This is a genomic window from Amycolatopsis sp. NPDC003861, assembly GCF_053605405.1.
On sequence record NZ_JBSGJD010000041.1, the window covers coordinates 1 to 48,117 of the forward strand.

General features: G+C 71.4%; 53 protein-coding genes and 1 pseudogene. 30 read left to right on the forward strand and 24 right to left on the reverse strand.

Going from position 1 to position 48,117, the window contains the following annotated elements; translation table 11 throughout:
* The coding region (gene thrC, locus ACWEVN_RS13370) for a threonine synthase (RefSeq protein ID WP_452051397.1) at nt 1–1,041 on the reverse strand (1,041 nt) is incomplete at its 3' end.
* A pseudogene (locus tag ACWEVN_RS13375) lies at nt 1,038–1,391 on the reverse strand (ACT domain-containing protein); the annotation flags it as partial. The gene thrC and the pseudogene ACWEVN_RS13375, both read right to left, overlap by 4 nt.
* Before the next feature lie 7 nt (nt 1,392–1,398).
* On the opposite strand from ACWEVN_RS13375, the gene ACWEVN_RS13380 reads away from it, so the two are divergent.
* From ACWEVN_RS13380 to ACWEVN_RS13405, 6 genes are all read left to right on the forward strand, one after another.
* Nucleotides 1,399–2,322, forward strand: a complete 924-nt coding sequence (locus ACWEVN_RS13380) for a hypothetical protein (protein ID WP_452051398.1) — start codon at nt 1,399–1,401, stop codon at nt 2,320–2,322.
* A gap of 84 nt (nt 2,323–2,406) precedes the next feature.
* On the forward strand, nt 2,407–2,934 hold the full coding sequence (locus ACWEVN_RS13385) for a GtrA family protein (RefSeq protein WP_310970943.1): 528 nt from the start codon (nt 2,407–2,409) through the stop codon (nt 2,932–2,934).
* Nucleotides 2,935–3,165: 231 nt separating this feature from the next.
* Complete coding sequence (locus ACWEVN_RS13390) at nt 3,166–4,455, forward strand: MFS transporter (protein WP_452051399.1); 1,290 nt, start codon at nt 3,166–3,168, stop codon at nt 4,453–4,455.
* Between the two features lie 12 nt (nt 4,456–4,467).
* Nucleotides 4,468–5,316, forward strand: coding sequence for an NAD(P)H-binding protein (locus tag ACWEVN_RS13395; RefSeq protein ID WP_452051400.1), 849 nt, complete (start codon nt 4,468–4,470; stop codon nt 5,314–5,316).
* Nucleotides 5,317–5,335: 19 nt separating this feature from the next.
* Complete coding sequence (locus ACWEVN_RS13400) at nt 5,336–5,980, forward strand: response regulator (protein ID WP_452051401.1); 645 nt, start codon at nt 5,336–5,338, stop codon at nt 5,978–5,980.
* A gap of 102 nt (nt 5,981–6,082) precedes the next feature.
* Nucleotides 6,083–6,706: a response regulator transcription factor gene (locus ACWEVN_RS13405; RefSeq protein ID WP_449686736.1), complete on the forward strand. Its 624-nt coding sequence runs from the start codon at nt 6,083–6,085 to the stop codon at nt 6,704–6,706.
* A gap of 21 nt (nt 6,707–6,727) precedes the next feature.
* Here ACWEVN_RS13405 and ACWEVN_RS13410 read toward each other — a convergent pair whose 3' ends face one another.
* Together ACWEVN_RS13410 and ACWEVN_RS13415 are read right to left on the reverse strand one after the other, a co-directional pair.
* On the reverse strand, nt 6,728–8,011 hold the full coding sequence (locus ACWEVN_RS13410; protein WP_449686737.1) for an ATP-binding protein: 1,284 nt from the start codon (nt 8,009–8,011) through the stop codon (nt 6,728–6,730).
* Between the two features lie 3 nt (nt 8,012–8,014).
* Complete coding sequence (locus tag ACWEVN_RS13415; protein WP_310971365.1) at nt 8,015–8,710, reverse strand: response regulator transcription factor; 696 nt, start codon at nt 8,708–8,710, stop codon at nt 8,015–8,017.
* Between the two features lie 42 nt (nt 8,711–8,752).
* Here ACWEVN_RS13415 and hisN point away from each other — a divergent pair, with 42 nt between their 5' ends.
* Nucleotides 8,753–9,538: a histidinol-phosphatase gene (hisN, locus tag ACWEVN_RS13420; protein ID WP_449686738.1), complete on the forward strand. Its 786-nt coding sequence runs from the start codon at nt 8,753–8,755 to the stop codon at nt 9,536–9,538.
* Here hisN and ACWEVN_RS13425 read toward each other — a convergent pair whose 3' ends face one another.
* From ACWEVN_RS13425 to ACWEVN_RS13445, 5 genes are all read right to left on the reverse strand, one after another.
* Nucleotides 9,539–9,799 carry a hypothetical protein gene (locus tag ACWEVN_RS13425; protein ID WP_003105220.1) on the reverse strand — a complete coding sequence of 87 codons (261 nt, stop codon included), beginning with the start codon at nt 9,797–9,799 and terminating at the stop codon, nt 9,539–9,541.
* On the reverse strand, nt 9,799–10,776 hold the full coding sequence (locus ACWEVN_RS13430; protein WP_310970955.1) for a TNT domain-containing protein: 978 nt from the start codon (nt 10,774–10,776) through the stop codon (nt 9,799–9,801). Before ACWEVN_RS13430 ends, ACWEVN_RS13425 begins: the two co-directional genes overlap by 1 nt.
* A gap of 172 nt (nt 10,777–10,948) precedes the next feature.
* Complete coding sequence (locus tag ACWEVN_RS13435; protein WP_452051402.1) at nt 10,949–11,878, reverse strand: hydroxymethylglutaryl-CoA lyase; 930 nt, start codon at nt 11,876–11,878, stop codon at nt 10,949–10,951.
* A complete protein-coding gene (locus ACWEVN_RS13440; protein ID WP_310970959.1) occupies nt 11,878–12,456 on the reverse strand; it encodes a PH domain-containing protein in 579 nt (192 codons plus the stop codon). The genes ACWEVN_RS13435 and ACWEVN_RS13440 overlap by 1 nt, the downstream gene beginning before the upstream one ends.
* 85 nt (nt 12,457–12,541) lie before the next feature.
* A complete protein-coding gene (locus tag ACWEVN_RS13445; RefSeq protein ID WP_452051403.1) occupies nt 12,542–13,339 on the reverse strand; it encodes a biotin--[acetyl-CoA-carboxylase] ligase in 798 nt (265 codons plus the stop codon).
* An 80-nt stretch (nt 13,340–13,419) separates the two neighbouring features.
* Between ACWEVN_RS13445 and ACWEVN_RS13450 the strand changes: the two genes are divergently transcribed.
* The gene (locus ACWEVN_RS13450; RefSeq protein ID WP_452051404.1) at nt 13,420–14,448 is read left to right on the forward strand and encodes a C40 family peptidase; all 1,029 of its coding nucleotides are present in this window, start codon (nt 13,420–13,422) and stop codon (nt 14,446–14,448) included.
* Here ACWEVN_RS13450 and ACWEVN_RS13455 read toward each other — a convergent pair.
* From ACWEVN_RS13455 to ACWEVN_RS13465, 3 genes are read right to left on the reverse strand one after another with little or no spacing between them, the layout of a single operon-like run.
* The gene (locus ACWEVN_RS13455) at nt 14,421–15,098 is read right to left on the reverse strand and encodes a DNA alkylation repair protein (RefSeq protein WP_449686742.1); all 678 of its coding nucleotides are present in this window, start codon (nt 15,096–15,098) and stop codon (nt 14,421–14,423) included. The two genes, ACWEVN_RS13450 and ACWEVN_RS13455, sit on opposite strands and share 28 nt — an antisense overlap.
* Nucleotides 15,095–15,745, reverse strand: coding sequence for a response regulator (locus ACWEVN_RS13460; RefSeq protein ID WP_452051405.1), 651 nt, complete (start codon nt 15,743–15,745; stop codon nt 15,095–15,097). The genes ACWEVN_RS13455 and ACWEVN_RS13460 overlap by 4 nt, the downstream gene beginning before the upstream one ends.
* Nucleotides 15,742–16,842, reverse strand: coding sequence for a sensor histidine kinase (locus ACWEVN_RS13465; protein WP_452051406.1), 1,101 nt, complete (start codon nt 16,840–16,842; stop codon nt 15,742–15,744). Before ACWEVN_RS13465 ends, ACWEVN_RS13460 begins: the two co-directional genes overlap by 4 nt.
* A 192-nt stretch (nt 16,843–17,034) precedes the next feature.
* On the opposite strand from ACWEVN_RS13465, the gene ACWEVN_RS13470 reads away from it, so the two are divergent.
* Together ACWEVN_RS13470 and ACWEVN_RS13475 are read left to right on the forward strand one after the other, a co-directional pair.
* On the forward strand, nt 17,035–17,355 hold the full coding sequence (locus ACWEVN_RS13470) for a DUF6223 family protein (protein WP_452051407.1): 321 nt from the start codon (nt 17,035–17,037) through the stop codon (nt 17,353–17,355).
* A gap of 9 nt (nt 17,356–17,364) precedes the next feature.
* Nucleotides 17,365–17,700 carry a VOC family protein gene (locus ACWEVN_RS13475; RefSeq protein ID WP_452051408.1) on the forward strand — a complete coding sequence of 112 codons (336 nt, stop codon included), beginning with the start codon at nt 17,365–17,367 and terminating at the stop codon, nt 17,698–17,700.
* On the opposite strand, the gene ACWEVN_RS13480 is transcribed toward ACWEVN_RS13475, so the two are convergent.
* Nucleotides 17,689–18,726: an alkene reductase gene (locus tag ACWEVN_RS13480; protein WP_452051409.1), complete on the reverse strand. Its 1,038-nt coding sequence runs from the start codon at nt 18,724–18,726 to the stop codon at nt 17,689–17,691. The genes ACWEVN_RS13475 and ACWEVN_RS13480 overlap by 12 nt on opposite strands.
* A 65-nt stretch (nt 18,727–18,791) precedes the next feature.
* On the opposite strand from ACWEVN_RS13480, the gene ACWEVN_RS13485 reads away from it, so the two are divergent.
* The gene (locus tag ACWEVN_RS13485; protein WP_452051410.1) at nt 18,792–19,646 is read left to right on the forward strand and encodes a sigma-70 family RNA polymerase sigma factor; all 855 of its coding nucleotides are present in this window, start codon (nt 18,792–18,794) and stop codon (nt 19,644–19,646) included.
* Here ACWEVN_RS13485 and ACWEVN_RS13490 read toward each other — a convergent pair.
* Complete coding sequence (locus ACWEVN_RS13490; protein ID WP_452051411.1) at nt 19,636–20,223, reverse strand: dihydrofolate reductase family protein; 588 nt, start codon at nt 20,221–20,223, stop codon at nt 19,636–19,638. The genes ACWEVN_RS13485 and ACWEVN_RS13490 overlap by 11 nt on opposite strands.
* Nucleotides 20,224–20,413: 190 nt before the next feature.
* On the opposite strand from ACWEVN_RS13490, the gene ACWEVN_RS13495 reads away from it, so the two are divergent.
* Both ACWEVN_RS13495 and ACWEVN_RS13500 read left to right on the forward strand, forming a co-directional pair.
* A complete protein-coding gene (locus tag ACWEVN_RS13495; RefSeq protein WP_452051412.1) occupies nt 20,414–21,232 on the forward strand; it encodes a class I SAM-dependent methyltransferase in 819 nt (272 codons plus the stop codon).
* A 15-nt stretch (nt 21,233–21,247) separates the two neighbouring features.
* A complete protein-coding gene (locus ACWEVN_RS13500) occupies nt 21,248–21,880 on the forward strand; it encodes a TetR/AcrR family transcriptional regulator (RefSeq protein WP_449687129.1) in 633 nt (210 codons plus the stop codon).
* Here the strand turns inward: ACWEVN_RS13500 and ACWEVN_RS13505 are convergent.
* Complete coding sequence (locus tag ACWEVN_RS13505; RefSeq protein WP_449687130.1) at nt 21,877–22,260, reverse strand: nuclear transport factor 2 family protein; 384 nt, start codon at nt 22,258–22,260, stop codon at nt 21,877–21,879. The genes ACWEVN_RS13500 and ACWEVN_RS13505 overlap by 4 nt on opposite strands.
* A 97-nt stretch (nt 22,261–22,357) precedes the next feature.
* On the opposite strand from ACWEVN_RS13505, the gene ACWEVN_RS13510 reads away from it, so the two are divergent.
* A complete protein-coding gene (locus ACWEVN_RS13510; protein ID WP_452051413.1) occupies nt 22,358–23,260 on the forward strand; it encodes a LysR family transcriptional regulator in 903 nt (300 codons plus the stop codon).
* On the opposite strand, the gene ACWEVN_RS13515 is transcribed toward ACWEVN_RS13510, so the two are convergent.
* Together ACWEVN_RS13515 and ACWEVN_RS13520 are read right to left on the reverse strand one after the other, a co-directional pair.
* Nucleotides 23,217–24,101 (reverse strand): transglutaminase domain-containing protein, encoded by an 885-nt coding sequence (locus ACWEVN_RS13515; RefSeq protein ID WP_452051414.1) that lies wholly within the window; start codon nt 24,099–24,101, stop codon nt 23,217–23,219. The two genes, ACWEVN_RS13510 and ACWEVN_RS13515, sit on opposite strands and share 44 nt — an antisense overlap.
* Nucleotides 24,102–24,123: 22 nt before the next feature.
* Nucleotides 24,124–25,122, reverse strand: a complete 999-nt coding sequence (locus ACWEVN_RS13520) for a GlxA family transcriptional regulator (protein ID WP_449687132.1) — start codon at nt 25,120–25,122, stop codon at nt 24,124–24,126.
* Nucleotides 25,123–25,193: 71 nt separating this feature from the next.
* Here ACWEVN_RS13520 and ACWEVN_RS13525 point away from each other — a divergent pair, with 71 nt between their 5' ends.
* Complete coding sequence (locus tag ACWEVN_RS13525; RefSeq protein WP_449687133.1) at nt 25,194–25,970, forward strand: NAD(P)H-dependent oxidoreductase; 777 nt, start codon at nt 25,194–25,196, stop codon at nt 25,968–25,970.
* A gap of 58 nt (nt 25,971–26,028) precedes the next feature.
* On the opposite strand, the gene ACWEVN_RS13530 is transcribed toward ACWEVN_RS13525, so the two are convergent.
* Together ACWEVN_RS13530 and ACWEVN_RS13535 are read right to left on the reverse strand one after the other, a co-directional pair.
* Nucleotides 26,029–26,778 carry an SDR family NAD(P)-dependent oxidoreductase gene (locus ACWEVN_RS13530; RefSeq protein ID WP_452051415.1) on the reverse strand — a complete coding sequence of 250 codons (750 nt, stop codon included), beginning with the start codon at nt 26,776–26,778 and terminating at the stop codon, nt 26,029–26,031.
* Nucleotides 26,775–27,632 (reverse strand): NAD(P)-dependent oxidoreductase, encoded by an 858-nt coding sequence (locus tag ACWEVN_RS13535; RefSeq protein ID WP_452051416.1) that lies wholly within the window; start codon nt 27,630–27,632, stop codon nt 26,775–26,777. Before ACWEVN_RS13535 ends, ACWEVN_RS13530 begins: the two co-directional genes overlap by 4 nt.
* Before the next feature lie 82 nt (nt 27,633–27,714).
* Between ACWEVN_RS13535 and ACWEVN_RS13540 the strand changes: the two genes are divergently transcribed.
* Nucleotides 27,715–28,080, forward strand: coding sequence for a winged helix-turn-helix transcriptional regulator (locus ACWEVN_RS13540; RefSeq protein WP_452051417.1), 366 nt, complete (start codon nt 27,715–27,717; stop codon nt 28,078–28,080).
* Here the strand turns inward: ACWEVN_RS13540 and ACWEVN_RS13545 are convergent.
* Nucleotides 28,046–29,236, reverse strand: coding sequence for an FAD-dependent monooxygenase (locus tag ACWEVN_RS13545; RefSeq protein WP_452051418.1), 1,191 nt, complete (start codon nt 29,234–29,236; stop codon nt 28,046–28,048). The two genes, ACWEVN_RS13540 and ACWEVN_RS13545, sit on opposite strands and share 35 nt — an antisense overlap.
* Before the next feature lie 73 nt (nt 29,237–29,309).
* Here ACWEVN_RS13545 and ACWEVN_RS13550 point away from each other — a divergent pair, with 73 nt between their 5' ends.
* The gene (locus tag ACWEVN_RS13550; RefSeq protein WP_452051419.1) at nt 29,310–29,882 is read left to right on the forward strand and encodes a TetR/AcrR family transcriptional regulator; all 573 of its coding nucleotides are present in this window, start codon (nt 29,310–29,312) and stop codon (nt 29,880–29,882) included.
* 277 nt (nt 29,883–30,159) lie between these two features.
* The gene (locus ACWEVN_RS13555; RefSeq protein ID WP_449687139.1) at nt 30,160–32,715 is read left to right on the forward strand and encodes an ATP-binding protein; all 2,556 of its coding nucleotides are present in this window, start codon (nt 30,160–30,162) and stop codon (nt 32,713–32,715) included.
* Here ACWEVN_RS13555 and ACWEVN_RS13560 read toward each other — a convergent pair.
* On the reverse strand, nt 32,712–33,275 hold the full coding sequence (locus tag ACWEVN_RS13560) for a flavodoxin family protein (RefSeq protein WP_452051420.1): 564 nt from the start codon (nt 33,273–33,275) through the stop codon (nt 32,712–32,714). The two genes, ACWEVN_RS13555 and ACWEVN_RS13560, sit on opposite strands and share 4 nt — an antisense overlap.
* A gap of 78 nt (nt 33,276–33,353) precedes the next feature.
* On the opposite strand from ACWEVN_RS13560, the gene ACWEVN_RS13565 reads away from it, so the two are divergent.
* From ACWEVN_RS13565 to ACWEVN_RS13590, 6 genes are all read left to right on the forward strand, one after another.
* Nucleotides 33,354–33,770, forward strand: coding sequence for a MarR family winged helix-turn-helix transcriptional regulator (locus ACWEVN_RS13565; protein ID WP_449687141.1), 417 nt, complete (start codon nt 33,354–33,356; stop codon nt 33,768–33,770).
* A 55-nt stretch (nt 33,771–33,825) separates the two neighbouring features.
* On the forward strand, nt 33,826–34,623 hold the full coding sequence (locus tag ACWEVN_RS13570; RefSeq protein WP_452051421.1) for an SRPBCC family protein: 798 nt from the start codon (nt 33,826–33,828) through the stop codon (nt 34,621–34,623).
* A gap of 34 nt (nt 34,624–34,657) precedes the next feature.
* Nucleotides 34,658–35,764 (forward strand): sensor histidine kinase, encoded by a 1,107-nt coding sequence (locus ACWEVN_RS13575; protein WP_452051422.1) that lies wholly within the window; start codon nt 34,658–34,660, stop codon nt 35,762–35,764.
* Nucleotides 35,761–36,408, forward strand: a complete 648-nt coding sequence (locus ACWEVN_RS13580; RefSeq protein ID WP_452051423.1) for a response regulator — start codon at nt 35,761–35,763, stop codon at nt 36,406–36,408. The genes ACWEVN_RS13575 and ACWEVN_RS13580 overlap by 4 nt, the downstream gene beginning before the upstream one ends.
* Before the next feature lie 64 nt (nt 36,409–36,472).
* On the forward strand, nt 36,473–38,110 hold the full coding sequence (locus ACWEVN_RS13585) for an acyl-CoA carboxylase subunit beta (RefSeq protein ID WP_449687145.1): 1,638 nt from the start codon (nt 36,473–36,475) through the stop codon (nt 38,108–38,110).
* Nucleotides 38,107–38,331, forward strand: coding sequence for an acyl-CoA carboxylase subunit epsilon (locus ACWEVN_RS13590; RefSeq protein ID WP_449687146.1), 225 nt, complete (start codon nt 38,107–38,109; stop codon nt 38,329–38,331). The genes ACWEVN_RS13585 and ACWEVN_RS13590 overlap by 4 nt, the downstream gene beginning before the upstream one ends.
* Here the strand turns inward: ACWEVN_RS13590 and ACWEVN_RS13595 are convergent.
* Both ACWEVN_RS13595 and ACWEVN_RS13600 read right to left on the reverse strand, forming a co-directional pair.
* Entirely contained in the window at nt 38,322–38,780 is a 459-nt protein-coding gene (locus ACWEVN_RS13595; RefSeq protein ID WP_452051424.1) for a MarR family winged helix-turn-helix transcriptional regulator, read from the reverse strand. The genes ACWEVN_RS13590 and ACWEVN_RS13595 overlap by 10 nt on opposite strands.
* A 4-nt stretch (nt 38,781–38,784) precedes the next feature.
* On the reverse strand, nt 38,785–39,675 hold the full coding sequence (locus ACWEVN_RS13600; RefSeq protein WP_452051425.1) for an LLM class flavin-dependent oxidoreductase: 891 nt from the start codon (nt 39,673–39,675) through the stop codon (nt 38,785–38,787).
* Between the two features lie 324 nt (nt 39,676–39,999).
* Between ACWEVN_RS13600 and ACWEVN_RS13605 the strand changes: the two genes are divergently transcribed.
* From ACWEVN_RS13605 to ACWEVN_RS13620, 4 genes are all read left to right on the forward strand, one after another.
* Nucleotides 40,000–40,401 carry a hypothetical protein gene (locus tag ACWEVN_RS13605; protein WP_452051426.1) on the forward strand — a complete coding sequence of 134 codons (402 nt, stop codon included), beginning with the start codon at nt 40,000–40,002 and terminating at the stop codon, nt 40,399–40,401.
* The gene (locus tag ACWEVN_RS13610; protein WP_452051427.1) at nt 40,373–41,575 is read left to right on the forward strand and encodes a TROVE domain-containing protein; all 1,203 of its coding nucleotides are present in this window, start codon (nt 40,373–40,375) and stop codon (nt 41,573–41,575) included. The genes ACWEVN_RS13605 and ACWEVN_RS13610 overlap by 29 nt, the downstream gene beginning before the upstream one ends.
* 139 nt (nt 41,576–41,714) lie before the next feature.
* Complete coding sequence (locus tag ACWEVN_RS13615; protein WP_452051431.1) at nt 41,715–42,341, forward strand: PadR family transcriptional regulator; 627 nt, start codon at nt 41,715–41,717, stop codon at nt 42,339–42,341.
* Entirely contained in the window at nt 42,322–43,929 is a 1,608-nt protein-coding gene (locus tag ACWEVN_RS13620; RefSeq protein WP_452051428.1) for a DHA2 family efflux MFS transporter permease subunit, read from the forward strand. The genes ACWEVN_RS13615 and ACWEVN_RS13620 overlap by 20 nt, the downstream gene beginning before the upstream one ends.
* A 70-nt stretch (nt 43,930–43,999) precedes the next feature.
* Here the strand turns inward: ACWEVN_RS13620 and ACWEVN_RS13625 are convergent, their stop codons facing one another.
* Entirely contained in the window at nt 44,000–45,844 is a 1,845-nt protein-coding gene (locus ACWEVN_RS13625; protein WP_452051429.1) for a glycoside hydrolase family 3 protein, read from the reverse strand.
* A 119-nt stretch (nt 45,845–45,963) separates the two neighbouring features.
* Between ACWEVN_RS13625 and ACWEVN_RS13630 the strand changes: the two genes are divergently transcribed.
* Nucleotides 45,964–46,593 (forward strand): Maf family protein, encoded by a 630-nt coding sequence (locus ACWEVN_RS13630; protein WP_449687152.1) that lies wholly within the window; start codon nt 45,964–45,966, stop codon nt 46,591–46,593.
* A 100-nt stretch (nt 46,594–46,693) separates the two neighbouring features.
* Nucleotides 46,694–48,046, forward strand: coding sequence for a dicarboxylate/amino acid:cation symporter (locus tag ACWEVN_RS13635; RefSeq protein WP_452051430.1), 1,353 nt, complete (start codon nt 46,694–46,696; stop codon nt 48,044–48,046).
* The last annotated feature ends 71 nt before the right edge of the window (nt 48,047–48,117 follow it).

Genomic DNA, 48,117 nt, shown 5'->3' on the forward strand with positions numbered 1-48,117 from the left:
CTGTTCCACGCGAGCGACAGCGTCACCACCTACCACGAGGCCCGTGACCGGCAGCGCCGTCTGGGGGTCCTTCAGGCCGTGCCCGGTGACCGTGCAGACGACCCGCGAACCGCGCGGCAGGCGGCCGTCGGCGGCCGTGGCCAGCAGGCCCGCCACGCTGGTGGCCGACGCCGGTTCGACGAAGACGCCTTCGCGGCCGGCCAGCAGCCGGTAGGCCTCGAGGATCTTCTCGTCGGTGACGGCTTCGAAGAGCCCGTCGGACTCGTCCTTCGCCTTCACCGCGGCGGTCCAGGACGCCGGGCTGCCGATCCGGATCGCGGTCGCGATCGTGTCCGGGTCGCGCACCGGCTCGCCGTGCACCAGCGGTGCCGCTCCGGCCGCCTGGAAGCCGAACATCCGCGGCGTGTTCTTCACCACACCGTCGGCCGCGTACTCGGCGTACCCCGCCCAGTAGGCGGTGATGTTGCCGGCGTTGCCGACCGGCAGGCAGTGGATGTCCGGCGCGGTGCCGAGCACGTCGCAGATCTCGAACGCGGCGGTCTTCTGGCCGGCGATGCGCACCGGGTTGACCGAGTTGACCAGCGTGACCGGGTAGTCGGCCGCGGTCTTGCGGGCCAGTTCGAGGCAGTCGTCGAAGTTGCCGTCGACCTGCAGGATCCGGGCGCCGTGCAGCACGGCCTGAGCGAGCTTGCCCATCGCGATCTTGCCCTGGGGCACCAGCACCGCGCAGGTGAGCCCGGCGCGGGCGGCGTAGGCGGCGGCCGAGGCGGACGTGTTGCCGGTCGACGCGCAGATCACCGCCTTGAGGCCGCTGGCGAGCGCGTGCGTGATGGCCACGGTCATCCCGCGGTCCTTGAACGAGCCGGTCGGGTTCGTGCCCTCGACCTTGAGGTACACCTCGCAGCCGGTCAGCTCGGACAGGTGGTGGGCGGGCAGCAGCGGCGTGTTGCCCTCCCCGAGCGTGACGACCCGCGCGCCGTCCGGGACCGGGACGCGGTCCCGGTACGCCTCGATGAGCCCGGGCCAGGGGTGCCTGATCACTGGTCTTCGCCTTCCACGCGCATCACGCTGACAACTTCGTGGACGACGTCGAGCCGCCCGATCTCGTCCACAGTGGACTGCAACGCGGCGTCGGGGGCCTGGTGCGTCACCACGACCAGGCTCGCGCGGTCGCCGACGTCGCTCTGCCGCACCGCCGCGATGCTCACGCCGTGGTCGGCGAACGCCTGCGCCACCTGGGCGAGCACCCCGGCGCGGTCGGCCACGGACAGGCTCACGTGGTACCGGGTCGGCGTCTGGCCCATCGGCCGCACCGGCAGGGCCGCGTGCGCGGATTCCCGCGGCCCGCGGCCGCCCACGACCCGGTTGCGGGCCACCGCGACGAACCTCCCGATCACCGTGCGCAACGACGGCGGCAGCGTGTCCGAGCCGGTGGCGGTCGCGCTGAAGCTCCCGCGCGGGGTGCGCGCGGTCGAGACCGGCGGTGGCGGCGCCCCGGCCGCCCGCGCGCAGGCCCCCGGCCCGGTTTCGGTGAACTGCCCCGGCGGCGAGGGCACGGTCACCTGCAAGACCGGCGCCGGCCTGCAGCCCGGTCAGAGCGCAACGCTGAACTTCCGCCTGCAGGCCGACGAAGGCGCCGAAGGCGGCACGGTGACCGGCTCGGTCACGGCCGGCGTGCAGATCTCCGTCGCGGTGAGCGTCAAGGTCACCGTGAAGGTCCCGCCGGACGCCGTGGTCCTGGAAGCGCACACCGATCCGATCTCGATGTTCCCGTGGTTCCCCCACCCGCGGATCTACGCGACGGTCCACAACACCGGCCAGACGGCCAAGCCGGTCACGGTCACCTTCGACGCCCCGCTCAAGCAGTGGTGGAGCCTGCGCGACTTCCCCTGCACGTCGACGGGCACGAGCGCGACCTGCACGACGAAGAGCGCGCTGGCCCCCGGCCAGCACGTCAACCTGTGGGTCCAGCTGAAGAGCCGTCCGAACGACGGGCGGGCGACGGTCGAGGCCCGGCTCGGCCGGGCGACAGCGCCGCGGGTGACCGTGGACTTCGGCTGCTGGCGCCACTGGTGCGGCAAGGACCCGGTGCCCACACCGACGACGACGTCGGTCCCGAAGCCGACGCCGTCCAAGCCCAAGCCGACCCCGACCAAGCCGACGTCGAAGCCACCGGCGACGACGCCGGACGAGCCGACGAGCGAGCCGCCGGCGTCCACGACCACGACCACGACCGGCGCCCCGCCGAGGTCCGGCGGGAAACCCGGGGCCAAGCCGCCGACCGTCACCCCCGAGAAGGCGTTCGGCTGGCTGACCGGCTGACGCGGACGCCCGATATCCGGACATTCACGGCAGCAGTGCCGCCTGAACCACAGGTAAACGCGGTGTTCTCCTAGACTGCGTGGTGTGACCGTTGTGGAAACCGTGCTCAAGCGCACGCCGGAACCACTGCGTTCGGTGCTGATCAAGCACCGGGAGCTGCTGAAGTTCGCGATCGTGGGCGGCACGACGTTCGTGGTCGACAACGGCGTCTGGTACGCGTTGAAGCTGACGGTGCTGGAGCCGAAGCCGACCACGGCGAAGGCGATCGCGATCATCGTCGCGACCATCGTGTCCTACATCCTCAACCGCGAGTGGTCCTTCCGGACCCGCGGCGGGCGCGAGCGGCACCACGAAGCCGCCCTGTTCTTCGTCATCAGCGGCATCGCGGTGGGCGTCAACCTGGTTCCGTTGGTCATCTCGCGGTACGTGCTCGACCTCGAGGTCCCGCACGTGACGTTCCTGGTCCAGGAGGTCGCGGACTTCGCGAGCGGGTCGATCATCGGCATGCTGCTGGCGATGTTCTTCCGCTTCTGGGGCTTCAAGAAGTGGGTGTTCCCGGACGAGCTGGGCGAGCGGCGCCGGGACAGCGACCAGGTCAGCCGCCTGCCCTGAAAAAGTACTTGTCTTCAGACATGTACTTGTCTAGAGTCATCTTCGCCAGAGTTCCTGCGTAGTGGACGCCGTCCGGGTTCGGCCGGGCGAGCGGGACGATTCGAGGTGGTTTCCGAGCGCGAAGAGGTCGCATCCGTCCGCGGATGACGATGGAGCCTTTTCCCGACTCGACGGGGCGCGTTTCCGACGCGTCCGCATCTCTCGTCCCTTCTGACGAAACAAGGTCTTCTCTTGAGCACGATCGCGCCTTCGCGCGCCCTGAAATCCGCCCTCACGGGCCTGTTCCTGTCCGTTTTCCTCGCGATGCTCGACGCCCAGGTCGTCGCCACCGCGCTGCCCCGGATCGCCGCCGAGTTCGGCGGCACCGGCGCCTACGCCTGGGTCACCACCGCCTACCTGCTCGCCGGGAGCGCCACCGCGCCCCTCTACGGCAAGCTCGGTGACGTCTTCGGCCGCAAACGTGTGCTCCTGGGCGCACTCGCCCTGTTCCTGCTGGGCTCGCTCGCCTGCGGCGTGGCGTCGTCGGCCGCGTTCCTGATCGCCGGGCGCGTGCTGCAGGGCGCCGGTTCCGGTGGCCTCTTCGTCTCCGTCGGCGCTTCGCTCGGCGAGATGTTCTCGCCCCGCGAAGGCGCGAAGTACTTCGGCTGGTTCTCGATCTGCTTCGCCGTCGCTTCGCTCGCCGGGCCGGTGGTCGGCGGCCTGCTCACCGGTGTCGCCGGGTGGCGGTCGATCTTCCTGGTCAACCTGCCGCTCGGGCTCGTCGCCCTGGCCTGCCTGAAGACGCTCGACCTGTCGACCCGGCGCCGGGAAGCGCCGTTCGACTTCGCCGGCGTACTCCTGCTCGGCACGGCGATCACCGGGTTCACCCTCCTCACGCCGTGGTCGATCGGCCTCGGCGCGGTCGCGGCCGTGGTGTTCGTGGTCGTCGAACGGCGGGCCGAGGCGCCCGTGCTGCCGCTGCGGCTGTTCCGCGACCGGACGTTCACCGTGTCCGTGCTGCTCAGCGTGCTCGCCGGGTTCGCGTTCCTCGGCTCGGTCAACTACATCGCGGTCTACCTGCAGGCCGACGCCGGTCCGGCGGAAGGAGGGCTGCGACTGCTGCCGATGACGCTCGCCGTGTCCGTCGCCTCCGTCGTCGCCAGCAAGGTCATCGCCCGCACCGGCGCCTACCGCTGGGCACCGCGGCTGAGCATGGCGCTCGGCCTGCTGGCGGTGCTCGGCCTGCTGACCCTGGACGGGCTGCCGCGGGTCCTCGCCTGCCTGGTCGTCTTCGGCTGCGCGGCCGGGCTGAACCTGCAGGTGCTCGCCATGGCCACGCAGAACACCGCCCCCGCCGCGGACCGCGGTGCGGTCGCCGCCGGCGTCAACCTCGCCCGCGCGCTCGGCTCGGCCCTCGGCCCGGTCGCGCTGGGCTTCGCCTACCACGCCGGCCCCCACGGCGTGTTCCTCGCGCTGCTGCCCGTGCTCGCGCTCGGCCTCGTCACGGCGTTCACGCTCCCCCACGTCCCCCTTTCCCGATAAGGAGAACCCACGATGATCTTCGTCCTCGGCGCCACCGGCAAGGTCGGCCGCCACCTCGTCCCCGCCCTGCTCGGCACCGGTGCCGACGTCCGCGCGCTGACCCGCGACCCGGCGAAGGCCCGGATCGACCCGCGTGCCGAAGTGGTCCGCGGCGACCTCGACACGTCGGACCTGCCCGCCCTGCTGGCCGGCGCGGACCGCGTGTTCGTGCTGACCCAGGGGCACAGCGCCGACCGGGAAGCGGCGGTCGCGCGGGCCGCCGCCCAGGCCGGCGTCACCCACCTCGTCAAGCTGTCCACCACGGGTGTCCACTTCGGACAGAAGGACGCGATTTCCCGCGCCCACGCCGAAGCCGAGCAGGCCGTCCGCGAAGCCGGGCCGGCCTGGACCATCCTGCGGCCGGGTGCCTTCATGGACAACCGCTTCGCCTGGATCGGCTCGATCCGCGAAGAAAACGCCGTGTACGTGCCCGAAACCGACCCGCCGTCCGCCCTGGTCCACGTCCGCGACATCGCCGAGGTCGCGACGCTCGTCCTGACGACGTCCGGGCACGAAGGCGCGACCTACGGGCTCACCGGCGGCGAAGCCCTCACCGCCGAGCAGCAGGTCGCCATCCTGGCCGAGGCGATCGGCCGTCCGCTGAAGTACGTCGAGGAAACCGAAAGCGCCGCGAAGGACCGGCTGATCCGGACGTACGGCTGGCCCGCGAAGGCCGTCGACGGCCTCTTCGCCCTCAAGCACGAGTCCGCACCGCACGAACACGTCGTCTTCGACACCGTCGAGCGGCTGCTCGGCCGGCCGCCGCTGACCTTCGCGGCCTGGGCACGGGAGAACGCGTCCGCGTACCATCACCAGGAGTGACCAGGGGGAGGTGAAGCGGATGGGCGACCTGCGCGTCCTCGTCGTCGACGACCATCCCCTCTTCCGGATCGGCGTGGGCACGCTGCTCGCCGCCGAACCCGGGATCGAGGTCGTCGGCGAGGCCGCCGGCGGGGCCGACGCGGTCGCCTCCGCCGCCACCCTCCGCCCGGACGTCGTCGTGATGGACCTGCACCTGCCCGACCTGTCCGGCATCCAGGCGACCCGGCACATCGTGGCGGCGAACCCGGGCACCGGCGTGCTGATGCTGACGATGGCCGACGAAAGCGAGTCGGTCTTCGCGGCGATGCGCGCCGGTGCCCGCGGCTACCTGCTCAAGGACGCCGAGCCGGACGAGATCATCCGGGCCGTCCAGGCGGTCGCCCGGCGCGAGGCCATCTTCGGGCCGGACATCGCGAACCGCGTGCTCGCCTTCTTCAACCAGCCGCCGGTCAGCGAGCCGGTGTTCCCGGAGCTGACCGGGCGCGAACGCGAAGTGCTCGCGCTGATCGCGGCCGGGCACAGCAACAGCGTCATCGCCAGCACGCTGTGCCTGAGCCCCAAGACCGTGCGGAACCACATTTCGAACGTCTTCGCCAAGCTGCACGTGGCCGACCGCGCCGAGGCGATCGTCCGGGCCAGGGACGCGGGCCTCGGCCGGTCCTGAGAGGCAGTCGCCCGGGCAACATCGGGACGCCGGTCCCATGCGCCCGGGACACCCGAGCGGGCAGGCTGGGCAGCCTGCACCGTTCGAGGGGAATGGGGAACGATGTTCGAAACCGACCGGACCCCGGTGGTGGTCCGCGCCACCGATCCGATCCTGCACAACGGCGTCTGCATGGCGCTGCGCTCCCGCGACGACGTCCGGGTGGTGGACGACGGCACGGCCCTGGTCGCGCTGCTGGTCGCCGACCGGCTCGACGAGGCGATGACCCGGCTGCTGTCCGCGCTGCACCACCAGGGCTTCACCCGCATCGTGCTGATCGCGGGCGACGTCGACGACAACGAGATCCTCAACGCGGTCGAGCACGGCGTCTGCGCGGTCGCCCGCCGCGCCGACGCGGGCCCGGACGTCCTCGTCCGCCTGATCAAGGCCGCGGCCGCCGGGGAGGGCGCGCTGCCGCCCGACCTGCTCGGCCGGCTGCTGAACCGGGTTTCCCGGCTGCAGCGCCAGGTGCTCCAGCCGCGCGGCCTGCGCCTGGGCGGCATGAGCGACCGCGAGACCGAGGTCCTCCGGCTCGTCGCGGCGGGGTATTCGACGCAGGAGATCGCCGACGAGCTGTGCTACTCGCAGCGCACGGTGAAGAGCATCCTCCACGACGTCACCAACCGGTTCCAGCTGCGGAACCGCTCGCACGCGGTGGCTTACGCGCTGCGGGAAGGCCTGATCTGAGCGGACGGCCGGGCGCGTCGCCTACCGCGGGACGCGCTCGGCCGGCCAGCGCACCTCGGGGACGTCGCTCGGCCGCGGCACCTTCAGGAACAGGCTGAACACCGCCGGACGCCGGTTCGACAGTTCCAGGCGGCCGCCGTCCGCCTCGACCAGGGCCCGCGCCAGCGCCAGGCCCACCCCCGTCGAGCCGCCGCCGGAGAAGCCCCGCTCGAAGATGTGCGGCGCCAGCTCGTCCGGGACGCCGGGGCCGGTGTCGCTCACCTCGATCACCACCGTGCCCTCGGCGTCGCCGCGACGGGCGATGAGCGTGACCGTGCCCGAGCCGTGGCGCAGCGCGTTGTCCAGCAACACCCCGACGACTTCACGGAGCCGGCCAGGGGTGGCCCGCGCCATCAGGCCGTCGGCCACGCGCGTGCGCAGGTTGCGGCCCTCCGACCGAAGCAGCTCGCGCCACTCCTGGGCCATTTCCGGCAGCTGCGTCGGCAGGTCCACCGGTTCCGCGCCGACCTCACGCGCCGCGCGGGCGGCCGCGAGCAGCTCGTCGAGCGCCTCCGCGAGCCGGTCCGCCTGCTCCTGGGCGGCCTTCGACTCGTCGGCCACCTCCTCGTCCGGGTGCACGGTCAGCGGTTCCAGCCGCAGCTGCAACGCCGTCAGCCGGCTGCGCAGCTGGTGCGAGACGTCCCCGACGAGCTGGCGTTCCCGCTGCACGAGCTGGGCCAGCGCGGTGCCGGACGCGTCCAGTGCTTCGGCGACCATGTCGAGCTCGCCGACGCCGTAGCGGCTCGGGTCGGGCCGGAAGTCGCCGCCGCCGAGGCGGGCCGCGCGCTCGGCCACGTGCCGCAGCGGCTTCGCGAGCCGTCTGGCCGTCGCGATCGCCACGACCGCGCCGGTGCCGATCGACAGCAGCACCAGCAGCACGACGACCAGCGTCACCGTCGTCTGCCGCTCGTGCATCGGGCCGGCCGGGACGGCGATCTCGACCTTGCCGTCGCGGGCCAGGTCGGCCGTCTCGGTGACGGTGTCGGGGCCGGGACTGCTGCCGTAGCGCTTCTCCCTCTGGCCGCTGGCCCGGACGGTGAGCAGCCCGTTCGCCGGGACCGCCGCCCGCACCTGGTCGAGGTCGATCTCCTGGCCGTTGGCGATTTCGGTGTCCAGGATCGCCGCCGCCGCGCGGGCGTTCTCCGCGAGCGTCTCGCGGTAGCTGGACTCGATCTGCCAGCTCGCCACGATGCCCAGCGGGATGCCGAGGACCGCCGAGCTGACCGCGACGGCCAGCAGGATGGCCAGCAGGATGCGGCGGCGCACGGCTTATTCGGCGTTGAAGCGGAAGCCGACGCCGCGGACGGTCGCGATCCGCCGCTCGCCGTCGTGGCTCTTGCTGGTGCGGCCGGCGGCCTCGTCGGCGGCGATGGCGAGCTTCCGGCGCAGCCACGACATGTGCATGTCGAGCGTCTTGGACGTCTTCGACTCGAGGTCGTTCCAGACCTCGGCGAGGATCTCGTCGCGGCTGACGACCTGCCCGGCGCGGGTCATCAGCACGCGCAGCAGCTCGAACTCCTTGTTGGCCAGCTGGACCTCGTGGTTGTCCACGGTGACCAACCGGGCGCCGAGGTCCATCCGCACCCCGCCGGCCTCCAGGACCTCGGGCACCCGGCGGCGCAGCAGCGCGCGGATCCGGGCCAGCAGTTCGGCGAGCCGGAACGGCTTGGCGACGTAGTCGTCGGCCCCCGCGTCCAGGCCGACGACGAAGTCGACCTCGTCGGTGCGGGCGGTGAGCATGAGGACGGGCAGCTCGGTGCCGGCCGCGCGCAGCCGGCGGCAGACCTCCAGGCCGTCCATCCCGGGCAGGCCGAGGTCCAGCACGAGCAGGTCGACGCGCTGGGCGGCGGTGGCGTCGAGCACCGAAGGGCCGTCGGTGACGACGTGGATCTCGTATCCCTCGCGTTCGAGGGCGCGGGAGAGCGGTTCGGCGATGGCCGGATCGTCTTCGGCAAGTAGGACCATGCTCACCTGGCCAACTCTACGGCGCGCGGGCGTGAAAACATCGTGACCGTGCCTGGCTACGAAGATGATCTGGCTCTCGCCACCCGGCTGGCCGACGCCGCCGACGCGATCACGACGGCGCGGTTCCGTGCCCTGGACCTGGCGGTGCAGCGCAAGCCCGACCGCACCCCGGTGACCGACGCCGACACTGCGGTCGAGGACGCGATCCGGGCCCTGCTGGCCGCGGAACGCCCCGGCGACGCGGTGCTCGGCGAGGAACGCGGCGGCTCGGCGTCGACCGGCCGCGCGTGGGTGCTCGACCCGATCGACGGGACCAAGAACTTCCTGCGCGGAGTACCCGTTTGGGCGACCCTCATCGCCTTGGTTTCCGACGGCGACCCGGTGGTCGGCCTGATCAGCGCACCCCTGCTGGGCCGCCGCTGGTGGGCGGCTGCGGGCGCCGGAGCGTTCTCTTCGGACGCCGCCGGGACGCGGAAGCTGTCGGTTTCGCAGGTTTCGTCCCTTTCGGACGCTTATCTGTCCACAACGGACTTGAACTCGTGGGTCGAGTACCACTCGCGCGACAAGTACCTGGACTTGGTAGACGCGTGCTGGGAGACCCGCGCGTTCGGCGACTTCTGGCACCACGTGCTGGTGGCCGAAGGCGCGGTGGACGTGGCGGCCGAGTGCATCGTCAACCCGTGGGACGTCGCGGCCGCGCAGGTGATCGTGACGGAGGCGGGCGGCCGCTTCAGCGACCTGGACGGCGTCGGGCGCTACGACAACGGCAGCGCGCTCTCGACGAACGGCCGGCTGCACGAAGAGGCGCTGGCGATCCTGAAGCGTTAGTCAGGAGCCGGGGAGCAGGCCGACCGCGCCGCGGGCGACCTGCGCCCACGCGAGCCGCCCGAACAGGTAGTGGCAGGCCACCTGCTCGCTGGTGAACCGCGCCCAGTCGTAGCGGTTGCCCTGCTCGCGCCAGAACACCTCCCACGCCTCGTCCTCGCCCTGCATCAGGCACCAGGCGTTGTCGACCTCGGCGCCGAGCGAGACGACCTCCGGCGGCACGCCCAGCACGCCGAGCCACCGCTGGATCGACTGGGTGTTCATCAGTCCTCTTCCCCCTTGGCCTCGGCGAGGTAGCCGAGGGTCACCAGTTCGTCGGCCGCCAGCAGGGCACGGTACCGGGTGCCGCCGCCGACCTGGCCGTACCAGTTCGCGGTCTCCGAGCGCCACATCGGCACCTTGCGCACCACGACGTACCGGCGGTACTCGGCGTCCAGGAACGCCGGTGGTAGCGAGCGTTCCGCGAACGGCGTGCCGTCCTCGTAGAGGATCCGCCCGTAGGCCGGGCCGAAGCGGTCGAGGACCGTGTTGACCGGGACCATCACCGGCTCGGGCCAGTCCACGCTGCCCTCGGGGTACTGCTCGCCCGGGGGCCACGCGTACTCGGGGCCGAGGTCGCTGTGCCCGACGACGAACCGGCGGATCCACACCGCCTGCGTCGCCCGCGCGTAGGGCACGTACCCCTCTTTCAGGTGCCGCGGCACCGGCCGCGACGGTGCGGTCGGCGAGCGTCGGAAGCCCGCGGTGACGTTGGTCAGGGCCTGGTCGTCGAAGATCAGCCGGGCGTCCGGGTGGTCGTTCGGCGGGAAGCCGTCCGGGTCGTCGGGCAGCGGCAGCTGGCGCGCCGGCTTGTCCATCGCCACCGGGAGGTGCCCGATCGGGAACATGTGCACCAGGAACAGCGCGACGACGCTTTCCCGTTCCGTGCGCGGTGAGCCCAGCGGCGGCAGCGGCGCGGGCGAGCCCGGGTTCGGCGGCGGGCCCGCGACCGGCGGCGGCCCGGCCACCGGCGGCGGGGGCAGCGGAGCCGGCGTCGGCGGAGGCGGCGGGGCCGGGGGCAGCTGGAACGGCGGCAGCAGCGGCGACACCGCGTGCGGCCAGGCCGCGGGGTTGCCCGAGGGCGGGGTGGGTGCCTCTTCGAAGGCACCCGAATCCGCCAGGCCGTACCCGGGCAGCTGCACCGGCCCGGTGTCGAGGTCGCCCTCGCCCGGTTCGGAGCCCGCCTCGGAAGGCTCGGTCACACCCATCCTCCGGCTCGGTCGGTGCCCGGCGGGCACACGCTGTTCGACGCGGCCGCGGCGCTGCCGGTCCCCCTTGATACCGCACCCCGTCCCCTTGGGCGCGACTAGGTCTCCTTCTTTTCGGGGGCTCCGGGTGGCGGAGCCCCCGGCCCGGGGCGGAGCCCCGGAAGCCTCAGCTCAATGCGGCGACCACGCGGGACGGGCTCGGGCGGCCGAGCTGTCCCGCCATCCACGCGCTGGCCGCCACCAGCGCGTCCAAGTCGACGCCGGTGGCCACCCCGAGGCCCTCCAGCATCCACACCAGGTCCTCGGTCGCGAGGTTCCCGGTGGCCGATTCGGCGTACGGGCAACCGCCGAGCCCGCCCGCCGACGAGTCCACAGTCGACACTCCACATCGGAGCGCCGCCAGGGTGTTGGCGAGAGCCTGGCCGTAGGTGTCGTGGAAGTGCACGGCCAAAGTACCGACGTCGCCGAACAACCCGATGAGCGTTTCGACCTGCCCGGCCGTCGCGACGCCGATGGTGTCGCCCAGCGAAAGCTGCGAGCACCCCATGTCCAGCAGCCGACGGCCGGCGGCAGCGACCTGCTTCGCCGGCACGACACCTTCCCAGGGGTCGCCGAAGCACATCGAGAGGTACCCGCGGACGTCCAGGCCCGCTTCCCGGGCCCGCGTGACGACCGGCTCGAACATCGCGAACTGTTCGTCCAGCGACGAGTTGAGGTTCTTGCGCGCGAACGTCTCCGTCGCGCTGGCGAAGATCGCGATGTGCTCGACGCCGGCTTCGAGGGCCCGGTTCAGGCCCTTCTCGTTCGGCACCAGCACCGGGTACCGGACGCCTTCGCGGCGGTCGAGCCGGGCCAGCAGCTGCTCGGCGTCGGCCAGCTGCGGCACCCACTTCGGGTGCACGAAGCTGGTGGCCTCCAGCGTGGTGAGTCCGGCACCGGCGAGCCGGTCGAGGAACTCGAGCTTGACCTCGACCGGGACGATCGCCTTCTCGTTCTGCAGCCCGTCGCGCGGGCCGACCTCCCAGATCGTGACCCGCTCCGGCAGGTCACCCGCCGAGGGGACCCGCTCGGGCAGGCCCAGTGCGCGCGTACCCATCAGCGCCGTCTCTCGCCGCGTGGCGGGTGCCCGCCGCCCTGGGGCGGCAGGGGCGTGGTCTGCTGGGCGCCCGGCCGGTAGTCGTCGTACGGGTTGTCGTTGACCTCGCGGTAGATGACCGTGTGCACCTTCTCGACGTGCGGGATGTCCTCGAAGCGCAGCGGCTCGTCCGACGCCGACTCGATGATGAGCGTGCCGCAGCCGAAGACCCGGTCCAGCAGGCCGTGCTCGAACTGGACGCTGTTGATCCGGCCCATCGGGATGTCGATGCCGGTGCGCTTGAGGACGCCCTCGCGGGCGATCAGCCGGTCCGTCGTCACGATGAAGTGGGTGGTCCGCCAGCGCACGAGCGGCGCCAGGAACAGCCACACGATCAGCACGAGCGCGACGACCCCGATGGCGATCAGCCCGACCGAGTTCCACGGCGAGGACGCGTCCTTCGCCAGGATCGCCAGCCAGGTGCCCGCACCCAGGGTGACCAGCAGCGCGAGCGTCGGGAAGATCAGCATCTTGAAGTGCGGGTGACTGTGCACCACGACGTGCTCTTGCTCGCTGAGCAAATCGTCCGGATAGGCCACGGCGGACGCTCCCAAGGTCGGTGCGGCGGTGTCGTCTCACCGTACCGGCGAGCGAGCGGGTGGTGGGCGCGGACGCCCCGACAAATCAGGCCGGACGGACGTGGACCACGTCACCCGCGAAGACGGTGTGCCGCTGCCCGCCCGCCACGTCGACCTGCAGCTGGCCGGCGGCGTCGATGTCGGCCGCGCGGCCGGTCAGCGCCGAGCCGTCCGGCAGCTGCACCTCGACGTCCTGGCCGAGGGTCGCGCAGTGGGCGCGGTAGTCGCCGAGCAGCCCGGCCTCGGTGAGGTCGCCGCCGGCCAGCCGCCAGCGCCGCTCCAGGTCGGCGAACCCGGTGAGCAACGCGATCGCGACGTCGGTGCGGTCGGTGTTCGTGGCACCCTGCTCGGCCAGCGACGTCGCGGGCAGGCCGCCCGGGCCTGGCTGGACGTCGCCGAGGGGCAGGACGTTGAGGCCGATGCCGAGCACGATCGACGGGGCGTCCCCGGCGACGGCCTCGGCGAGGATGCCGGCGCACTTGGCGCCGTCGACGAGGACGTCGTTGGGCCACTTGAGCACGGCGTCCACCCCGACGGAGGCCGCGGCGGCCCGGACGGCGAGCCCGGCGACGACGGACAGTGAGCCGAGCACCGCGAAGGGGACACCCGGCCGGAGCGCGACGCTCAGGTACAGCCCGGCTCCCTTCGGCGAGCTCCACGAACGCGCCCGCCTGCCCACTCCCGCGGTCTGCTCCTCGGCGAGCAGGACGGTCCGGTCCTCGGCGCCGTCTTCGAGGGCTTTCCGCAGCTCAGCGTTGGTGGACCCAGTGCGCTCGACGACGTCGATCATCGCGTAGCGATCTTGGAGCGCCGCGGTCAGCCGCCCGGCGTCGATCTCAGGCATGTGCCCACAATATGGGAGTCCCCTAACGTGCAAGCTACTCGGTCGTTCACTAAGAGGTGCGCTCTTCTAAGTTGGAACCCGTGACGACGAAGCAGACTTCGTGGGCCCGCGGCGCGGCGCTGCGCGGCCTGGTGGCGCTGCCGCTCGTCGCCGGGCTCGCCACGGCGGGCTGGCTGCTGGCCGACCGCTCGCCGGAACCCGTCGCCGCCCCGGCGCCCCCGCCGGTCGTGCGCGACACGGCGTCGGGCCCGTCGGTCCTCGAAGTCAGCGCACCGGTCAAGGCGCAGGAGCCGGGCCAGGGCGCGTCCGGCCAGGGCGGCAAGAGCCCGCTGCGGCAGTGGGCGGACCAGCTGGCCGGCCCCCTCGACATCCCCGCCGACGCGCTGGTCGGCTACGCGAACGGCGAACTCACGCTCCGCGGCGAAGACCCGTCGTGCCACCTCTCGTGGGTCACCCTGGCCGGCGTCGGCGCGGCGGCGTCGAACCACGGCCGCAGCGGCGGCGACCTGCTGGGCCTCTCGGGCGCGCAGGCCAAGAAGTACGGCTCCGACGCGCCGGTCGCGGCCGGCCGGGCGCTGTGCGCGGGCGGCACGGACCTCGGCGCCGGCCCCGGCTGGTGGAAGGCGATCGCGGCGTACCACCCCGGCGACGGGACCGAGCTGTTCCGCCAGCGCGTGCTCGGCATGGCCCAGCTGTACGCCACGCTGTCCCTCGACCCGGCGTCGGCGGACTCGCCGCGGGTCCGCGCCACCCGCTTCGCGCTGGGCCAGCTCGGCCTCCCGTACGTCTGGGGCGGCAACGGCCCCGACGCGGGCGCGGCGGGCTTCGACTGCTCCGGCCTGACGAAGGCGTCGTACGACAGCGCGGGCGTGGCCCTGCCGCGGACGGCGGACAGCCAATTCCGCGCGCTCCCCCCGGTGCCGGCCACCCAGGAGCCCCGCCTCGGCGACCTGGTGTTCTACGGCAGCCCGGCGACGCGCATCCACCACGTCGGCCTGTACCTGGGCAACGGCCTGATGATCAACGCGCCGACCGAGGGCCAGGCCATCCAGATCCACACGTACCACTCGAAGGGCGACGACTACGCGGGCGCGGGCCGTCCCGCCTGACGCGACACCATCTCGGCGATCCAGACGGGCGCGAACGGCGAGGTGCAGCCCGGCGGCGTCGGATAGTCCTTGAGCACTTCGAGACGCTCCCCGATGGCGACGGCCCGGGCCCGGTGCCCGGCGTGCTCGATCCCGATCTGCGCCAGGCAGGCGTTCATCGCCCACTGCAGCCGGTCGGGGGCGGTCTTGAGCCCGGCTTCGATGACGTCGAGCAGGCCGTCGAGGTCCAGTCCGGCGGGCCGCTTGGCGACGCGTTCGGCGGTCAGCGCCCAGCCGGCGCTCGCGACCACCGGGTCCGGGTCGGCCAGCCAGGTCACGCGCAGCTCTTCGGCGTGCGGGCTCTTCTTGACCACATAGTTGACGAGCCAGTCGTGCACCTTGGGGCTGCGAGCCTCGCGCAGCATGGCGTCGAGCTCGCCGCGTTCGAACGCCTTCGGGCGGCAGATCAGGGTCGCCAGCAGCCGCGCGGCGCTGTCCCCGCTCGCCCACAGCCCGCGCGCCAGCTCCTGCTGCGTCTTCAGCCGTTTCGCCACCGCGCGCAGCTTGCCGAGGTTCACGCCGTGGTCGTCGCCGTGGTTCTCGTTCACCGCGCGGATCCTGGGGTCGTCGAGCGCGGCCAGCTCGGCCAGGACCTCGGTCACGTCACTCACTGCGGCACCACCAGCCCCGACTCGTAGGCGAACACCACCAACTGTGCCCGATCCCGCGCACGCAGCTTCATCATGGCCCGGTTGACGTGCGTCTTCGCGGTGAGCGGGCTGATCACCATCCGTCCGGCGATCTCCTCGTTCGACAACCCCCGTGCCACGAGCGTGACGGCTTCGCGCTCCCGGTTCGTCAGTTCCGCCAGCCCCGCCGCGGGAACGAGCGGCTGGGTCACGTACCGGTCGATCAGCTTGCGGGTGATCGACGGCGCCAGCAACGCGTCGCCGCGCGCCGCGACGCGCACCGCGTGCAGGAAGTCCTCCGGCTGGATGTCCTTGACGAGGAACCCGGCCGCGCCCGCGCGCAGCGCCTCGAAGACGTACTCGTCCAGGCCGTAGTTCGTCAGGATGACGACGTGCACCCCGGCCAGCGCCGGCATCGAGGCGATCCGCCGGGTCGCCTCGATGCCGTCGACGCCCGGCATCTGGACGTCGACGAGCGCGATGTCCGGCCGGTGCACCAGCGCCAGCCGCACCGCTTCGCCGCCGTCACCGGCTTCGGCGACGACCTCGATGTCGGCCTCGACGTCGAGCAGCGCGCGGAACCCGCTGCGGATGAGCGGCTGGTCGTCGGCCAGCAGGACGCGGATCACGCCGGGTCCACCGGGAGTTCGGCCTGGACGCGGAAGCCGCCTCCGCGGCGAGGCCCGGCTTCGAGCCGGCCGCCCAACGCCGTGACGCGCTCGCGCATCCCGGTCAGGCCGACGCCCGGCGCACTGTCCACTGTGGCCTTTCCGTCGTCGTCGACGCGGATGAGCAGCGCGCCGGGCCGGTGGTCGATCCGGACCGACGCGGTGTCCGCGGCGGCGTGCCGGGCGACGTTGGTCAGCGACTCCTGGACGATCCGGTAGGCGGTCCGGCCGACCGCAACCGGCACGGCGTCGCGCGTGCCCTCGACGGTCAGCTGCGCGTCGAGGCCGCCGGTCCGGGCCTGGCGCACGAGGTCGGGGACGTCGTCGAGCCCGCGCGGCGGGTCCTTGTCGTCGTCGCGCAACGCCTCCAGGGTCGCGCGCAGCTCCCGGGTCGCCTCGCGGCCGGCGTCGCGGATGGCCAGCAGCGCCTCGGGCACGTCGTCACCGCGCTTGCGGGCCAGGTGGACGGCGACTTCGGCCTGCACCTTGATGACGGAGATCTGGTGGGTCAGCGAATCGTGCAGCTCACGGGCGATGTGCAGCCGTTCCTCGTCCGCACGCCGCCGCGCGGTCTCCTCGCGGGTGCGTTCGGCTTCGTCGGCCCGGCGCTCGGCCTGGCGCAACGCCTCCCCCGCCGCCCCCGCGGCGATCAGCCACGCCAGCTGGAGGACGTCGCGCGACTGCGTGAACGCCGCGCCGGTGTCGGGCACACCGGAAACCAGGAGCGCCAGCGGAACCGCGGCCAGCATGAGCACCGAAGCGACGACCGCGGCGATCCGGTGCCCCGCCCGGACGGCGGCGTACACGGCGAAGAGGTAGGCGACGACGGGCACTTCGAACCCGGCGGCCTGGTAGGCGAGCGCACAGAGCGCGGTCGCAGCCAGCACGGCGACCGGCGCCCGGCGGCGCGCGGCCAGCGCCAGCCCACCGGCGGCCAGCGCCGCGTACCCCAGAACGTCGAGGTCCGTGGCCGCGTGCGTCGCCGACCGCCCGGCGACCACCAGGGCCGCCGCGACCCCGGCGGCGATCACCCCGTCGACGACCTGCGCACGGCTCATCCCCGAACCCTAACCGGGTGCCCGCCCGGCGAAGTCGTGCGTGAAGCGCATTTCCCGGCTACTGCGCCCGCGGTAGTCCTTCGTTTCCTGCGACGCCCGCGGCAGCGCGAAGTGCCTGCTCGCGCACGACGACGGGCCCGGGGCCGGGCGGCCATGCTTCCGGCGTCCGATCCGGAACAGAAGGAGCACCTCATGAACGTCCTCGCCGCCGCCGGTTCCTACGACCTGACCCCGGGACGGCTCTGGTCCTTGATCGCCGTGGTGTTCGGAGTGGCGGGGGTGGTCGCGGGCGTGCTGGCCCTGCGCCGCGGCCGGGGAGCCGTCGTGGCCCTGGCGGGCGGCGTGGGTTCCGTCGTGATCGGCGGGTGGGTCGTGGCCGCCGCGAAGGGCGGGCCCGGCACCGGCTACGGGATCGTCGGCGGCTACGTGGACCTGGTGATCGGCGCGGTCGCGCTCGTCCTCGGCGGGCTGGCGGCGGCGCGCTCGCGCGGTTTTGTCGGTGGTCGCCGCTAGCGTCGGGTCATGTTCGAAATCGACTTCGCCGAGTTCCCGTCCACGTCCGCCGAGGCGTCCGGGCGGTTCTTCGAGCGCGCGTTCGGCTGGAAGGCGACCCCGTACGGCCCGGACTACACCGACGTCCGGGCCGAGGGCCTCACCCTGGGTTTCCAAGCGGATGCGGCCGAACAACCCCGCGCACCCCTGATCACGATCCGCACCGACGATCTGGCCGCGGCCCGCGAGGCGGTGGCGGCCGCGGGCGGCGTGGTCACGAAGGAGCCGTTCGCCTTCCCGGGCGGGCGGCGCTTCCACTTCCGCGAGCCCGGCGGCAGCGAACTGGCGGTGTGGTCACGGGATTAGCGCCGCCTGATCCAGGTAACCGGCCGACCCGCCGCCGTAGAACGTCGTGGGGTCGGCGGCTTCGAGCGGGTGCCCGAGCGCGAACCGCGTCACCAGGTCCGGATTCGCGACGAAGTGCCGCGCGTACGACACCGCATCCGCGATCCCGGCGTCGATCACCGCGTCGCCGGTCTCGCGGTCGAAGCCGTTGTTGACGATGAGGAGGCCATCGAACAGGTCCCGATAACGAGCGAAGCCCGCGAAGTCCGGCCCGGCGTCGGGACCCCGCAGGTGCAGGTAGTCCGCGTCGAGCCCGGCGACCAGTTCGTCGTACTCGGCCCGCAGTGCATCGTCCACAGTGAACCGTCCGCCGGTCCACCACGGCGAAAGCCGGACGCCCACCCGGCCGTGCTCGGCGGCCGCGCCGACCACCTCGGCGAGCAGCCGGCGACGAGCGGCCGCGGACCCGCCGTAGGCATCGGTGCGGTGGTTCAGCCGCGGGTGCAGGAACTGCGCGAGCAGGTACACGCCGTTGGCGGCGATCTCGACGCCGTCGAACCCGGCGCGGCGGGCGTTCTCCGCCGCCGTGCCGTACTCCGCGACCGTCGCCCGGATCTCGGCCACGCCCAGCTCGCGCGGTGTGCCCGTCGGGCACCGCCCGGACGGCAGGTACACCGGCTCGTCCGGATTCACCGCGGACGGCCCGCCCGGCCGCCCGCCGAGGAAGTGCGGGTGCGAGACCGCCCCGGTGTGCCACAGCTGCAGCACGATCCGGCCGCCGAGCGCGTGCACGACGTCCGTGACCCGCCGCCACCCGTCGACCTGGGCTTCGGTGTACACGCCGGGAACGTCCGAGAAGCCGACAGCCCGTTCGCTCACCCAAGTGCCTTCGGCCACGATGAGCCCGGCGCCCGCGCGCTGCGCGTAGTAGGCGGCCTGGAGGTCGTCGGGCACTCCCCCGGGAACGCGCGCCCGGGTCGTCGGGGCCACGACGACCCGGTTCGGCAGGCGCCATCCGCCCACGTCGGCAGGGGTCAGCAAGCTCATCCGGTCACCTCCGGTCGCGGGGATACGTCGAGGAGGCGACGGTGGACGCGAGCGAAAGGTGACCGATGGACGACCTGGCGGCGAGCTTCGAGGCCGAACGCGACCGGTTGCGCGGGCTGGCCTACCGGATGCTCGGCTCGGCGGCCGAAGCGGACGACGCCGTGCAGGAAGCCTGGTTGCGGCTGAACCGGGTGGACTCGGTGGACAACCTGGCGGCCTGGCTGACCACGGTCGTCTCCCGCGTCTGCCTCGACGTGCTGCGGTCGCGGAAAGCCCGCCGCGAGGAGCCGCTGGACGTCGTCCCCGAGCCGGTCGCCGACGCCGATCCGGCGGGCGCAGCCGCGCTCGCCGACTCGGTGGGCCGCGCGCTGCTCGTCGTGCTGGACGCGCTCGGGCCGGCCGAGCGGATCGCCTTCGTGCTGCACGACCTGTTCGCGGTGCCGTTCGATCGGATCGCCCCGGTGCTGGACCGCACGCCGGTGGCGGCGAAGAAGCTGGCGAGCCGGGCGCGGCAGCGGATCCGGGGCACCGCCCCGCTGCCCCCGGCCGACCTGGCCCGGCACCGCCGGGTGGTCGACTGTTTCCTGGCCGCGGCCCGCGGCGGCGACCTCGCCTCGCTGCTCGACGTGCTGGCCCCGGACGTCGTCCGCCGCGCCGACGCCGCCGCGCTGCCGGTGGGCGCACCGCTCGAGGTGCGCGGGGCCCACGCGGTCGCCGAGGAGACCCAGGTATTCGGGAAGCGGGCCCGGTTCGCCGAAGCGGCCTTGGTCGACGGCGCGGTCGGCGTCGTCGTCGCGCCGCGCGGGCGGCTGTTGCTCGCCCTGGCCGTGACCGTCGAGGGCGAGCGGGTGGCGGCGTATGAGGTGATCGCCGACCCCGCCCGCCTCGCCGCGCTGCACGTCACGCTCCTCAGCGCTTGACCCGGTAGGACAGGTGCGTCACGCCGGTGCCCTCGGTGACCTCGGGGTCGGTCAGCTTCGTGGTGGCATCGAGGTTCTCGAAGAAGCGGACGCCGTCGCCGAGGAGCACCGGGATCAGGTCGACCTGGACACCGTCGAGCAGGCCGAGGTTGAGGCACTGCTGGGCGATCGTCGTGCTGGCGACCGCGACGTTCTTGTCGCCGGCGGTCTTCTTGGCCTGCTCGACGGCGCTTTCGAGGCCGTCGGTGACGAAGGTGAACGGCGCGTCCGGGTGCGGCCAGTCCGCGGGCTCCTCGTGGGTGACGACGAAGACCGGGACGCCCATCGGGTGCGTGCCACCCCAGCCCTGGGTGAGGTTGAACAGGCGGCGGCCGGTGATCAGCGCGCCGACGTTCTCCATCGCCGCGCGCAGCATCTTCGCGCTGGCTTCGGAGGTCTTGAAGGTGGCCCAGTCGACGGCGGTGGGGACCTCGACGTCGCCATTGCCGAACCACTCGAACAGGTGATCGATGCGATCTTCCGGGTCGGCCACGAAGCCGTCGAGGGACATGGACATGTTGGCGATGACGTCGGCCATTTCGAACTCCTTTTTGCTGTTCAGAGGCGGTTTGCCTTGATGACGAGAAGTCTTCCGCGGCCGGCTCGCCGGAAGATCTGCCACCTGGCCGACATCCGGGGACGGGTGGCCGATGCCTTGACATCGGGTGGCCGTGGCGGCAGCATGAACACGTGTTCATGAACGCATGTTCACAACGGAGGGGATGAGGATGACCGGGATCGTCAACACCGCGCAGGCCGAGGCGTGGAACGGGTACGAGGGAGAACACTGGGCGGCGCACGCCGATCGCTACGACGCCGTGAACAGCGGCTTCAACGGCTATCTGCTCGATCGAGTGCGCGCGGAAGACCGCGTGCTCGACATCGGCTGCGGCAACGGCCAGCTGACACGGCTCGCGGCGGCGCGGGCCCGGTCCGCGATCGGCGTCGACCTGTCCGGGCCGATGCTCGCGACCGCGCGGGCGCGGGCGGCCGAGGTGCCGAACGTGACGTTCGAGCAGGGTGACGTCCAGGTCCACCCGTTCGCCGAAGGTGGGTTCGACCTGGCGGTCAGCCGGTTCGGGGTGATGTTCTTCGCCGATCCGGTGGCCGCGTTCGGCAACGTCCGGCGCGCGCTGGCCCCCGGCGGGCGGCTCGCGTTCCTCTGCATGACGGCGCTGTCCGGCACCGACCTCGGCCGGGTGTTCGGCGCGCTGTCGGCGTACCTGCCGCAGCCGACCGGGCCGGACGGCAGCGGGCCGACGTCGTTCGCGGACCCGGACCGCACCCGGGCGGTGCTGACCGGAGCCGGCTTCGAAGACGTGGTGTGCACCCGCGTCGAGGCCGACCAGGTCTGGGGCCGGGACGTGCCCGACGCGGCGCGGTTCATCGCCGACTGGGGGCCGGTCCGCCACCACCTGGGCCTGGTCGACAGCGCGAGGGCGGCCGCGGCGACCGAGGCTCTCGCCGTGGCGCTCGAACCGTTCGCGGGGCCCGGCGCGGTCCGGTTGCGCGGCACGGCGTGGCTGGTCGCGGGAAGGAGGCCGTAGCGGGGCGCCCGTACGATGGCGCTGATGTCACCGAGGAAAGCCGCCGCCCAGCGGGACGGGCAGTCACTGCACGACCTGCTGCTCGAGACCGCGCGGAAGATGATCGCCACGCACGGCACGACCGGCATGACCGTGCGGGAGATCGCGCGCATGGCGGGCGTCGCCGACGGCGTGCTCTACAACCACTTCTCCGACAAGGAGGAGCTGGTGGCCCGGGCCTTGCTGGAGCACGTGCGCACGACGGAGGCGGAGCTGGGCGAGCTGCCGGTGGCCGGCGAAGGCACCCTCACCGGGAACCTCCGCCGGCACCTGGAGTTCGGCCTGGCGCTGCACAAGGTGCTCGTGCCGGCGTTCAGCGGCCTGGTCGCGCAGCCGAGGGTGCTGGAGCGGTTCGCGGAGATCAGCGAGCGGTCCGGCTACTGGCGTGATCGGCTGGTGGCCTACCTCGAGGCGGAGCGAGCGCTGGGCCGCCTGCGCGCGGAGTCCGAAGTGGACGCGACGGCGGCCATGCTGGTCGGCTACTGCCACGCCTCGGTGCTGACGACGGTCTTCCCGCACACGGCGCCCCTCGACCCGCCGCCGGTGGACGCGGTGGTGAGCGCCGCGCTCCACGGCATCGCCCCGGCGGGAACCGAACAGCCCGGTTAGATCATCGGGTTGCCGCTCGCGGTCGCCTCCGGGACCTCCTGCACCACGTCCCAGTGCTCGACGATCCGGCCGTCCCGGACCCGCATCACGTCCGCGATCGCGCTGCCACGCGAGCCGGGCGTCAGGCGCAGCAGGCTGTGCGTGCAGACGAGGTCGTCCTCGGCGATCACCCGGTGCACGTCCAGGCTGAGGTCCGGGAACCGCGCCACGAACCCGGCGAGGTAGCGGGCCGAGGCCTCCCCGCCCGCCGGGGCGTGGGGGTTGTGCTGGACGTACCCGTCGCCGACGTATTCGGCGAAGGCGTCGGCCGGGCGCTTCTCGGTGAAGGCCAGCCGAAGGAAGGCGAGGACCACTTCCTTGTTGTGCTGCGATTGCGTCATCCGCTGTCCGTCCTTTGTGGAGTTATCGACACCAAGCCCACCATGCGCGAATCAGAAAGGGAAAGACCTGTGGACTCTGCCGCGATACTCTCCCGGTATGGACGATGTCGAGGTCCGTGAGCTGCGGTATTTCCGCGCGGTCGCCGAAGAGCTGAACTTCTCCCGCGCCGCCGAACGGCTCGGGATGGCGCAGCCACCGCTGTCCCGCGCGATCCGGCTGCTCGAGCGGCGGCTCGGGGTGCAACTCTTCGAACGCACCAGCCGGCACGTCTCGCTGACGCCGGCCGGGGCCGTCCTCTTCGCCGAGTCGGCGAAGGCGCTGGACGCCGTCACCGCGGCGGTCCGGCGGACGCGGCGGGCGGCACAGCAGACGCCGGCGCTCGTCGTCACCGCGAAGCCGGGCGTCGCCACCGATCTGCTGCGGCGGATCGCCGACGCGCACCCCGATCCGGTCGACGTGCGGGTCAGCGGGTTCGGCGAGCAGGCGGAGATGCTCCGGGACGGCCGGGCCGACGTGGCGGTACTCGGCTGCCAGAGCGGCACCCACCACGGCCTGGACGTCGAGGTGCTGTTCAGCGAGCCGCGGGTGGCCGCGCTGCCGTCGGGCCACGAGCTCGCCGCCCGGGCCGTGCTGACCTGCGCCGACTTCGCCGGGCGGCCGACACCGTGCTGGCCGCTCTCCTCGGCCGCGGACCGGGCGTACTGGTCCGGGCAGGACGTGACCGGCGGACCGGTGACACCGGGGCCGATCGTGCACGACAGCGCCCAGCTGCTGGAGACGGTCGCGCTCGGGCTGGCGGTGGCGCTGCTGCCGGCGTCGGTCGCCGAGCTGAGCGCGCGGGACGACGTCGTCTACCGGCCGGTCGTCGACGCCACGCCGTACGCGCTGGCGCTCGCCTGGCCGGCCGGGGCGCGTGACCCGCGGATAGCGCGGTTCGTGCGAACGGCAACCGAGGTCAGCGAAGCACTACCTCGGCCGGAAGCTGTCCCGGCGGGGTGACCGTGTGGATCACCGGCGGCACCCGGACGTCGTCGGCCGCGAAGGCGGCGCGTACCTGCTCGACGTCGGCGGTGGCCATCAGCTGAGCCAGCTCGTCGGCGCGGGCGAGGGTGGCCGGGGGAAGCTCCACGGTGTCGTCGAGCGCGCCCCAGATGTCCCACTGGAGCATCTCGTGCTTGTTGAGCGCCGCGAGGTCGCGCACGAGGTTCTGCCACGCGTACGGGATCCCGCGCAGGAACGGCACGTCGAGGTCCGGGTTGACGACCACCCGGGCCGGGTCGAGCTCGCCCGCGCGGATCGCGGTCCACGCGTCGGGGCCGGTCCGGAAGCGGTCGCGGGGGACGTCGAGGAGGTCGAACTCGACGTCGTCCACCGGGTCGCGGAAGCCGAGCGGCAGCTGGGCTTCGACCAGGCGCCAGCCGTCGGCGGTGCGGACCTCGGCGACGACGTGGTCGAGGTACCAGCCGGGCATCAGGTAGCTCGCGAACCCGACGCGGGCGCGAGCCGGGATGCCGTGGTAGCGCGCCATCGAGACGAACAGCAGCGTGAAGTCGCGGCAGCAGCCGACGATCCGGTGCAGCGGCGGCCGCGGCTCGCTCGGTGCGGCCGAGTCGAGCTCGCGCAGGCGGGCCCACATGTCCGCGGCGTACCGCAGGGTGATCTCGTCGTTGCGGGTGGCCGGGAACCCGTGTTCGGTGATGGGGCCCGAACCCCAGTAGTGGAACACCAGCCCGGACGCCGCTTCGCGCAGGGCGGCGAGGTCGCCGGGGGTGGCGTCGAGCCAGGCGGCGTGCGGGCCCGGGTCGGTGAAGCGGCTGTGGCTGACGTAGAAGTCGTCCATAGCCGGTGAAGCTAGCGAAAAATCAAGCGGTTTGAACAGCCAGTTCGCCGCGGAACGTCGAGCGGTACGCGCTCGGCGACACCCCGAGCGCCGCCTGGAAGTGCTGGCGCAGCGAGGCCGCCGTGCCGAATCCCGCTTCGGTGGCGACGCGGTCGACCGGGAGGTCCGTCTCCTCGAGGAGCTGGCGGGCGCGCTCGACGCGTTGCTGGGTCAGCCACTGCAGGGCCGAGATGCCGACCTCCTCGCGGAAGCGGCGGGTGAACGTGCGCGTGCTCATCGCCTCGCGGGCGGCGAGCTCGCGCAGGGTCAGCGGCCGGTGCAGGTTCTCCAGCGCCCAGGCGCGCGCCGCCTTGGTCGACGACGTGCGGGGCTCCGGCACCGGCCGCCGGACGAACTGGGCCTGGCCGCCTTCGCGGTGCGGGGAGACGACCGTGCCGCGGGCGACGTCGTTGGCCACCGCGGCGCCGTGGTCGCGGCGGATCATGTGCAGCACCAGGTCGATGCCGGCGGCAACGCCCGCCGAGGTCAGGACGTCGCCGTCATCGGTGTAGAGGACGCACGGGTCGACGTCGACCTCGGGGAAGCGCTCCTGCAGCTCCTCGGCGGAGCGCCAGTGGGTGGTGGCCCGGCGGCCGTCGAGCAGGCCGGCCGCGGCGAGCACGAACGCGCCGGTGCAGATGGACGCGATGCGCGAGTCCGCCGGGATGCGATCGAGGGCGGCCTTGAGCGGTGGGGTCAGCACGCGCGCCATCGGCTCGTACTCGGCCAGGGACGCCGGGACGATCACCGTGTCGGCCTCGGCCAGCACCTCGGGACCGCGGTCGACCGGGATGGCGACGTCCGCGTCGGTGCGGACGAGGCCGGGCTCGAGCGTGCAGGTCACGACCTCGTACAGCGGCTCCCCCGTCGCCGAGCGGGCCTGGCCGAACAGCCGGTGGACGATGCCGAGTTCCATCACGAGCATGCCGTGGCGGACCAGGACGGCGACGTGGTGGCGGTTCGGGTGCACGAATGCGGCCATGGCTCGATTCTTGCACATGTTGGCTATCAGGCCACTCGATCGAGCCGCGCGACGGCGTGATCATCGAGGACATGAACGTGTTGTGGGTATTCGCGCATCCCGAGCCGCGCTCGCTGAGCGGGGCCCTCCGCGACGACGGGCTCCGGACGCTCCAGGAGCTCGGGCACGACGTCCGGGAGTCGGATCTGTACGCGATGAAGTGGAACCCGGTGGTCGACGCGGCCGACTTCGGCGCCGAAGCCGGGGACGGCCGGCTGATCGTCGGGGCGACGTCGGCCCGGGCCCACGCGCACGGCGAACTGAGCGCGGATATCGTGGCCGAGCAGGACAAGCTGGAGTGGGCGGACGCGGTGATCGTGCAGTTCCCGCTGTGGTGGTACGGCCTGCCGGCCATCCTCAAGGGCTGGTTCGACCGCGTTTTCGTCAAGGGCTTCGGCTACGGCATCCGCGCCGAAGACGGCCGGACCCTGCGTTACGGCGAAGGCCGGCTCGCGGGCAAGCGCGCGATGGTGGTGCTCACCGCAGGTGCCCGCGAGCCGGCCATGGGGCCACGCGGAGTGAACGGCGCCCTGGACGAGGTCCTGTTCCCCCTCCAGCACGGGACGCTCTTCTACGCCGGGATGTCGGTGCTCCCCCCGGTGCCGGTCTACGGCGCCGACCGTGTGCCGGACGACGGGTTCGCCGAGGCACGGGACCGGCTGCGCAAACGCTTGCGGACGCTGGAAACCGCGGACCCGATCCCCTTCCGACCGCAGAACGGCGGCGACTACGACGAAGATCTGGTCCTCCGCCCCGACCGCGCCCCGGGAATCACCGGCCTGAGCGCCCACCTCACGCGGGCAAGGTGACGCACCGCCCGGCCGGACGCTCACGCGGGCAGGATGACCCACCGCCCGAAGCGGGCGCTCACGCGGGCAAGGTGAGCCGCTGCCCCAGCCCGCCGTCCACCGGGAGGTCGGCGCCCGTGGTGAACGTCGCCTCGAACGCCAGGAACAGCACCGCTGCCGCGACCTCCCCGACCGTTGCGTGGCGCTTCAGCGGCGTTGTCTCGTCGCCGATCGCCTTGAACTCCGCCAAGACCGCGTCCGGCACTCCCGTGACGCCCATCGTCGGCGTGTCCGTGTAGCCCGGGCTGACCACGTTCACGCGGATTCCCCGCGGGGCCAGCTCGGCCGCGTACGTGCGGGCGAAGGAACGCACCGCCGCCTTCGCCGCCGAATACAGCCCCATCCCCGCGATGCCCGCCTCGGCCGCGACCGACGTCGTGAACACGAACGACCCGCCGGGCCGGACCAGCGGGGCCAGCCTGCGGGCCGTGAAATACGCGCCCTTGGTATTCACGTCGAACGTCCGGTCGTAGAGCTCCGGTGTCGCGTCCTCGTACGGCGTCAGCGTCGAGAACCCCACGTTGACGAACACCAGGTCCAGCTCGCCGAGCCGGTCCTCGGCCACCGCACCCAGCTCGGCGACGTCGGCCAGGCGCGCCGCGTCCGAGGACAGCAGGTGCGCCTTGCCCGGCAGCTTCCCTTCCAGCGGCGTCACGTCTCGGCCGGTCAGCAGGACTTCCGCGCCGCCGTCGAGGAGGGCGCGGACCACCGCCAGCCCCATTCCGTGCGTGCCGCCGGTGACGACCGCCTTCTTCCCCAGGTACTTCACCGGATCTCCTCGATGACGCTGGCGATCGCGTGCGCACCGTGGCCCGCCGCGACCGCTCGGTCGAACAACTCCTGCAACACCGCCGGCACCGCCGTGTCGATGCCCTGCGCGCGGCTCGTCTCGACCAGCAGGGCGAGTCCGGCCGCGTTGATGTCCAGCGCGGACACGTCGGTCGCGTAGTCACCGCTCGCGACCTGCTCGCCGATGCCCGGCAGGAACCCGCCGACCGCCGACTGCCACGCCGCGGCCATCGGCGCGAACTGCGCCGGCGTGACGCCCTCCGTCCCGACCAGCGCCAGCGCTTGCAGGTAACCCGCCATCGTCGACCACATCATGCCCAGGAGCGCCAGGTCGTACAGCGCCGCCAGCCCGGCGTCCTCGCCGAGGAACACCGGTGTCCCCAGTACTTCCAGCACGTCGCGCTGCGCCGTGAACGCCGGTTCCGAGCCGCCGTAGAGGAGCTGCGCCGCCGGTGTCCCGATGCCCTGCGGGACGGCCATGATCACGCCGTCGACGTAGCCGATGCCTTCGGACGCGGCCCACTTCGCGGCGCCGCGCGCTTGCTCCGGCGTCCCGGACGTGAGGTTGACCAGCGTCCGGCCGGCGAGGTCGGCCGCCTCGAGCACCGGCTGCTGAGTGTCGTATGTGGACAGACAGCTGAGGACGACGTCCGCCGACGCCGCTTCCGCCGGAGTGGCCGCGAGGCGGGCACCGCGGTCGAGCAGCGGTCCCGCCTTGAGCGGCGACCGGTTCCACACCGAGACGTCGTGTCCCGCCCCCAAGAGCGCCCCGGCGAGGGCGGCGCCCATCCGCCCCAGGCCGAGCACGCCCACGCGTTTCTTGCTTTCTCCCATGGATTCCATGCTGCGGGCGCGCTTTACACTGGACAAGTACCGACTAATAAGTCAGGTACCCACCAAAACGTAAGGATCCTGCATGCTGGCGAGAAGCTACCGCTGCGGACTGGACGCGGCCGTCGACGTCATCGGCGGCCGGTGGAAGGCCCTCATCCTCTGGGCGCTGCACGCCGAGCCGCTGCGGTTCGGCGAGCTGAAGCGGAAGGTGGCGGGGATCAGCGAGAAGATGCTGATCCAGGCGCTGCGGGAACTGGAGGCGGACGAGATCGTGCACCGCGAGGTGTTCCACGAGATCCCGCCGAAGGTCGAATACTCGCTGACCGAACTGGGTCAGCGGCTGAACACGGCGTTGCTGCCGCTGGGCGACTGGGGCGAGGAGAACATGGCCGGCATCGCGAAACGCCGCGGCGTCACGCCGGCGCCACCGCATACGGCTTCAGCGTGATCGCGTTGCCCGCCTTGAGCGGCAGCTCTTCGATCAGCTTGCGCCACGGCAGGTACGGCAGCAGCCGGTAGTTCAGGTTGCGGAACCGCAGCCAGCCGCGGGTTGGCGGGACGAACCACTTCCCGTTGCCCTCGGCCAGTTTCTGGCACGCGTCGACGAAGCCGCGCATCTCGCGGGTGTAGGCGCCGAACGCCGTCGCGTGGTCGCCGCCGGCGGCCGCGAGCTCGCCCGCGAGCACGTACGCGCCGACGATCGCCAGGCTCGTCCCCATCCCCGAGAGCGGCGCGGCGCAGTACGCGGCGTCGCCGACCAGCGCGACGCGCCCGCGGGCGTACGAGTCCAGCTTGATCTGGCTCGCCGAGTCGAAGTAGAAGTCCGGCGCCTCCCGCATGGCCTTCAGCAGCGCCGGCGTCTCCCAGCCGACGTCGCGGAACGTCTTCTCGACGATCCGGCGCTGCTGCTCGACGTCGCGGTGGTCGTAGTCCAGCTCCTCGGAGCCGAACCAGAACAACGCCTTGGCCTCGGTGTTGTCCAGCGCGCTGTAGACGCCGACCGTCCGGTTCGGCTCGTTGTAGAACCGGCCGACGCGGTCGAGGCCGAGGTGGTTCGGCACGGTGAAGATCGAGACGTAGTAACCGAGGTCGTGGCGGAAGCCGGCCTCGTCGCCGAAGGCCAGCGACCGCACGTTCGAGTGCAGCCCGTCGGCCCCGATCACCAGGTCGAATTCGCGCGGCTCGCCGTGGGCGAAGGTGACCGTGACGCCGTCGCCGTGCTCGGTGAGGCCGGTGATCGAGTCGCCGAAGACGTACTCGACGCCGTCGCGCGTCGCGTCGTACAGGATGCGCGCGAGGTCGCCGCGCAGGACTTCGAGCTCGCCGCTCTGGTACGTCGCGGGCGTGACCACCAGCGGCCGGTCGTCACTGTCCACATAGGTCACATCGCCCATCCGGGTCGCGGCCGCTTCGACCGCTTCCAGCAGGCCCATGCGTTCGAGAACCCGCAGGGACGCGCCGCGGAAGTCGACCGCATAGCCGCCGTCGCGCAGTTCCGGAGCGCGTTCGACGACCGTCGGGAGGAAGCCGTGGCGGCGGAGCCAGAAGGCCAGGGCGGGGCCGGCGACGCTCGCGCCGGAGATGAGGACTCGTCTGTTCTGCATGCCAAGAACGGTAACCCGTATTTGAGCGATCGCGCAAGGCGTTCGCCTAAGACGTTCGTGCTAGGCTCCGGGCATGGGCAACAAGGAGTCACTGCTGGCCGGCGCGAAGCGCTGCCTGTACGAGAAGGGCTACGCCCGCACGACGGTGCGGGACCTGGCCTCGGCGGCGAACGTGAGCATGGCGGCCATCGGCTACCACTTCGGTTCACGCGAAGCGCTGCTCAACACCGCGCTGATCGAGGCGAACGAGGAGTGGGGCGAAACGCTGGCGAAGACGCTGCAAGTGGAGACGCCGCCGGGCGCGTCGCCGGCCGAGCGGTTCGCGCTGATCTGGCAGCGGGTGATCGAGTCGTTCGGCGAGCACCGCCGCATGTGGGCGGTCAGCTTCGAGGCGTACTCGCAGCCGGACCTCGACGAGAACGTCCGCACCCAGCTGGCGGACGCGCTCGAGCAGGCTCGCCACGGCCTGGCGAACCTCTTCCAGGGCCTCGACGACGAGAGCGCCGAAGCCCGGGCCGTCGGCACGGTGCACCAGGCCCTGCTGTCGGGCGTGATGCTCCAGTGGCTGATCGACCCGGGCCACGCCCCCTCGGGCGCCAACCTGGTGAGCGGCCTGCGCCTGATCGCGAAGGAAGTCCTGCCCTAGGTGGTGACCAGGGCCGGGGAGCGAAGATTAATCCGGCGTACGACAAGAAGCCGACAGCGAGCCAGGTACCAGCCGTCCGGATGGCCCTTTCTCTTTACACCGCCACATTGGGACCCTTGGTGGGTTTCACCCGATTAGCGCGCGGGGAGGGGCCGAGATTGTGAATGGTCGCGGTTTGCGGCACCACTTGATAGTCGTGGCGGACGTCGAAGGCTTCGGAGATCCTCGGCGAACGGGTCCACATTTACAAGCTGTGCGGGACGGCCTCCATTCGATCATGCAGGCGACCTTCGCTGCGACCGAGATTCGTTGGGAGGACAGTTATCGCGAGGTGAGCGGAGACGCGGTGTGCGCACTCGTGCCGGCCGAGGCGGACAAGGCGGCGTTCCTGGAGGCAGCGTTGCCTGCACTGGTCACGCGCCTGCGGGTACACAACGACAACCATCCCGAGGCGCAGCGGATCCGGCTGCGAATGGCCCTGCACGCCGGCGAGGTCGGCTACGACGCGCACGGTGTCACCTCAACGTCGTTGATCATGACGTTCCGGCTTTGCGACGCACCCGCGTTGAAGGCGGCATTGGCCGCATCTCCCGGCGTTCTGGCGGTGATCGCATCCGATCGGTTGTTCGACGACGTCGTCCGGCACGTGCCCGCGGCAGCACCCGTGACCTGGCACCCGGTCACCGTCGAGGTCAAGGAAGTCAACACACGGGGCTGGGTCACGCTCCCCGACCACCCATATCTTTTCGAGCCGGCCGTGCCGGCCAGTCCTGCTGTCTCGTCGGCCGTACCAGCGCACGTCAGCTCACCCGAGGTGCCACGGCAATTGCCCGCGGTCGTCCGGGACTTCACCGGCCGAGCCGACCACTTAGCGGCCCTCGATGCACTGATTCCTTCCGACCCCGCCGAGCAGGCGACGCCGTCGGTCGTGATCACCGCGGTCGACGGCGCCGGCGGCATCGGCAAGACCACCCTCGCTCTGCACTGGGCGCATCGCGTCCAAGACCGCTTTCCCGACGGCACGCTGCATGTCAACCTGCGCGGATACGGACCCGGTACCCCCGCCACGACGTCCGACGCGCTGAGCGGGTTTTTGCGTGCCCTCGGCGTCGCTGCCAGCGCAATTCCCACTGACGTCGATGCGCAGGCCGCACTGCTGCGCTCACTGACCGCGGGCAAACGGCTGTTGTTCATCTTGGACAACGCCCACAGCGCCGAGCAGGTCCGCCCCATGCTGCCCGGCGCCCCGGGCTGCATGGTCGTGGTGACCAGCCGCGACAGTCTCACCGGTCTCGTCGTTACCGACGCCGCCCACCGCCTCACTCTCGACCTGCTCACCCCGCTCGAAGCTCACGAACTGGTCACCGGCATCATCGGCGCCGACCGCGTCAGCTCCGAATCCGACGCCACCCACGAGCTGGTCCGGCTATGTGCCCGGCTGCCGTTGGCCCTGCGTATCGCCGCCAGCCGAATCGCCGCCCATTCGCACCTCGCCGTCGCCGATGTCGTCGCCGAATTGACCGACGACAACACCCGGCTGGACATCCTCAGCGAAGCTTCGGACGAGCGATCCGCGATTCGTGCGGTCTTCGACTGGTCATACCGGCGCCTGCCCACTCTGCAAGCCCGCTTGTTCCGGAGACTCGGGCTGCACCCCGGCCCTGACCTGTGCCTGGCTGCCGCTGCAGCACTTGCCGAGCTGCCACCCATCGAGGTCCGACCGATGCTCGCCGCGTTGGCGAGCGCACACTTGATCGAACTCGCCCCCGGTGGCCGCTACCGGTTCCACGACCTGCTGCGCGCGTACTCAGCCGACCAAGCCCGCCGGCACGACACCCTCGGCAGCCGCACCCTGGCCATCGAATCCTTGCTGACTTGGTACACCCACACCACCTACACAGTCGACAACCAGGTTCACCCCTATTACACGCGGATGCCTGCGGTGGTGGCCGAACCAGCTTACCCCCGGCTGCTCACCGATTTCGACGAAGCATGGGCGTGGCTCACCACCGAACGCGCCAACATCCTCGCCGTTCTTCAGCACGCAGCGAGCCAACGGCTCGACCACCACACCATTCCGCTTGCCCACGCCACCCGTTTTCTCGCCTCCGTTGGCAGCCCCGGCGACCGCCTCGAGGCCGCTCGCATCGGCGTAGCCGCGGCTCACCGCGTCGGCAATCCTGTTCAGGAGGCGCATCTCCTGCTCAGCTGCGCGGACATCGCTGCCCGGCTGGGCCGGTGGGATCAGGCCGTCGCCGACCTCGACCGCGCGGCGATTCTGATCGATGAACTCGACGACGGGGAACTGCGAGTTGCTCTACCGAACGAACGCGGACTGTTGTTCCGTTATCAGGAGCGATTCGAGGAGGCGGCAAGATGTTTCGATTCGGCGCTGCCGCTGACTCGGGGAATCGACACCGGTCGCTGGGAAGCAGTGGTGGAAGGCAATCTCAGCTCCGCGTACACCGGACTCGGCGACTACCGGCGTGCACTCGCACATGGTGAGCACGACCTGCGTATCCGCCGACGAATCGGCGACGTCGAAGGCGAATCTGCGGCGTTGACGAAGTTGGCACGCGCCTGGAGCGGCCTGGGTGACTTCGAGAAAGCGAATTCTCTGTGCCTGGAGGCGATCACCCTGGGGCGCGGCAGCCCCCGCAATCGCGACATGACCGTCGCCGAGCCGTTGGAAGTCCTCGCGGGCGGCCTGCACCACCTCGGCCGCACCAGCGAGGCCATCGAACGCTGGCAACAGGCCGCCACGCTGTACGACGAGACCGGCTTCCTCAACAGAGCAGCCGACGTACGCCGGCGCCTCGGTTCGTTCGACTAGGTGGTGACCAGGGCCGCGCCGGCGAAGAACGTCCGCGCGGCCGTCGTCGCGTCTTCGTCCAGGAGTACGTCGCCCGGGCGGCTGCCGTTGCCGAGCAGCACCCCGCCCCAGTCCATGCCCAGGTACTCCGCGCACAGTTCAAGCGTGCCGATCAGCGGCTGGGCCTCGCGCGCCGTCTCGCTCAGCACGCTCACGCCCCACAGTGCCTTGCCGCGCATCCGCGGCTTGAACTCGACCGGCAGCCGCATCCAGCCCGACCAGTAGTCCAGGTAGAGCTTCACGCTCGCCGCGACCGAGTACCAGTACACCGGCGACACCATCACGATGTCCGTCGCGGCGAAAGTCGCGTCCATCAGCAACTGCTCGTTCTCGCCGGGCTCCGGGTGCGCACCGGCGCCGTGGCGGCGGTCCTCGAACGGCGGCAGCGGCACCTCCGGCAGCCGGATCCACCGCTGCTCGACGTCCTTGGGCAGCTCCTTGGCCGCCAGCCGGGCCAGCATTTCGGTGTTGCCCCCGGCCCGCGCGGCGCCCACCAGGAACAGGAAGCTGCGATCGCTCATGTCAGCCCTCTCGATGTACTTGCATGTACATATAAATACTGTCCCTGGACTATCCTGGCGTCAAGAGGAGGCCGGAAGATGACCGTCGACGAGCAGGCCTGGGGCCGCGTTCTCGTGTTGCACGCCCGGATCGAGCAGGAACTCGCCAAAGCCCTGCAGCGGCGCCACGGGCTCGGCCTGTCCGAGTACCGCGCGCTCGGCAAGCTCGTCGCGGGTCCGCGGGGCGGCCTGCGCATGCAGGAGCTCGCCGACGCGATCGGCCTCAACCAGAGCTCGGTCAGCCGGATGTGCGCGCGCCTCGAAGACGCCGGCCTGACCATCCGCGACCTGTGCGAAGACGACCGCCGCGGCGTCTACTCGGTGATCACCGACGCCGGCCGCAAGCGCTACTCCGAGACCGAGCCGACGTACTGCGCGGTGCTGCGGACCGCGCTCGACAAGGCCGCGAGCGACCCGGACCTCGCCGCCGCCGTCTCCGCCGTCCGCGGCGCTTGACCCTGCATATTCCTCAGTGGTTATATACCGGCACAGGCAACCCACGGGAGGAAGCGTGTCCGGACGAGCAAGGCTGCAGACCGACGGCGAGCGCCCGGTGCTCCGGCTGGAACGCCGCCTGAAGCACGCGCCCGAGAAGGTCTGGCACGCCATCACCGACCCGGCGGAGCTGGAACACTGGTTCCCGGCGAAGGTCGACGTCGAGCTGCGGGCCGGTGGCGCGATCCGGTTCACCTTCCCCGGCGAGGACAGCACGACGACCGGGCGGGTGGTCACCGCCGACCCGCCGCGCGAGTTCACCTTCGTCTGGAACGACGACACCCTGCGCTGGCTGATCACCGCCGACGGCGACGGCAGCCTCCTGGAGTTCACGCACACCTTCGGCCGCGGCGACCCGGCGATCGCCAAGCTGGCCGGGGGCCGCACCGCCGCCGGCTGGGACGTCTGCCTCGACGCCCTCGCCGCGCGCCTGGCCGGGCAGGACTTCGAGCAGCCGCAGGAGTGGCACGGGCGGATGGTGTCCTATGTGGAGGAATTCGGCCTGGACGACGGCGAACTCCTCGCGGACGGCACGATCCGCTTCCGCCGCGACCTCGGCTGGAAACCCGAGGCCGAACTCCGGCCGCTGCTGCCGGACGAACCCGGCTGGCGCCTGGTCCACGACCCGCTCGAAGGCAACCGGGTCGAGTTCACCGAAGCGGCGGGCGACGACGTCCCGGCGCAGCTGGCCCGGCGGCACGAGCAACTCGACAAGCTGTTCGCCGCCACCCACGGCGTCACCCTGCCGGATTGGCCGCCCGAGCGCGTCGAAGCCGTGAAGAAGCACTACGCGGAGCATCCGACCCAAGGTTGACGCGCGGCCGGAAAGTCCGCATTACGGTCGGTTCATGCGCATTCGCGTCGTCCTGGACGTCTTGGCCGTCCTCCTGCTGACCCTGGGGGCCGGCGGCAACCTCGCCGCCGGCGCGTGGTCGCTGCCGCCGTGGCTGCCCGCTTGGCTCGGCTGGACCATCCTCGTGCTGAGCGTCGGGCCGATCGTGCTGCGGCGCTGGTGGCCGCGCCCGGCCTACATCCTCTCGCTGGTGATGACCGCGGCGGCGGTGCCGATCGGCGGGCCGGTGCTGGCGATCGCCGTCGTGTCGGCCGGCTGCGCGCTCTACACGTTCGTGGTGGCCCGCGGCAGCCGCGCCTCGCGGATCGGGCTGGCGGCCGGGCTCCTCGGGATCGGCCTGGTCGGTGTGGCGGTGCCGAACCCGAGCACGGCGACGACGGTGAACTTCGGGGCGTCGGCGCTGATCGTCGGCTTCGCTCTCGGCATCGCGGTCCACGGCCGCCGCGAGTACGCCGCTATCGAGCGGGAAAACCACGCGCGGGAAGCGGTTTCGGCGGAGCGGCTGCGGATCGCCCGGGAAATGCACGACGTCGTCGCGCACAGCATGAGCTTGATCGCGGTGAAGGCGGCGGTCGGCAACCACGTCGCGCTCGAACAACCCGACCAGGCCCGCGACGCGCTGCGCGTCATCGAAGACACCAGCCGCGAAACGCTGGCGGAGCTGCGGCGCATGCTCGGCGTGCTGCGCGACGGCACCGGCGTCCCGGCACTGGCGCCCGCCCCGTCGCTCGACGACCTGCGGGCGCTCACCGAACGCGCGCAGCAGGCCGGTCCCGCCGTCGACCTGGTCATCGACGGCCTCACCGAGCTGCCGAGCGGAGTCGGCCAGTCGGTGTACCGGATCGTGCAGGAGGCCCTGACCAACGTGGTCAAGCACGCGGGCGCATCGACGTGCCGGATCCACATCACCGGCGGCGACGGCGAAGTACGCATCGAGGTCCTCGACGACGGCCGCGGCGGCTCCGCGACCCCGGGCCACGGCTTGATCGGGATGCGGGAGCGCGTCGCGGTGTACGACGGCGAATTCTCCGCGGCACCGGCCGAAACCGGCTTCCGCGTCTTCGCGCGGCTGCCCTACGAAGAGAAGGTGGCGGCCCGATGACCCGCGTCCTCATCGCCGACGACCAGGCGCTGCTGCGCGGAAGCTTCCGGGTCCTGGTCGACAGCGCACCGGGCCTCGAGGTGGTCGCCGAAGCCTCCGACGGCGCCGAAGCGGTGGCCCTGACCAGAGTCGAGCGGCCGGACGTCGTGCTGATGGACGTCCGCATGCCGGAGATGGACGGCATCGAGGCCACCCGCCGCATCTGCGCAGAGAGCGACGTCCGGGTGCTGATGCTGACGACGTTCGACCTGGACGAGTACGTCTATTCGGCACTGCGCGCCGGAGCGAGCGGCTTCCTCCTGAAGGACACCCGCCCGGCGGACCTCCTGGCGGCGATCGAGGTCGTAGCTTCCGGCGACGCCCTGCTGGCCCCCTCGGTCACGCGCCGCCTGGTGGCGGAGTTCGCCAGGCTCCCCTCGGGCCCGGTGACCCGCCTGGACGGCGTGACGGCCCGCGAGCAGGAGGTGCTGACGCTGATCGCGCGCGGGTTGTCGAACGACGAGATCGCGGCCCGCCTGCACCTCGGGATAGCCACGGTGAAAACCCACATCGGCCGGTTGCTGCACAAGCTCGCGGCGCGCGACCGGGCCCAGCTGGTGATCGCAGCCTACGAGTCGGGCCTGGTGAGGCCCACGACGTCCTGACCGCACCGGAGACGTTGCCTACGCCACACGCGAAGTGACCGACAAGTAGTTAAGCTCCCGTGGCATGAGCAGTGCGACGGAGCCGCTCGGGACGCCGCCCGAGGACGAACCGGACATCCACACCACGGCCGGCAAGCTGGCCGACCTGTACCGCCGGTACGACGAGGCGGTGCACGCGGGCTCGGCCCGCGCGGTGGAGAAACAGCACGCCAAGGGCAAGAAGACCGCTCGCGAACGCATCGAGCTGCTGCTCGACGAGAACTCCTTCGTCGAGCTCGACGAGCTGGCCCGGCACCGCTCGACCAACTTCGGCCAGGAGAAGAACCGCCCGTACGGCGACGGCGTCGTGACCGGCTACGGCACCGTCGACGGCCGCCCGGTCTGCGTCTTCAGCCAGGACGTGACCGTCTTCGGCGGCAGCCTCGGCGAGGTCTACGGCGAGAAGATCGTCAAGGTGATGGACCTGGCGATCAAGACCGGCCGGCCGATCATCGGCATCAACGAAGGCGGCGGCGCGCGCATCCAGGAGGGTGTCGTCTCGCTCGGCCTGTACGGCGAGATCTTCAACCGGAACGTCAAGGCGTCCGGCGTCATCCCGCAGATCTCGCTGATCATGGGCGCGAACGCGGGCGGGCACGTCTACTCCCCCGCGCTCACCGACTTCATCGTGATGGTCGACGAGACGTCGCAGATGTTCATCACCGGCCCGGACGTCGTCAAGACGGTCACCGGCGAGGACGTCACCTTCGAGGAGCTCGGCGGCGGCCGCACCCACAACACGAAGTCCGGCGTCGCGCACTACCTCGGTTCCGACGACGAGGACGCCATCGCCTACGTCAAGGAACTGCTCTCCTACCTGCCGCAGAACAACCTGTCGGACGCGCCGGTGTTCGAGCCGCCCGCCGACCGGCCCGGGTTCTTCGACGACGTCACCGACGCCGACCGCGAGCTCGACACGATCATCCCGGACTCGCCGAACACCCCGTACGACATGCACGAGGTGATCACCCGCGTCGTCGACGACGGCGACTTCCTCGAGGTCCACGAGCTGTTCGCGCCGAACATCATCGTCGGCTTCGGCCGCGTCGACGGCCACAGCGTCGGCGTGGTGGCCAACCAGCCGACGCAGTTCGCCGGCTGCCTCGACATCGACGCGTCCGAGAAGGCCGCGCGGTTCGTCCGCACCTGCGACGCGTTCAACATCCCGGTGCTCACCTTCGTCGACGTCCCGGGCTTCCTCCCGGGCACCGACCAGGAGTGGAACGGCATCATCCGCCGCGGCGCGAAGCTGATCTACGCCTACGCGGAGGCCACGGTCCCGCTGGTCACGATCATCACGCGCAAGGCGTACGGCGGCGCGTACGACGTCATGGGCTCCAAGCACCTCGGCGCCGACATCAACCTGGCCTGGCCGACCGCGCAGGTCGCGGTGATGGGCGCCCAGGGCGCGGCGAACATCGTCCACCGCAAGACCCTCGCGAAGGCGGCTGCCGAAGGACAGGACGTCGACGCCCTGCGCGCCGAGCTGATCCAGGAGTACGAGGACACGCTGCTGAACCCGTACGCGGCGGCCGAGCGCGGGTACGTCGACTCGGTCATCGTGCCGGCGCACACGCGCGGCCACGTCGCGCGGGCGCTGTCCCTGCTGCGGAACAAGCGGGAATCGCTGCCGCCCAAGAAGCACGGGAACATCCCGCTGTGAGCGAGGAAAAGCAGCGCCCCCTGCTGAGGGTGGTCCGCGGAAACCCGACCGACGCCGAGTTGGCGGCGCTGACGGCGATCATCGCCGCGGCGTCGGTGGCGAAGGCGCCGGAGAAGCCGAAGCCGCGTACGTCGTGGTGGGGCGATCGCGCTGCTTCGCTGCGCCGGCCGCTCCACCCCGGCGAAGGTGCTTGGCGCGCTTCGGGTCTGCCTCAGGGCTGAAGGGCGTCGAGGAAGACCGTCGGGGCTTCGTTGTCCCGCACGATCGCCCCCAGCAACGCCGCGAGCCGGTCGCGGTCCGGGGTGCTCAGGCCCGCGGCCAGCTCGTCGACCCGGCGGCACGTCGCCGCGTAGAAGTCCTCCGCGAGCTCGCTGCCTTCGGCGGTCAGGAGGACCTGGACGGCCCGGCGATCGTCCGGGTCGGGTTCGCGGCGGACGAGCCCGCGCTTGACCGCCCGGTCGACCAGGCCGGTGAGGCTGGACTTTTCGAGGCCGAGCGTGGCGCCCAGGTCGCCCATGCCGTACGGGCGGCCCATCAGCACGCAGAGCAGCTGCCCCTGCTGCACGGTGAGCCCGTACTCGCGGGCGGACTCGGCGTAGACCGCGTTCACCAGGAACGACGCCCGCACGAGCCCGGCCACCACCCCGAGGTCCGCCCCGCTCTTCCCCATCCGATCAGCCTACGGCTTCCCGCACCGCGGGCACGATTTCCTCGGCCCACCGCGCGGCGGCGACGGCGTCCGGCGTGCTGCCGCCGGGCCCGAAGAGCACGAACCCGGCGGCGCCGTGCTCCAGCACCGCGCCGGTGAGCTCCTCGATCCACTGCGCGGGCGAGCCGCCGATCCAGCGTCCGTCGTCGGTGCGGGTCCTGGCCAGCGGCTCGGCGGTGATGCGCCCGGGGAAGTTGTAGACGGTGACGACCTCGCCGGGATCCCGCCCGGCGTCCACGGCGGCCTTGTCGATCAGCGGCCGCGAGGTCCGGTACCGCTCGCTGAGCCAGTCGGCGGCGTGCCCGGGCATCCACCCGTCGGCCACCCGCCCGGTGACGGCGAGGGACTTCGGCCCGACGGACCCGGTCCACACCGGCGGCATCGCTTCGGCGGCCGGTTCCAGATCGGTGACCTGGTGGAACTCGCCGTCGAAGGTGACCGGCGCACCACCCCCGCCGAGCAGCTTCACCAGCCGGATTCCTTCTTCGAAGGCGCGGACGGCCTGCCCGGGCGTCAGTTTGGTGAAGCCGAGCCGCGCGATGTCGTCCCACAACCCGCCGACCCCCATGCCGAGCACGATCCGCCCGCCGGTCAACGCGGACAGGCTCGTGATGGTGCGGGCGAGCATCGCCGCCGGCCGCGTCGGCAGGTTGGTGACGCTGACCAGCCCGGAGATCCGTTCGGTTTTCCCCAGCAGGACGCCGAGTTCGGCGTACGCGTCGAGCCGATCGGCGTGGTACGGGTGATCGGAGACGGTGATGAGGTCGAGCCCGCCCTGGTCGGCTTGGACGGCCAGTTCGAGGGTGCCGCGGACGGCGGTGACCGCGGTGGACACGCCGATGCCGAAGTGCGTCATGATTCCTCCCAGTTAGTTCGCACTACGAACATAGCATACATAGTTCTTAGTACGAACTAGTTGACTTCCGGCCGGTTCGGGACCCGGCCGGAAAACCGGTCGTCCCGCCGCCGATCGCTTGCTACCTTGGCTGCACGAGGAGCCACGGCGACACCGATGCCCGGTGCGCAGGCGAGGGTTACTTCCACTCTTAATGGGCAGGTCGGGGGTTCGAATCCCTCCCGGACCACCACCCGGTCCGGTAGCTCAGCGGCCTAGAGCAGCTACGTACCTTCACCGACTTCGATCTCGGGCATCGCCGTGGCCCCCGCACCAGGGGGAGAAATGAGCAAGTTCAACACCGCACGCGCGCCCGCCGCGACCTCTCCGGTCCGCGGCGAGGCCACGCCGTCCACCGTCACGCACCAGGGTGGTGCCGGGTACGCGCGCGACACCAAGTCCGAGCTCTTCCTGCTCGCCGTCACCAACATGGTCGGCGAGCACGCCTTCTACGAGTCCGCGGGCACGCGCGACACCCGGTACGCCGAGCTGGTCCGAAGTCCACACTGGACGATCCACAGTGGACAGCCCGGTTCCTGCGCTGGCTGCGCACCGGCGCGCACCTGCGGACGGCGTCGCTCGTCGGTGCCGCCGAGTTCGCCAAGGCGCGGCGGGACGCCGGCCTCGACGGGCACTCGGCCGCCAGGTCGTCGCCGACGTGCTGCAGCGGGCCGACGAGCCCGGTGAGCTGCTCGCCTACTGGACGTCCGTGCACGGCCGCGCCCTTCCGAAGCCGGTCAAGCGCGGTGTTGCCGATGCCGCGGCGAAGCTCTACGACGAGCGGGCGTTCGTCAAGTGGGACTCCGCGGCGCGCGCGTTCCGGTTCGCCGACGTCCTCGAGCTGACCCACCCGGCCGGCGGGGGTGCGCTGTTCAAGCACATCCTCGACGAGCGGCACGACCGCGGCAACGCGATCCCGGACGCCCTCACCACCCTCCGCGCCCGCGCCGAGCTCATGAGCTGGGCCGTCGCCGATCGCCGGAAGCTCTTCGACCGGCCGGACGCGGCGGACGTGCTCCGCGCCGCGGGCATGACGTGGGAGTCCGTCGCCGGGTGGCTGCAGGGTCCGCTGGACGCGCGCGTCTGGGAGGCGCTGATCCCGTCGATGGGCTACACGGCTCTCCTCCGGAACCTCCGCAACTTCGACGAGGCCGGCGTCTCGGACGACGTCGCGCAGCGGGTGGCCAAGCGGCTCGCGAGCCCGGTGCAGGTCGCGAAGTCGCGGCAGCTGCCCATGCGGTTCCTCGCGGCCTACCGAGCGGCGCCGTCGCCGCGGTGGGCGTGGGCGCTCGAGCGGGCGATCGCGCACGCGCTGGCCAACGTGCCCGAGCTGGGTGGCCGGACGCTCGTCCTCGTCGACACGTCGGCGTCGATGAACGACCGGTTCAGCAAGGACGGCAGCCTGATGCGGTGGGACGCGGCCGCGGTCTTCGGCCTGGCGCTCGCGCGGCGCTGCGCGAAGGCCGACGTCGTCTCGTTCTCCGACGGCTCCTGGGACCACCGCCAGGGCACCAAGGTGTTCAAGCTGAGCCGGGGCGGGTCGCTGCTGGGTGACGTCGGACGCTGGAAGGCCGGCGGGTACTTCATCGGCGCAGGCACCGACACGGTGGGCGCGGTGCACAAGCACTTCGCGAACCACGACCGCGTCGTGATCCTCACCGACGAGCAGGCCGCGTACGGCGACGTCGGGCAGGCGCTGCCGACGCACGTGCCGCTGTACACCTGGAACCTCGCCGGTTACCAGGCCGGACACGCGCCGTCCGGCGGCGGCCGGCGGCACACCTTCGGCGGCCTGACCGACCAGGGCTTCCGGATGATCCCGCTGCTCGAACGAGGCCGCAGAGCCGACTGGCCGTTCTGAGAAGCAGCGTGAAGGCCCCCATGCCGTCGTCATGGGGGCCTTCACGGTGTGTACGGACCGTCACAGGAATGACCGTGGACCACTCGCTATCCCGCGTCGTATAGTCCACGTGGAATAACCGATGGGGAGGGACCACGTCATGGCCTCGGCCAAGCTGACACCGCTCGGCATCGCCGTACTGGAACTGCTCCACGAGGGGCCGATGCACCCGTACGAGATGGCCACGCTCATGCGCGAGCGGTACGTCGACACCCGGGTCAACGTGAAGGCGGGTTCGCTCTACCACACCGTGGAACGGCTGCACCGCAGCGGTTTCATCGAGGTCGTCGACACCCAGCGCGACGGCAGGCGGCCCGAACGGACCGTCTACGGCATGACGCAGACCGGGCTCGACGAGTTCAACCAGCGCGGCCGCGAACTCCTGGGGGACGTGGCCACGGAGTTCCCCGCCTACCTGTCCGGGCTCGCCGTGATCGACGAACTGGGGCGCGAAGCGTCGCTCGCCGAGCTCGAAACCCGGCTCATGCGGCTGCGTGCCGCGGTGGCCTCCGACCGGGCCGTGCAGCAGCGGCTCACCGACAACCAGGTGCCGGAGATCTACTGGCTCGACTGGCGCTACCAGTGCGACCACCGGCTGTTCGAACTCGAGTGGACCGAACGCCTCGCCGAGGACCTGCGCTCCGGGCGGATCCCGTTCCAGGACCACCAACCACCCAAGCTCACGCTCATCACCAGGGAAGACGACGATGAACGCAAGACAAGCTAACCCGTGGGCCGCGCTCGGCGCGCTGTGCCTCGGCTTCTTCATGATCCTGATCGACACGACCATCGTGTCGATCGCGATCCCGACCATGCTCAACAAGCTGGGCGCCGGGCTGAACTCGATCGTCTGGGTGATCAGCGTCTACCTGCTCACCTACGCCGTGCCGATGCTGTTCACCAGCCGGCTCGGTGACCGGTTCGGCCCGAAGCGCGTGTTCCTCGCCGGGCTGATCGTGTTCACCGGCGCGTCGCTGTGGTGCGGCCTGTCCGGCAACGTCGAGATGCTGATCGCCGCGCGGGCCGTGCAGGGGCTCGGTGCCGCGCTGATGACGCCGCAGACGCTGGCGTTCATCACGCACCTGTTCCCGCCGGCCAAGCGCGGCCCGGCGATGGGCATGTGGGGCGGCGTCGCCGGGCTGGCGACGATCGCCGGCCCGCTGCTCGGCGGCGTGCTGGTCGACCACCTCGGCTGGGAGTGGATCTTCTTCGTCAACGTGCCGATCGGCGCGATCGCCGTCGTGCTCACCGTGCTGCTGGTGCCGGACTGGCAGCCGAAGCACGCGCACTCGTTCGACGTGCTGGGGATCGTGCTCTCGAGCGCGGCGCTGCTGTGCATCGTGTTCGGCGTCCAGAACGGGCAGCAGTACGACTGGGGTACGGTCTTCGGCGGCATCACGGTCTTCGAGATCATCGGCGCCGGCGTGGTGCTGCTCATCGCCTTCCTGGTGTGGCAGCGGTTCAACAAGCGGGAGCCGCTGCTGCCGCTGCAGGTGTTCTCGAACCGGAACTTCTCGGCCGGGACGCTCACCGCGACCACCGTCGGCTTCGCGATGACCGGCATGTTCCTGCCGCTGGTCATCTACATCCAGTCGGTGCTCGGGCTGACCCCGACCATGGGCGGCCTGCTCACCGCGCCGATGTCGCTGCTGTCCGGGATCATCGCGCCGTTCGTCGGGCGCGCGTCGGACAAGGTGAACGGCAAGTACCTGGTGATGTTCGGCCTGGCGGCGCTCGCGGCCGGGCTCGGCGTCATCGCGCTGCAGGCGACGCCGGACAGCAACCCGTGGTCGTTCGTGCCGGCGCTGCTGGTGTGCGGGCTCGGCATCGGCTGCATCTTCTCGCCGATGAGCAACCTGACGATGGGCTCGGTCGAGCCGCGGCTGGCCGGGACCGCGTCCGGCATCTTCAACACCGCCCGCCAGGTCGGCGGCGTGCTCGGGAGCGCGGCGATCGGCGTGCTGCTGCAGGCGCGGATCAGCGCGTCCATCGCGGACGAGGCCACCAAGGCGGCCGCGCAGCTGCCGGAGCAGTACCGGGCGCCGTTCGCCGAGGGGATCGCGCACGCGGCGGCGAGCACCGGGGAGTTCGGCTCGGCCGGCGGTCCGTCGCCGATGCCGGGGCTGCCCGCGGAGATCGCCGCGCAGGCGGGAAAGCTGGCGACCGAGGCCGTCCACAGTGGACTTACCGACGCCGCCCGCGTGACGATGCTGCTGCCGATGGGTGTGCTGCTGCTCGGCGTGCTCTCCGCGGCGGTGCTGCAGCGGGTCAAGCCGCGCTGGGAAACCCCGGTGCCCGAAGCGGCCGCGGCGTAGGAACCGTGCAGACCCCCGTTCCGGTGTCGGGTACCGGAGCGGGGGCCTGCACGGACCGCGGGAGCGGTGGCTAGCGGCGGTACGACAGGCCGGACCCGTACGGGAACAGGCCCTGCTTGCCGTCACCGGTGTTGATCGGTTCCTGCGACGAGCTCGCCGGCCAGGTGAAGCTCAGCTTCCCGGTCGGGTTGTAGTCGCCGTAGAGCACGTCCGCGACGCCGGCGCCTTCCGAGCCCGGCAGCCAGGCCGCCACCAGGCCCTTCATCGACGGCAGCTGCGCCGCGATGTCCAGCGGCCGCCCGGACACGGTCACCACGACCAGCGGGACGCCCGAGGCCTTCAGCTTGCCGATGAGCGCGACGTCTTCGGCGTCGAGGCCGAGGCCGCCGGGCCGGTCTCCCTGCCCTTCGGCGTACGGCGTTTCGCCCACCACGGCGACCGCGACCTTGTAACCGGAGTTGATTCCGCTACCCGCACGGTCATAGGTCACCACCGTGCCTTTCCCGGCACCGGCCTTGATGCCGTCGAGGATCGTCGTGCCCGGGATCACCCGGGTGCCGCTCTGGCCCTGCCAGCTCAGCGTCCAGCCGCCCGCTTGGTTCCCCAGGTCGTTGGCGTTCTTGCCGGCCACGAAGATCCGGTTGTCCTGCTTGGCCAGCGGCAGCACACCGTCGTTCTTCAGCAGCACCTGCGACTCGCGTGCCGCCTGCCGCGCCACGGCGTGGTGGGCCGCGCTGCCGAAGTCCGCCTGCAGCGAGCGGTCGGTGTACGGGCGCTCGAAGAGGCCCAGTTCGAACTTCTTCGTGAGGATCCGCCGGTTGGCGTCGTCGATGCGGGACATCGGGACGTGCCCGTTGAGGACTTCCGCCTTGAGCGTGCTGATGAACTTGAGGTAGTCGTTCGGGACCATGACCATGTCGATCCCGGCGTTGACGGCCTGGCTGACCTCGGCCGCGGTGAACCCGGTCCGGCCGTCGATCTGGTCGATGCCGTTCCAGTCGGAGATCACGTACCCGGAGAAGCCCAGCTCCGTCTTGAGCAGGTCGGTGACGAGGAACTCGTTGCCGTGGTCCTTGACGCCGTTCCAGCTGTTGAAGCTGATCATGACCGAGCCGACGCCGTGGGCGATCGCGGCCTGGAACGGCGGCAGGTGGATCCTCCGCAGCTCGTCCAGGCTGATCTGGGTGTTGCCCTGGTCGACGCCGCCGGTGGTGCCGCCGTCGCCGATGAAGTGCTTGGCGGTGGCCATGATCGACGTCGTGGCACCGAGCGAAGAACCCTGCAGGCCTTCGATGACGACGGAGTTCGCGACGGCGTTGTCGGGAACCTCGCCGAAGGACTCGTACGTGCGGCCCCAGCGGTCGTCGCGGGCGACGCACAGGCACGGCGCGAAGCCCCACTTGACGCCCGTGGCGGCGGATTCCTGCGCGGTGATCGCGCCGATCTGCCTGACAAGCTGCGGGTCGTTCGCGGCGCCGAGGCCGATGTTGTGCGGGAAGATCGTGGCGCCGGCGGCGTTGTTGTGGCCGTGCACGGTGTCGGAGCCGTAGACGATCGGGATGCCGAGGCCGGTCGAGGTCGCCGCCCGCTGGTAGGCGTCGACCATGTCCGCCCACCCGGCCGGGGTGTTCGGCGACGGCGTCGAACCGCCGCCGGAGAGGATGGACCCGAGCCGGGCGGCGGCGGACTGGGCGGGCGACGCGGCCCCGCGCTCGCCCTCGGTCATCTGCCCGACCTTGTCGTCGAGCGTCATCCGCGCCATCAGGTCCGTGACGCGGTCGGCCACCGAGGCGCGGGAGTCCTTGTAGAGCGGTGTCACGGAGGCGGAAGCCATCGGGACGAGAGCCGTGCCCGCGAGGAGGAGACCGGCCAGCGCAAGGGGTCGCAAAGATCTCGTGGTGCGGAGGAGCGGCATGTGTTCCCTCCGTGACGTTCCGTCGATCCATAAGTTGCGAGCCAAAACAAATTAACTCCCCAGTGACGTGACGCCGGTCACAATTCGGTCACGACCGCCTGGTCAAGTAAGTTTCAGACGTGCAGTTCGTCCTCGCCTCCCAGTCCCCCGCCCGTCTCGCCCTCCTGCGCTCCGCGGGCCTCGATCCCGCCGTGTTCGTCTCCGGCGTCGACGAGGACGCGGTCGCCGCCTCGCTGACCGATCCGTCCCCGTCCGAGCTGGTCCAGGCCCTCGCGACGGCCAAGGCCGAGGCGGTCATCGACCAGGTCGCCGCGGCGCACCCGGACGCCGTCGTCGTCGCCTGCGATTCGATGCTTTCGATCCACGGGCAGATGGTCGGCAAGCCCGGTGCGCCGGACGTCGCCCGCACCCGCTGGGCCGCGATGGCGGGAACATCCGGTGAACTCCTCACCGGGCACGCGGTCGTCCGGCTCGACGGCGGGACGCGCGCGAAGGAGGCCGCGGGCTGGGAATCGACCACCGTCCGGTTCGGCACGCCGAGCGAGCACGAGATCGACGCCTACGTCGCCAGCGGCGAGCCGCTCAACGTGGCCGGCGGCTTCACGATCGACGGCCGGGGCGGCTGGTTCGTCGAAGGGCTCGAAGGCGGCCACACGAGCGTGATCGGGATCAGCCTGCCGCTGACGCGCCGGCTGCTGGCCGAGGTCGGCGTGAGTGTCGTGGATCTCTGGCAGCCTCCCGCATCCTGAGAAAGGCACCACACCTTCGGGTGATCCGGAAGAGTCCTTCCTTGCCTAACGTTCTCTTCACCCGGCAAGACTGGAAACTTTCGAGCACCGGAGTCGCCCCGTGTCTTTCGTACGGACATACACCAAGCCGCGGGTGTTCGCGGCCGCGGTTCTCGGCTCGCTCGTCGTCGGCGCCCTGCTGGGCGTCGTCGCGCGGCAGACCGAGGCCGGCTGGCTGACCGATCTCCTCGACCAGATCGGCACCATCTTCACCACGCTGCTGCAGATCGCGGTGATCCCGCTGGTCTTCACGGCGATCGTGGTCGGCATCAACAGCCTCCGCAAGCTCGGTGGCGGCCGCACCGCCGCGCGCCTCGGCGGCAAGACGGTGCTGTGGTTCGCGATCACGTCGTTCATCGCGTCGCTGATCGGCATCGCGGTCGGCCGGCTCTTCAATCCCGGCTCCGGCGGGCTCGGCGGTGTCGAGGCGACGGCCAAGAACGCCGACAAGGCGGCGCAGAGCGTCGACCACTGGGGCTCGTGGAGCGCTTTCGTGAACGGGCTGCTGCCCGAGAACTTCGTGAAAGCGTTTGCCGACGGCGAGACGCTGCAGGTGCTGTTCCTCGCCCTGGTCATCGGTGCCGCCGCCTACAGCCTCGGGGACAAGGCGAAGCCGTTCGTGGACTTCACGACCAGCGTGTTCGAGATCATCCAGCGCTACCTCGGCTGGATCGTCCGGCTCGCCCCGATCGGCATCATCGGCCTGATCGGCGCGGCGGTGTCGAACTACGGCGACGCGCTGTTCCGGCCGCTGTTCTCCACCACGCTCGCGGTGTACGTCGGCTGCCTGCTCGTGCTGTTCGTCGTCTACCCGATCCTGCTGCAGTTCGTGGCGAAGGTCAGCCCGCTGAAGTTCTTCTCCAAGGCGGGCACGGCGATCCAGTTCGCGTTCGCTTCGCAGTCTTCGGCCGCGACGCTGCCGCTGACCCGCCAGTCCGCGGTCAACCTCGGCGTCCAGCCGGCGTACGCGGCCTTCGCGACCCCGCTCGGCAGCGCGACCAAGATGGACGGCTGCGCGGCGGTGTTCCCGGCAATCGCGGCGATCTTCGTCGCCAACCTGGCCGGGGTGTCGCTGAACTTCTGGCAGTACGCCGGCATCGTCGTGGTGGCCGTGGTCGGCGCGCTGGCGACGGCCGGGACCACCGGCTGGCTGACGGCGTTCACGCTGACGACGTCGTTCATCGGCCTCGACGCCAAGCAGGTCGCGCTGGGCCTGGCCCTGATCTACTCGGTCAACCCGATCATGGACATGATGCGCACGGCGACGAACGTGGCCGGCCAGATCGTGGTCCCGACGATCGTGGCGCGCAGCGAAGGCCTCCTCGACGACGAGGTCCTCAACGCCCCGACCGACCGTCCCGAGCACAGCGACGACGGCACCTCGGCCCGCCACACCGAGCCCGCCCCCGCCTGACCCAAGCGCCCCAATGTGGCGTTGGTTGCGTCCAACGCACCCAATGTGGCGTTCGGTGCGTCCAACGCACC

Excerpts from the sequence above, each read along its gene's own strand:
- ACWEVN_RS13395 (WP_452051400.1), top strand. The coding sequence starts at position 4,468 with ATGATCTTCGTCCTCGGCGCCACCGGCAAGGTCGGCCGCCACCTCGTC.
- ACWEVN_RS13400 (WP_452051401.1), top strand. The coding sequence starts at position 5,336 with ATGGGCGACCTGCGCGTCCTCGTCGTCGACGACCATCCCCTCTTCCGG.
- ACWEVN_RS13405 (WP_449686736.1), top strand. The coding sequence starts at position 6,083 with ATGTTCGAAACCGACCGGACCCCGGTGGTGGTCCGCGCCACCGATCCG.
- ACWEVN_RS13415 (WP_310971365.1), bottom strand. The coding sequence starts at position 8,710 with ATGGTCCTACTTGCCGAAGACGATCCGGCCATCGCCGAACCGCTCTCC.
- ACWEVN_RS13425 (WP_003105220.1), bottom strand. The coding sequence starts at position 9,799 with ATGAACACCCAGTCGATCCAGCGGTGGCTCGGCGTGCTGGGCGTGCCG.
- ACWEVN_RS13435 (WP_452051402.1), bottom strand. The coding sequence starts at position 11,878 with ATGGGTACGCGCGCACTGGGCCTGCCCGAGCGGGTCCCCTCGGCGGGT.
- ACWEVN_RS13445 (WP_452051403.1), bottom strand. The coding sequence starts at position 13,339 with ATGCCTGAGATCGACGCCGGGCGGCTGACCGCGGCGCTCCAAGATCGC.
- ACWEVN_RS13465 (WP_452051406.1), bottom strand. The coding sequence starts at position 16,842 with ATGAGCCGTGCGCAGGTCGTCGACGGGGTGATCGCCGCCGGGGTCGCG.
- ACWEVN_RS13470 (WP_452051407.1), top strand. The coding sequence starts at position 17,035 with ATGAACGTCCTCGCCGCCGCCGGTTCCTACGACCTGACCCCGGGACGG.
- ACWEVN_RS13475 (WP_452051408.1), top strand. The coding sequence starts at position 17,365 with ATGTTCGAAATCGACTTCGCCGAGTTCCCGTCCACGTCCGCCGAGGCG.
- ACWEVN_RS13480 (WP_452051409.1), bottom strand. The coding sequence starts at position 18,726 with ATGAGCTTGCTGACCCCTGCCGACGTGGGCGGATGGCGCCTGCCGAAC.
- ACWEVN_RS13485 (WP_452051410.1), top strand. The coding sequence starts at position 18,792 with ATGGACGACCTGGCGGCGAGCTTCGAGGCCGAACGCGACCGGTTGCGC.
- ACWEVN_RS13490 (WP_452051411.1), bottom strand. The coding sequence starts at position 20,223 with ATGGCCGACGTCATCGCCAACATGTCCATGTCCCTCGACGGCTTCGTG.
- ACWEVN_RS13495 (WP_452051412.1), top strand. The coding sequence starts at position 20,414 with ATGACCGGGATCGTCAACACCGCGCAGGCCGAGGCGTGGAACGGGTAC.
- ACWEVN_RS13500 (WP_449687129.1), top strand. The coding sequence starts at position 21,248 with ATGGCGCTGATGTCACCGAGGAAAGCCGCCGCCCAGCGGGACGGGCAG.
- ACWEVN_RS13505 (WP_449687130.1), bottom strand. The coding sequence starts at position 22,260 with ATGACGCAATCGCAGCACAACAAGGAAGTGGTCCTCGCCTTCCTTCGG.
- ACWEVN_RS13510 (WP_452051413.1), top strand. The coding sequence starts at position 22,358 with ATGGACGATGTCGAGGTCCGTGAGCTGCGGTATTTCCGCGCGGTCGCC.
- ACWEVN_RS13515 (WP_452051414.1), bottom strand. The coding sequence starts at position 24,101 with ATGGACGACTTCTACGTCAGCCACAGCCGCTTCACCGACCCGGGCCCG.
- ACWEVN_RS13520 (WP_449687132.1), bottom strand. The coding sequence starts at position 25,122 with ATGGCCGCATTCGTGCACCCGAACCGCCACCACGTCGCCGTCCTGGTC.
- ACWEVN_RS13525 (WP_449687133.1), top strand. The coding sequence starts at position 25,194 with ATGAACGTGTTGTGGGTATTCGCGCATCCCGAGCCGCGCTCGCTGAGC.
- ACWEVN_RS13535 (WP_452051416.1), bottom strand. The coding sequence starts at position 27,632 with ATGGGAGAAAGCAAGAAACGCGTGGGCGTGCTCGGCCTGGGGCGGATG.
- ACWEVN_RS13540 (WP_452051417.1), top strand. The coding sequence starts at position 27,715 with ATGCTGGCGAGAAGCTACCGCTGCGGACTGGACGCGGCCGTCGACGTC.
- ACWEVN_RS13545 (WP_452051418.1), bottom strand. The coding sequence starts at position 29,236 with ATGCAGAACAGACGAGTCCTCATCTCCGGCGCGAGCGTCGCCGGCCCC.
- ACWEVN_RS13550 (WP_452051419.1), top strand. The coding sequence starts at position 29,310 with ATGGGCAACAAGGAGTCACTGCTGGCCGGCGCGAAGCGCTGCCTGTAC.
- ACWEVN_RS13555 (WP_449687139.1), top strand. The coding sequence starts at position 30,160 with ATGCAGGCGACCTTCGCTGCGACCGAGATTCGTTGGGAGGACAGTTAT.
- ACWEVN_RS13560 (WP_452051420.1), bottom strand. The coding sequence starts at position 33,275 with ATGAGCGATCGCAGCTTCCTGTTCCTGGTGGGCGCCGCGCGGGCCGGG.
- ACWEVN_RS13565 (WP_449687141.1), top strand. The coding sequence starts at position 33,354 with ATGACCGTCGACGAGCAGGCCTGGGGCCGCGTTCTCGTGTTGCACGCC.
- ACWEVN_RS13575 (WP_452051422.1), top strand. The coding sequence starts at position 34,658 with ATGCGCATTCGCGTCGTCCTGGACGTCTTGGCCGTCCTCCTGCTGACC.
- ACWEVN_RS13580 (WP_452051423.1), top strand. The coding sequence starts at position 35,761 with ATGACCCGCGTCCTCATCGCCGACGACCAGGCGCTGCTGCGCGGAAGC.
- ACWEVN_RS13585 (WP_449687145.1), top strand. The coding sequence starts at position 36,473 with ATGAGCAGTGCGACGGAGCCGCTCGGGACGCCGCCCGAGGACGAACCG.
- ACWEVN_RS13595 (WP_452051424.1), bottom strand. The coding sequence starts at position 38,780 with ATGGGGAAGAGCGGGGCGGACCTCGGGGTGGTGGCCGGGCTCGTGCGG.
- ACWEVN_RS13600 (WP_452051425.1), bottom strand. The coding sequence starts at position 39,675 with ATGACGCACTTCGGCATCGGCGTGTCCACCGCGGTCACCGCCGTCCGC.
- ACWEVN_RS13605 (WP_452051426.1), top strand. The coding sequence starts at position 40,000 with ATGAGCAAGTTCAACACCGCACGCGCGCCCGCCGCGACCTCTCCGGTC.
- ACWEVN_RS13615 (WP_452051431.1), top strand. The coding sequence starts at position 41,715 with ATGGCCTCGGCCAAGCTGACACCGCTCGGCATCGCCGTACTGGAACTG.
- ACWEVN_RS13620 (WP_452051428.1), top strand. The coding sequence starts at position 42,322 with ATGAACGCAAGACAAGCTAACCCGTGGGCCGCGCTCGGCGCGCTGTGC.
- ACWEVN_RS13625 (WP_452051429.1), bottom strand. The coding sequence starts at position 45,844 with ATGCCGCTCCTCCGCACCACGAGATCTTTGCGACCCCTTGCGCTGGCC.